A 57671-nucleotide genomic window follows, 5' to 3' on the forward strand; every position below is an offset into this window, starting at 1 on the left:
TAGCAGGTTCCGCCGGTTGCGTACCCGTCACGTCCCATGAACAGGTTGTATTGTTAAAGGTCGCGGTCTCCCAACATTCCGTAGACGGTTCCGCTGGTTGCGTACCCGTCACGTCCCATGAACAGGTCGTGTTGTTAAAGGTCGCGGTCTCCCAACATTCCGTAGACGGTTCCGCTGGTTGCGTACCCGTTACGTCCCATGAACAGGTTGTATTGTTAAAGGTTGCGGTCTCCCAACATTCCGTAGCAGGCTCCGCAGGTTGCGTACCCGTCACGTCCCATGAACAGGTCGTGTTGTTAAAGGTTGCTGTTTCCCAACATTCCGTAGCAGGCTCCGCAGGTTGCGTACCCGTATTTTCCCATTGGCAAGTTGAGTTGTTATAAACATAGTTGTCCCAACAGTTAGTTGGAGTAGGTGAAGCTTGTTGATTTACTGTAACTATTGCTATACAACTATCTGTATTGCTTGAATTACTTGGATCAGTTGCCGTTAATGTAACATTATTTGTTCCAATGTTTGTACAGTCAAAACTTGATATATCAATAGATAAATTTCCAGCACTTCCACCGTTATTAATATCAGAAGCAGTAATACTTACGTTACCGCCAACATCTAAAGTGATTGTGATGTCTTTACAGTCAGCGATAGGAGTAATCGAAGCATCAACTGCTGTTAAGCCAATGTCATCAATTGCCATATCACTTCTATTGCCACTAGCTGTACCAATAAACCGTAATCTTACATAGTTGTTTACATATGATGTCAAATTGATAGTATTTGGGTTCCATCCAGTTCCTTGATTTCCAGAAAGAGTCCATAAATTTGACCAATTTCCACCATCATTTGTAGATATTTGTAACGTTAAAGATCCCATTTGGTTACCATACATACTGTAATCAAAAGAGAAACTAGCACTTGATTTATTGTTAAGGTTAAAGCAAGGACTATTTAAGATGGCAGACTGACCATTCCTACTACTGGATTCAGTATACATATACCAAGTACCTTCAGAAGCTGAAGATGGTCCAGTGCTATTTGTAGGAGTTCCGTTTGAATCTCTCGTCCAATCAAAATTGTCTCCAGTGTCTTGATACCAATCTCCTAAACCACTTTCAAAACCTTCATTGTATGGGAAGGATACTATTAAAGTTCCAGAACAAGGAGGAGGTAAAGTTGTTGTAAATAAAACAGAAGCACTGTAAGAAGATGTGTTGCTATTACAGGTACTTCTCACTTGTACTTCATATTGTGTGTTTTGGGTTAAACCTGACAAGTTAATAGTTGCATTGGAAGTACTAACTGTAGTCCAAGTTGGTGAGCCAACCACTCGATAGCGATAATCATAATCGGCTCCTGTAATAGCATCCCAATTAATATCAGCAGTAGTAGCTGCCACATTACTGGCGGCTAAATTGTTTGGAGCTGATCCAGCCACAGGATTTAAAAGTATATCAGCTAAAGTTTTGGTTTCATAGTTTGCAATGGTTTGACTACTTAGGGTAAATGGTTCGTAGCAATCTGCCTCGAATAAAATATCATAAGTTCCTGCGTAAACAGGTCTATAATAATCACCATGAGGTAATGAACTTACTGTATGGGAATTTACATTATCATGGCCTACAAGAGTAATGGTAGCTTCAATAGGATTACCTGTTACGGCATCCTTAACAATACCATGAAATCCGTAAGTCCCCTGTATTAAATATTCAATTAAGGCTTCTTGATTATAGTTCCAGTGATTTACTAACTGATTAGCTGGAATTAATTTAACATCAGATAATTCTATAGTAGTTTCCTTACACTGATGGTAATAATTCATAAAATCCTGGCGACCTCCATAAACACGGTACCAATCGGCTCCATGAGTAATACCATTATTTAGATAATCCATATAGCCATTAGGGCTATTGGCTTGAGCATTATCGGCATATTCTCTTGAAATGTGAATATACCAATCATCATCTGCATGTCTATCATATGTATTATCCCAAGGATAGTTGACAACTTCAACACCACCATGAAAATTAGCAGAGATAACAAAGTGGTTGTTATCTGCTAGCGTCATGAAATGTTGTGTTTCTAATTCATATGAAGTATGTCCGTTTGCATGAGGACCAGCAACATTGTCTGGATAGTTTCTATTTAAGTCTAAACCATTGGCATTGGCGCGTCTGGCATTTGCTACAGAAGTATTTGATGCATTATTATAATAGGTTCCGTCTGGATTTGCCATTGGGTTAATCCATACTTCTGAATTATCTATAAGATTTTTAATACGTAAGTGGTCAGAATGCCCAGTGTCTTTATAAGCTGTAATAAAATAATTTATCAAATTAAGCATTAGGGGATAACCTGTAATTTCATCACCATGAATTGATGAAGTATACATTAGCTTTGGTTCTGCTTCATCTGTTGAAATATTATCTGACAACTTAATAAATAAAAGTCGTTTGTCTCCACCTCCAACGCCTTCAGTTGTTCCGCCTATATCAACAAGCTCACAAATATCCGGGTGATTAATGGCAAACTCCTGCATTTGTAATTCATAATCGGCATAAGTAGGGTATGCTGATAATGGGAAGGTCAATGGATAAGGACCTCTTCTGTTTGATGCTGGAAGTTGGTTTGACATAACTATGCCGTCTGCAATATTATCTGAAGCATTAACAGTTATGTTATATCCTCTTTGTTGAAATTGTCTAAATTGATTGCTATTTGCCCAAGCATAAACAGTTTGATTATTTGGGTTGTAATTAAGAATAGAAATTTCATTAGAGAATTGTTCTAACTGTCTTGCATTATCAATTTGAAAACTAAAGGTTACTTCTCCTTTACTTCTTAAATACTCTTCAGCTCTTTGTAAGTCTCTATTTTGAGAGAAAGTATTTGAGAAAGAAAAAATGATAATAATAAAAAGTAAAAATATTTTACTTTGAGGGTAATTTAATTTCATCAGATTTGGGGTTTAATGAATTATATGCGGCTAATATAAATGTTTTTTTAATAAAACATCTATGAAATGCAAAAAAAATCGATGAAATGCATTTTTTGATTTAAAATGATTACAATAGAAATTAAAGATGAAACGCTGTATTTCTAGATTTAATAGTAGGTTAACCTAGAAGCGACGTTTAATTACTGTAGAATAATTTTTTTGGTAACAATGCCAGTTGTGGTGTAAATTCTAACTAAACCATAAGGGGAATTCGTATTGTTTAGTTTTACTCTAACCGCTTTTGAGTTAATGTTTAGTTTTGAAAGAATTTTTTTACCCAATAAGTTATAAACTTCTATTTTGGTTATTAAGTTATTAGCTGAAACATTTAGCTCATTATTATTTCTATAATACTTTATTTGAGCTATTGGGTCTATTTGGTCGTCTATAGAGAGTACAGACTCACTTTCGTCACTATCGTTAGTTTCATTTTGATTGGTAAAAGTGATAAAAAAACGATCTAGATAGTCACCACTAAGAAAATCGCCAGAAAACGAATTATCATTAATTAAGGTATAGGTGTTTAATATGGAATCATATACAAACACATTAATAGAGTTGTCAAAATTTTCCAAAGCAGTTAAGGATATCTCAATCGTACCATCATTAGTTAAAAACATACCCAAAGGATATTGGTTGGTTTCATGAAACTCTCCAACGCCTTGTATTACAAAACGTTCTCCATCAATTATCCAGTTTAAATCGTCAGGAAAACTATCATAGGTTTGTGTGTCATATCCATAATCAACACCTTCTGTTGCTGCATTATCTGGAGTAAAGCCTAATAATAAATGCCTTACGTAACCATTAGGCATAGTAAAATCAAGGCGAACGCGTTGCATTTGACTATTGTATTCAGCAATACTTAAATTATCTGCTTTAATAGGTGAAATTTCAATAAATAAGAAACATAACACCAAAATGGATAAGTAGGTAGTTTTATTCATTTTATTTGGTTTTAAATGAATGATTTTTCGATTTGGGATAGCAATATATGAATTATATCAAAAAACATCCGTGAAATACATAAATATTCGATGAAATACATATTATATTATTCTTACCGTTGTTCAACTTTCTAATTAAAATTTTTGATGATACTTTGTTTTGGTGACACGTTGTGTCATAAAAAACACATAATATCCTGTCTACTTTTGCACCTTGTTACAAGATATTAGCCCAGTTAAACAGTTTTTTTTCATATTAATTTGGTTAATTTTATTGATGATTGTTTAATAATTTAATAGCTAATATTTTTAGAAGAGCCTTACTGTACAGTGAGGCTCTTTGCTTTTGTATATTAACTGAAAGGCATTAAAAAAAGCGACCAATTGGTCGCTTTTTGTTAAGTGATTTTGTTTTTTATTGCTTTACAATAATTTTCTTATTTATTGTTTGATTATTGTCTGTGACCACTTTTATAATATAGGTTCCATCTGTAATTCCTTTAACAGGAATTCTAATTTCAGGCATGGATAGATAAATACTTGCATTAGTAATTTCCCACGAGTTAACAGTTTGTCCAAGTATTTGAATTAAGAATACTTGTTTAACCCTAACACCATTAGATACATTAATATAAATCTCTCTAGAGCTATTTAAGTAGTTAACTAATAATGATTGCGATATTTCATTTTCTTCTATAGATAAAAAGCTATCATCTTTAAATGTAATAAAGAATCGGTTATTATATTCACCAGCATCCATTTCTAGTCTAAAATTACTATCGTTGATTCTGGTGTAAGTGCCAAGTAAAGAATCATAAACATAAACATCTATTTCAGTTTCAAAATTCTCTAAATCTGTTAATTTAATTTCAACAGTGCCATTATCAGTTAAGAACATATTTAACGGGTACTCCTTATTTATGTCAAAGTTACCTACGCCTTGGATAACATAGTTTTCATTTTCAATAGACCACGATAAATCACTATTGCTAGACTCGTCTAAATTCTTGGCATCATAAGCCCAATCTACACCATCAGAGGCATAATCACTATTGGTAAATCCTAATAGTAAAGGACGTTTTCCGCCATCTGGAGCTTTAAATTCCAATCTTACTCTTTTAATAATGTCTTCAGTTCTGTCTTGGTTATTGTTTGAATTTCTAATATAAACTGAACCTTCATAACTGTCTGCTGTATAGGCTTCGGTTGAATAAATACGTTGACTGTTTTTGAAAATAATATCTCTTGATGTATCTGTAAAAGTTTCAGCTTCTACAAAAAAGCCTTGCCCAACAGGAACATACCTTTCAGGTATCTTAGTGCCATTATTGCTTATTATTAAATCTGGATGCTGTACTGCACCAACTCCACCAGTAAAGTTTAGAGCTGCATAACCACCTTCATATAACTCTGTGATATGTGTAGCGTTTGATGTATAATGTTCCCAGAAGTATAATGTACCTTTAATACTGTTAGTACCACCTGGACCATTGTCTAAAATAAATTCTCTTGAATCTATTGCTGATGGATATGGATTCCCTACTAACGATTGTTGCGTAGAACCTATAGGTGTTGTAATAGATCCATTATTGGGCTTACCAACAAAAACATAATTTTGATCTGCAGTTGCATTGCCACTGCCTTTCATGGTATATCCTAATCCAATAGGAATTTGTCCAGAAGAGTTAATATACTCCCATGAATAGTAATCTTCAGCAGGATTATTGATATATGCATATAACCATCTGGTACTTACTTGAGCAGGGTTGCTAGCCGCAGCAGTATAACTACCTGTCCAATTAACAGGTCGCCCCATTGGATTATTAACTGTAGTCGTTCCATCGCGTAATACACTTCCTATTGAGTAACTATTGCTATTATCGCTAGCAGCGTTATTAGGTGCAACAGGAGAACTCCAATAATTATAATTAAATGGGTTAGCAGTACCTTGTTGGTCACGTTCAATATAGCCTAAACTAGTATTGTCAAAAGTACTTTCAATTATTTGTGTGGCATCATATTTCTTCTGAATTAATTGCGATTCACCTACTAAATCTATTTTACCATCTAAGTCTAAATAATGAGTAACCCAAAGCATTTGACCTGTATTGTCCTGATCTTGGGAACTACCAGGGTTTGAAATGGTTAATTCTTTATTGGTTGTATCAGAAATTAAACCAAGCACAGTAATATCCTTATTCCCCGAATCTATATCATGAGATATTTGCACGATATTCCAATCAATTGGAGTGGTATTGTCTATACCAACACTATTTGGCGCATCCCAAACTTGGAAATGTGTCCAAGTATCATCAGTTCCCCATTCTTGCCCATCTATACGTGATGTGTATGGTATTGGTGCATTTTCAGTTTGCTGCGAATTAATATTATGCAATTTACCAGAAATAGATCCAGCATATGGTGTTAGCTTACCACAATTATCATCCATTCTATAATAGCCTAAAAGATTGTTCCAAGATAATCCAGGAATATCAAGAGGAATAACTTCACCGGCTACTGCGCCTCCATTATCTCTAATTTCCTGATTCATGGTTTCCCTTAATTGATTAACGTTTAGTGCAATATTCCACAATCGTATTTCATCTATCCAGCCATTGAAAAACCGCTCTTTACCTGCGGGGCGTTCAACAGCACCAACAATACAATCACTAGTGTTAGCAGTTGGAGCACTTCCATTTGCTGAATGGATTTCAATACCATCTATATATAGATAATATATGTTGCCTTTATGAATTACGGCAACATGGTACCATCTATCATCATCCAAATAAATTGAGCTAGTATTTAAACTACTTCCGTTATAGCTAAAGACCAATCTTCCTAAATTATTTAGTTTAAGGTCATATCCCGTATTAACATTGTTAGGGTCTCTTTTTGAAATTATAGTTTGTTGGCCACCAATATTTTCTGGCTTAATCCAAGCAGAAATACTAAAATCACCAGATAAATCATAGTTGTCATCGAAAGTAATATGGTCATCACTGCCATCAAAATCGACATCATTACAATTAGCTATTTTTACATTAATAGTGCTACTACATGTTACAGCATCATTAGCACCAGGAGACGATTCAGATTCAACCACAACAGTCCATGTTAAGGTGTATTCACCAGGTTCACCAATAAATCTTGAGTTTGGACTATTGGCATTGGTAAACGAGTAGGTTGGGTTACAACCACCTAAATCATCGATTACAGTTGCTGTCCAAAATCCATTTTTGCCTGTTCCAACAGGGTGGTTCGGAGCTATAATATCTGGAGTTCCAGCATTATTATCATGGTCATAAGACTGACCGGGATAAATATAGGCTCCAGGCTCCCAAACACCATTATTATAATTATCTAATGCCGAAATGGTATTATCGTATGCAGCCAATTGAATATCAGCTTCGCCACATTCTTGTCCAGTAGTTAAGTCAACATCCAATCCAGCATAAGCTAAACTAGCGCTAACGTCAATAAATTCGGTTCCTTCATCACCTTCTGAACGACAACCATTAATTAATGATGTTACACCATATACTTGAACACCTGGTGTAATAGGTGTAATTGTAGTGGTGGCACCAGTAGTTACAACAACACCATTTTGATCTGTCCATTCAATGACCTCATCTATAGGTGCTTGAGGAATATTTATATTTTCAAGGGCCCAAGCACTATTTGCTGTGCCATAATAGGTGAATTTTATTCTTAAACCAGTCATACCAATATAATCCTGTAAATCAAGTGACATATGGTTATCTACATAAGTTGCTTCAATGGAGTTGTTACATTGGCCGCCTCCTATAGTATCATCAAAAACAGTTGTTGCAGGACCGTTTATTTGATCTAATAAAGTAATAGGATATGTTGCACCTGAATCTACAGATAGTTCAACTTTTATCCAAGCACCAGCTTCTAAATAGTAGGCTTGGTCAAATTCTAGAGTAGCAGAAGTTAGACCTAATGTATTAAAGATTGAAGTCTCTAACGTTGATAATGGAGTGATAGTATGATTGTTGTTTGGCTGGTTTACATAAGGTGGTATTCCGCTTACAATGGCAAATTTAGTGCCATCAAGTGAGGCATAACATCTTCCGTTAAATTTTTTAGGACTAGTTGTTTCTTTCCAGTAGGTATTATTGGTGTTACTTCCACCAGCAGACATTTCTGCGTCACCATCAACAGACCATCCTAGGTTGTTTAGATTGGCTTCATTAAACAAACCACCATCATTTAGATCTGGGTTTATACCAAATGCACTTTCTGCGGTTACAGTAATGACATCTCCAATACAGTTATCGAATGAACTTGGTCCTACAATTGTTGGTGGTACATCAGGAGGAACAACGGCTACATAAACTAAATTAGAATAAGCTTGACAAGAACCAATTTGAACAACGGCTCTAATTAAAGTGGTCTGTAAAATATCATTAAAGTTATAGGTATTTGTAGTGTTGGCAACAGAATTCCAATTTAACCCACCATTAATAGAATATTCCCATCTTACAATACTCCCTGTATAGCCACTTAATGTTAAAATTGCGTTTTGAGGTTCGTCCGGACAGGCTGTAACCTCAATAATAGTGTCTGCATCAGCTGCAGTTTGAGTATTGGTCAAATAGCCAACTGCATTTCCGCCATTTATATTAGGGCTTGTAATAGTTACTGTTGATATGCAAGTGTCAGTATTTCCACCAGCATCTGTAACTGTAAGCGTTACTATGTTAGGGCCAATATCCGTACAGTCAAAGTTTGATTGAGATAGTGTATATGTTAAATTACCAGTCCCGCAATTATCTGTCGACCCATTATCTAGTTGTCCAGCTGTAATTGTTGCTGTTCCTGTAGTGTCATCTAAAGCTACTGTTAAATCCTGGCAATTAGCAACTGGGTCTACAGTATCATTAATCACAACATTTTGGTCAACGTCTATACTATTGCCATTTCCGTCATCAAAAGTCCATGTAATAACATAAGCACCTTGAGTGCTATATGAAGTGGGATCACTGGTAGTTCCCGAAATGGTTCCACTACAACCATCAGTTGTTGTAGGTGTAGGAACTGTTGTGGAACATTGAGCAGTAATTACCGGTAGTGTTGGAATTGTAGGGTTATTATTATCAATAACGGTAACAATGGCAACACAGGCGTTACTATTTCCACTAGTATCAGTTGCTGTAAGGGTAATAGTATTGCTACCAACATCAGAACAATCAAATGTTGATTGAGAAAGGCTTAATGTAATTGTTCCACAGTTGTCAGATGAAGAATTATGTATATCGTTTGCTGAAATAGTAGCATTTCCAGAAGCATCAAGATAAATGGTGATATTTTGGCAAGTCACATTAGGCGCTGTAGAATCGATAACGGTAATGGTCTGTGTATCTGTAGTTGTATTGCCACCATCGTCAGTCACACTCCATTCACGAACAATGGTACCGACACCGTCAGCAACGGTATTGGATGTTTCGGTATAGTTTACCGACAGGGTGGTATCGCAGTTATCTGTAGCGGTAACCGTAGCAGGGGCCGGAATGGCATCACACTGTACGGTGGTATTAGCAGGTACGCCAACCAGAGCAGGCGCTGTAGAATCGATAACGGTAATGGTCTGTGTATCTGTAGTTGTATTGCCACCATCGTCAGTCACACTCCATTCACGAACAATGGTACCGACACCGTCAGCAACGGTATTGGATGTTTCGGTATAGTTTACCGACAGGGTGGTATCGCAGTTATCTGTAGCGGTAACCGTAGCAGGGGCCGGAATGGCATCACACTGTACGGTGGTATTAGCAGGTACGCCAACCAGAGCAGGCGCTGTAGAATCATTTATTGTAATTATTTGGGTAACAGTTGATGTTGCGCTATCACATATACTCGTATAAGTCCAAGTTCTTGTTATTGAACCTCCACAAGCAGTGCCATTAAGTGCACTATCTGTTCCGGTCACAGTACCAGAAGTTGAGTTGCAGTCATCATTCCAGGTTAAGTCAACCATTGCCGGAATGTCACCAATGCATTCAACTGTCACATCACTAGGGACGCTCGAAAAGTTAATATTGCGAAAGTTCGAATAGTTATTTTGAACGGATTCATAATTAAAAGACACGTAATTTTCTATCGATAAATTTGAATCTAAAGTAGGTAGACTCTCATCATATCTATGACTTTTCGATAGAATTCTTGAATAACCAAACACATTGATTACCAAAAAGGTTCCAAGAAGTAAATACAATGTAATTTTTTTCATACTCAAATAGTTAAAAGTTAGGGGCTTAAACCTTGTAACATAGCTAAACATTATTAAAATAAATGGATTAAAAAAGGTATAACAATGCTTAATCTGTTATTCGGTTTGCTATTAACCGTTCAAGAGGGATATAACAAATGTATTAGTAAAGTTGTAGGCTAAATAAAATATTCGATTAAATACACCAATACTCTATATACTGCTCTAAAATATAAATAAATACCTAAAAAACAAGAGTTTATACTTTTTTTGTATTTCTATAGAGAGTAGGTTATTATTGATTTCAAAAACAAAAAAACCAGAACATTTTGTTCTGGTTTCTAGCGGAGAAAGAGGGATTCGAACCCCCGGAGGTGTGACCCTCAACAGTTTTCAAGACTGCCGCATTCGACCACTCTGCCATTTCTCCTTGAGTGCCTCATTAGGTATTCCCTAAATGCGGATGCAAATATAGAACCCTTTTTCGTTTCTTTCAAATAAAAACTAAAATTTTTAACCAAAGTTTTTCAGGAGCCTACAATTAATAGAAAATCTATTGGTTGATGCCAAACAGGATTAGTACTTTTGTATACAAATTATAAGATATGGGTGTTATAAATAAGCTGCAATGGCGATACGCTACAAAATCCTTTAATCCAGCAGTGGAAGTAAGTGATGAAAAGCTTCAAATAATTAAGGAATCTTTTAATTTAACTGCTACATCCTATGGCTTGCAACCCATCAAATTAGTAGTTTTTGGAGATAAGGATTTACAAACCAAACTGATCCCTGCTACTATGAACCAGAAGCAAATAGCTGAAGCATCGCATGTGCTGGTATTTTGCATTGAAACTGTGATTGATGAAGAATTTGTTTTGGAGTATTTTAACCGTGTTCATGCTATTCGCAACACACCAAAAAGTATATTGAAACCTTTTCAGGATTTTTTAATTTCAGATTTTGAAAAGAAACCTCAAGAGTTAATTGAAGAATGGGCTACTAATCAGGCTTATCTAGCAATGGGCAATATTTTAACTGTTTGCGCTTTAGAAGGCATTGATTCCTGCCCTATGGAAGGCTTTGACAGTGAAAAATATGATGACATTTTAGGGTTGAAAAAACTCGGATTAAAATCTGTACTTTTATTACCAATTGGTTATCGTGCCGAAGATGACATGTTTGCCGATTTTAAGAAAGTAAGGCGGCAACTTAAAGATTCTGTAATTACCCTTTAAAAAATTAAATTATGCCAGGATTTGAATTGTTTGGAGATAAGGAACGTAAAGAATTAAGTGATGTACTAGGCAATGGCGTCTTGATGCGTTATGGTTTTGACGGAATGCGAAATGGTCATTGGAAAGCCAAGGAGTTGGAACAAGCTCTTGAAGAAAAATTACAGGTTAATCATGCGCAATTGGTTTCTAGTGGTACTGCAGCTGTTTCTGTAGCTTTAGCATCTGCTGGAATTGGAGCAGGAGATGAGGTGATTATGCCTACATTTACTTTTGTAGCGAGTTTTGAGGCCATCATGATGCTAGGAGCTATCCCAATTTTGGTAGATATTGATGATAGTTTAACACTTGATCCAAAAGCTGTAGAAGAAGCTATTACTGATAAAACAAAAGCCATTATGCCAGTTCACATGTGTGGTAGCATGGCCAATTTAGATGCATTGCAAGCCATTTGCAAAAGGCATGATTTATTACTAATTGAAGATTCTTCTCAAGCCACTGGAGCCACTTACAAAGGGAAGCCGTTGGGTAGTATCGGTGATTTGGGTTGTTTGTCGCTAGATTTTGTAAAAATAATCACTGCAGGTGAAGGCGGAGCTGTTTTAACCAATAACGAAAAGTTTTATAGACATGCTGATCACTATTCCGATCATGGACATGATCATATAGGTAATGATCGCGGCGCGGAAACCCATCCGTTTTTGGGCTATAATTTCAGGATTTCTGAATTGCATGCTGCTGTTGGATTGGCACAATTACGTCGTTTGGATGAGTTTGTGGCTATTCAAAAAAAGAATTACACTATTATACGTGAGGCACTTTCTACTATTCCAGAGGTAACTTTTAGAGCAGTTCCAGAAGGTGGTGAAGAAAGTTATTCCTTTTTGAATTTCTTTTTACCCGATTTGGAAATATCAAGACAGGTTATTCAGGCTTTTAAGGAAAATGGCATTGATGCTTGCTGGAATTATTATGATAATAGTTGGCACTACATCAGAAAATGGGAACACCTTAAAGAACTTAAAACACTTTATCCGTTATCAGCAGAAGTAAAAGCTGAATTGAAATATCTGGAATCCAAAACCTTTGAACAGTCTGACCATTATATTGGAAGAAACATTTCTTGCTTAATTAAACTGTCTTGGACAGAAGAGGAGGTTCTTGAACGTGCAAATAAGATGGCAAAAGCAATTACATCTGTTTTGTAATTAGGTTTTAAAATCTTTTTTTATACTTTTAAGTAACCAACTAACAATGAATGGGCTACTTAAGATTATTTTTTATTTGCTTACTTCCTGTATTGGGTTTTTCCCAACAGAATAAATTTCTTAACAACACATTTATTGCAGATTCCCTTGATAAAGTAGGAGAGTATGAACAATCTTTGAAGTATAGAAATTTAGCTTTAGAGGAGCCCGGTCATACTTCTCACTATATTAATTATTTAAATGCCAAATGGCATTATACCAACTCTTGTATTTTAGAGACAAAAGGTGGTAGAAAAAACATATTGGAAGGACTTGAACATTCTAAAAAAGCTTACCAATTAGTAGGGGATATGACTTCAAAAAATGATAATAAGCTTTTCTTTAAGCATGAAATACTGAATAGAATTTATCATCAATATGGATATACTGGACAGTGGCAAGAGACGTTAATACATGCTAAAAAAGACTATAGTGTTCTTCGAGATACCTTTCCTGAACATAGAATTGAGATATTATATATTTTAGATGATTTAGGTTTTATCTATAGTAAATTAGAAAACCCTGAAAAATCCAATGAGTACTATTTACGCTCATTTGAGCTTTATAAAGAATATCATCCTGAAAATTTAAAGGACGTTTATCTCAATAATAATAGAATCATAAACAATTACAGGAAGTTAGGTTTAAAAAATGAGGAATTTAAATTGTTGGCAGAATCGGAAAACTATTGGGATAATACCTATAAAGAAGACGATGCTTTCTTTCAGCGATTTAACTTTTATGACAAGCTCGCAGATTGGCACATTAATTATGGTAATAAGGAATTAGCAGAAAGCTATTTGTTTAAAAAAGAAGAACTTTTTGATTCTGTTGCTGACTCTCGAAAAAAAACGGAAAAAATCACCCTGGTTAGAAGAGAACGAGTCAACCTTAACGAGAATTACATTAAGTTATATTTAAAGCATAAAGATTATGATAAAGCAAAACGCTATATAAAAGAAACAAATGAACTTTTAAAGGATTCAACCGATAAATATAGATGGGACGTTATAAGTAAAGCCAACTTGTTTTTAAATGAATCTAAAATGCCAGATGTTGACTTTAATACAGGCGAAGATTTTCTTAAAAGTGCATTAAACTTAATCACAAAAAACACTGAAGAATATAACATAAACCCAATTCAATATCAAATTGAGTTGTTTGACTTCTATGTGAAGCATGCAAAGAAAGAACAAGCTCTAAAGTTATTAGAAGTGATTTTGCAAAATGAAGAGCTCACAAATCATGACAAGCTCCAATTGCTATTTAAAAAAGCTTTTCTATTACAAAATTCTTTACCTTTTGACGAGGTTGAAACTCATATTAAAATTGCCTTTTCAGTACTTTTGAATTCACCGAATTCGTCGTTTGATTTGAAAACACTCGATATTGAAGAATTTAATGAGTTTTATACGTTTGATATCCTAAATAATATCTTGGAAGTCGCCAATCTTTATCTTCAAGAATTTAATGCTACAAATGATACAGAGTATTTAGACACGGCTCAAAATCTTTTTGCACTTTCGTCACGCTTTTTTGAAAGAATATACAAAGGAGATGCTTTCAATGAGAACTTATATAATAGTTACAAGAGTATAGAAGAAGGCTTGCTCAATTGTGTATTGTCAAAGCCGTCAATAGAATTGTTTGATGAAACCTTGGAAGCTCTCGAAAATAATAGCTCTAGATTAACGTGGTCAAAATTTATCTATGGCAAAAATGGGAAGATGAATGTTCCTGATAGTTTGTTGCTTAAAGAAGAAAATTTAAAAGCGCTCGTAAACTATTATCAAGAGCGTATTTATGAAGAAAAACAATTACAAACAGCTAGTTTAGACACCTTAAAACTTCGTTTGACCGATTTGACTACCCAGTTGAAAAAACATCAAGACTATATAAGTAAAAAGTACATTCAGTACAACAATTCATTTACTATTCAAGACTTTAAAAACCATCTTAAAGCTGATGAGGTTGCCATAAAATATATTGTTTCTGAAAACGACATTTACGTTTTTACAATAACATCTAATAGTACTGATTTAAAGAAAATCACCAACGATGATGATATTACACTGTCAATTAATGATTTTGCAAAACAACTATCAACATTTAACTCCAATGTTGTGGTTCCAGATATACTGAAAAAGTTAGTGGAGCCAATAGCAGAAATGGATAAACAAAACATTGTTATTGTGCATTCAGGATTACTGAATATTTTGCCTTTTGAAGTGTTGTTGGCAGACTATTTTGATTCAAGTAAAGTTTTGCATTACACAAGTAGTCTTAAATTGTATGTTGAAGAAATAAACGCAAAACCTATCAACTCACAACTTAATGTAGGCATTTTTAAAGCTCAAAATGGTGGTTTGTTGAATCAAAATGGTTTTTTGCCAGAATTGGATAGAGAAATTGAAAGCATAAAAGACGTTGCTATTGCCACAGATTATTACATTAAAAATCGAGAAGACTTTTTTAAGAATGTAAAATCTCATAATGTGTTGCATTTTGGGATTCATACGACTATAGATGAAAACATGCCAGAATTGTCAGCATTAAACTTTGCTGAAAGTGAAGTCTTAATTGGGTCGCTTTATAGTGCTTCATTACAAGCCGATTTGGCTGTCTTGAGCGCTTGTGATACTGGAAATGGCGTTTTACAGAATGGCGAAGGAATTCAAAGCATTTCCAAAGCGTTTACTTATACTGGTGTACCAAGTACCGTTATGAGTTTGTGGAAAGTTGACGATAAAGCTACGGCAACAATCATGGGTAATTTTTATAAACACCTAGCTGAAGGAAAACCTAAAGATTTAGCTTTAAAACTGGCAAAGAAGGACTATCTTGATTCAGATATTGATGTAGAACTGAAACATCCGTACTACTGGTCTGGCTTTGTCATTTCAGGAAATATGCAACCGTTTAAGCCGCAAAATAAATTTAACTATTGGTGGTTGGCGTTATTAGTTTTACCAGCTATAGTTTTATATTATAAAAAATCAAAACTTGGAAAGTAAGTCTTTCGCTTTTATGTAGTTGTAGTTAGAAGGGGATTTGGTGATTTTTTCCAAAAGGTTTTTTGCCTTAACGGGTTCTTCATTTTTCAAATACGCCAATGCCAAGTACCATTTGCTTTTTTCTTGTAACCTATCATTCAGACTTTGGTGTTTTAAAAACGTTTCAATGGCTTTTGTAGTGTTTTCTATTTCCAAATAGCAAATAGCTTCATAAAACAATAATTCTGAATTATTTGAATTTTTATAGGCTTCATCAAAAAGTATTTGGGCTTGCTCATAAGCTTCACTTTCATAAGCTATAAAAGCAGATGTTTGATCATCTGAAATTGTATTACTCCTTACTATTGGATGAGAGGTGTTGCTGGCAACGGTGTAATAAGAATCAAAAAGCTTGTCAGGAGAACTTGAATTAAGATTCCATAGAAAACCTATGGAAATGAGTATCACAACTGAAGCTGCAACTAAATACCATTTAGTATTTGAGCTTTTATGCGAAATTTCATTTTCAACATCTACTAAAAATTGTTTGTTTTTTTGGTGTTCTTGTTTAAAAATCGCTTTTTTTACTTGAGTTTCAAACTCAAACTGTTCTTTAAAATCGTGATCTGAATCGAGTAATTTTTCAAACTCAATTATTTCGGATTTTGATAATTCATTCCGAAGGTATTTTGCTATTAATTCTTCCTTATCCATTATTTAATTGCTCATTAATCAATTCTTTTAAATTCTTTAGACAACGCGATTTTTGACTTTTCACAGTATTGTAATTACTATAGTTTAAATGCTCCTGTATTTCTTCCAAAGTCAAACCATTGTAATAGAAAAGCTTAAGTACTTTTTGACATTGTTCACCAAGTTTATCTAAACAAGATTCAATCAGCTTTTTATTATCATTAGTTGTTTCACTATATGTGCTGTCAATTGAGTTGACATAAAAATTCAATCTGTTTTCATCTAAATCTAAAGTTTCTAATTTACTGTCCTTTTTTAAGTTTTTAAAAATCAGATACTTTCCTATAGAAAATAAATAGGTCTTTACTGAGCTGTTTAATGCTAAAACTTTTCCATTAATAATATTTTCAGTAAAAGCGATAATGGCATCTTGATAAATATCCAATATTGTTTCCTTGTCCAAGTTGTATTTTAATCCAAAGTTTAAGAAAGCTTTGCGGTTTTCCTTATAGATAGCTTCAAGCACTTTTATGTCACCTTGCCTAATCAGTAAAAAAAGCTTTTCGGTTTGCTCTTTGCTCATTTAGTTAAATAAAAAGTAAAAGGTTAACCACATAATTGGAAAAAGATATCTAAAAGTAAGAAAACTATTAAAAAATTTTGGAAAAAGATGTTAACCTTTTCTTTAAGTAAACACAAAACTATACAAAGTATAAAGTAATTAATTGACTTTTGATGAAGCTAAACGTTTTATGAATAATTTAAAGACACAGATTCTTTTTTTTATATGGCCTATTGCTATGTTTTCGCAATATGTCAATAAGCAAATAACGTTTAGTGAGCTTACAGTAGAACATGGGCTTTCTCAAAATAGTGTTATAAGTATAGCTCAAGACCAAACGGGATTCATGTGGTTTGCAACACAAGATGGATTAAACAAATACGATGGTAAACAATTCATTCAATATCCCTATCAGTTTGAAGATGTAACGCGAAATACTTACAGTAAGTTAGGAAAAGTTTATATTGATAATTTTGACCAGGTATGGATAGTAACCAATTCTGGAATGCTTCACAAACATGAGCAAGCTTCGGGAAATTTCAATTTGGTTGACAAAATAGGTAATGTTAGTACACTTTTACAGTCTACAAACAACGATTATTTTATTGGTACTTATGGCTCTGGGTTGTATCATGTTTCAGAAAAAACAAAAGACACCATACAAATACTAAAACCAGAGGATAAACATTTAGTGGCTTATGATATGTATCAATTTGATGAAAGTATTTTGGTCGCCACTTCAAATGGCATTCTTGATATTAAAAGTGATGGAAAATATCAATTTATAGAAGTTGAAGACGGTACTAACTTTAGTTCGTTTTCAAGATTACCACAAAGCAAAAGGCTGTTTCTTGGAAGTTTTGGAAAAGGGTTGTTTATAGCTCATGAAGATGAAAAAAAGTTTGAACAGTTTACGGGTTTTAGTAACGATAAGCTTCCAGGAGATTTAATTATTCAAGATCTTTTGGTAGATAGTAGCGGAAAGCTATGGATAGCTACTTACGGAGATGGTGTGTTTTTGATTGATTTTTCTATAGAGACCATTCAACATTTTATAGCCAATAAAACCAATCCATTTGCTTTACATTACAATGATGTATTGTCTCTTTACGAGGATTTTACGGGTATTGTTTGGTTAGGAACAGATGGTTCAGGCTTGAGCTATTATGATAAAGATTTGGTGAAATTTAATGTCCTTACAAATAAACAAGCACCAGATAACGTGAACATAGATTTTGTAAGAGCCATTGCAGAAAGAAATGGAGATGTGTGGTTGGGCACTTCTAACAAAGGATTAACAACCATAAATTTTGAAACGGATGTTTATACGATGTACACTACAAAAAATTCATCGTTAGCAAGTGATAGAGTGATGAGTTTGCACAATAACGCAGAAGGGTTATGGATTGGACATCAAAACAGTGGTCTGCAAAAATTAGAGCACAACAAAAAGTTTAAAACTTTTGAGTCTACAAAAGGAATGTCTATTTGGAAAATTTATCAAGCCGAAGGCCAAAGGCTATGGTTATGCACTTTAAATGGTCTGATTCTTTTTGATGAACAGCAAGGCATTATTAAAAAATACCATTCAGAAAATTCTCTATTGCCATCAAACGCTATTAGAACTGTTGAAGCAGGTAGCAAAAATCAACTTTGGATAGGTACAGAAACTATTGGGTTATATCTTTTGGATACAGAAACCGATGCAATTACTGAAATCAAAGGGATTAAAGACAGAATAAAAACACTTTATTTTAATAAAGGAATTTTATGGATAGGCACCAATGGTAATGGTCTAAAATCATACAATACAAAAGATAAAACCATAAGACATTTTACAACTGAACAAGGCCTATCCAATAATGTTATTTATGGTATTCTATCAGCTTCTGATAACAATCTATGGTTGAGTTCGAACAAAGGGCTGATGGGAATTGCGATAGATGAAGATGAAATTATAGAGATTGAAAATTTTAATAATTATGATGGTTTACAGACTAATGAATTTAATACAGGTGCTTATTATAAAGATAATAAAGGCACCCTATATTTTGGAGGGTTAGAGGGTTTAAACTGGTTTGATCCCCAACAGCTATCTTATAACACTAGTAAACCCAAAACTGTAATTACAGGTTTTGAGATATTTGCAAAATCACATGCAATTTCGGAAAATCAAGTGTTTTCTGCGAAACAAAATACCATGACATTTACCTTTTCGGGATTGCATTATTCACAGCCCAATAGAAATCAGTATAAATATCAATTGGTAGATCATGATCCAGATTGGATTCTAGCTGGGAACAATAACAGAGCCCACTATACAAACCTACCGCCTGACGATTACACATTTAAGGTTATTTCAAGTAATTATGATGGCGTGTGGAATAAAGAGCCTGCTATATATAATTTTACTATTGAAAAACCTTGGTATTTAAGTTATCTAGCATTGATAAGTTATGGTTTTCTAGCCATCTTTATAAGTGTTTGGTTTTACAGATATTTGAAATGGCGTTGGCACGTAAAAATGCAATTAGAGCTTGAACATCAAGAAACCGAACGCTTAAAGAAGCTTGATGAATTTAAAACCAAGTTGTATACTAACATCTCACATGAGTTTAGAACACCGTTAACGCTCATTTCTGGCCCTATTGATAATCAATTGGCTAAACCTAATATTATTCCGAGTGATAGAAAAGAACTCTCATTGGTAAAGCAAAATGCAGATAGGTTACTTGACTTGGTCAATCAAATGCTTGATCTTTCAATGATAGATTCAGGACAGATTAAACTCAAGGTGTCAAACGGTAACTTAACGGTATTATTAAAACAGATTATCAGTGCGTTTCAGTATACCGCCAATAAAAAAGACATTGAAATTAAAAGCCACATTGAAAACCTTGATAATGTTTGGTTCGATAAAGATATTATTGAAAAGGTAATATCAAACCTATTGTCCAATGCTATAAAGTATACACCAAAAAACACCATCATAGTATTTGAAGCAACCAGGCAAGAGGATATCTTGGTTTTATCGGTGATAAATAAAAGCCAACAAGTAGGTAAAAAAGATTTGACTAAATTATTTCAGCGTTTTTATCAAGACAATGAGCTTTCCGATGGAGTAGGTGTTGGTTTAGCTCTGGTTCGTGATTTGGTAGACTTATCAAAAGGAACAATCATTGCCAATAATATCGATACTGACAAAATTCAATTTACAGTATCACTGCCCATAACAAAATCAGCTTTTAATGACAATGAAGTAATTATCCCTCAAAAGGATTTTAATATCCAGAAAAAATTAAATGGTTCTGTTCATTTAGATAAACATAAACCCATTTTGTTGATTGTTGAAGATGAACCAGATATTAGAACTTTTATAGTATTGTCTTTCAATGAAGATTACCAAATTATTGAAGCCGATAATGGAAAGTCTGGTATTGAAAAAGCACAAAAGCATCTCCCAGATTTGATTATTAGTGATGTGATGATGCCTGTTCAAGATGGTATTGAATTATGTGATAATATAAAAAATAATGAACTCACAAGTCATATTCCAGTTATATTGTTAACGGCAAAAGTTGGTGAACAAAACGAAATCACAGGAATAAGAACAGGTGCAGATGCTTATATAACAAAGCCTTTCAACAGTGAAAAGCTTAAAGTAGTGGTTAAAAATCTTATTGAGAGTAGACAATTACTGCAAAAACATTTCAGTAAAACACTAAATATCAATCCTGAATTAGCAATAACATCTACTGAAGAAGAATTTCTAAAAAGACTTCAAAATGTTGTAGAAACTCACATTACCGATTCTGAATTTACCAGTGACCGGTTTGGAAAGCTCATGCAAATGAGCAGAACGCAATTACATAGAAAGCTTAAAGCAATTTCTAATATGTCTACTAGTGAATTTATTCGTTCCCATCGATTAAACCTTGCTACAAACTTACTTGAAAAGTCAGATGCTACTGTTTCTGAAGTAGCTTATCAAGTAGGGTTCAATACGCCTTCATATTTTATTAAGTGTTTTAAAGATTCTTATGGGTTTACACCTAATGAATATCTCTCAAAATGCCTATAACTGTTACTGTTTCCAGTCAATGTAACATATCTTTTATCTTTTGGAACATATCTGTTATCCATTAGATAAGCTTCCACATAATTTTATCCTATTCTAAATATAAAATGTAATGGAAAGTGATATAACAAGCGCAGCCAAAAAAGAAAAAATATACTTAAGTATTGATCATCTTAAAAAGGGACAGTACGAGCTTGAAATATTGCTTAATAATAAAATAATAAAGACAATTAAAATCTCAAAACCATGAAAACAAAAATCAACTTTATTCTTTCCGTATTCATTTTAATTATCGGTTGCACATCGGATGACAATGACAACAATGATACTAATAACATAAATACTAATGATTTGTCTTCCATTCAAGGTGATTGGTATCGGGTAGGCGGTAATAACCCCAATAACAATGGTATGAAAGTGAATGTGGATAATGATCAAGGAATTATTGAAGTGCCCGCTTTGTCAAATTTTCAAGTTGATGATGTGAAATGGGCAGATATTTTACAATCTGATAATGATGATAATCTATTTACATATCAAGAATTGGGAAGTAATTATAATTATTTCGATGCTACCATGGAATTAGGAGTTGATGATACATTGAGAATCAATATTGCAAGTTCAGGGGTTGGTAATATTCAAAAATGGGTAAGAACTTATATTGAACCAAACGAACCAGAACAACATGACTGCGCTCAATATGGAGGAGATGGCTTTTCGGATGGACGAACTGAAAATTGGGACGAATTCAATGAATTTGATTTATACCCGGCTTTACTGGCAACACCAAGCGAACCAGGTGGTGGCTATTTCACATTTGAAATTGGTACACAATTGGTTCCAGGAGTATCCATATATTCTCCTTTAGGAACATCAGGTACAATTTTTACAGGCTCTTCTGCAGGTACTTCAGACCCTAATACTAATCGCATGGCATTTTTGGCACATCCTGAAATAGTCTATGATGTTCGAGTCAATCCAGCTCATGGTAGCGCCGCATTTCCCCTAGAATATACCATGTCTTGGTCCTATACACCAACTGAAGATTGTTATGAGCCAAACAATACGTTTCAACAGGCCAAGTTTATACCAAAGGATGAGACTCTTGAAGCTTATGGAATATCTGGATACGTGACTAATTATGTGTCTTCAGGAGATGAGAACACTTATGATTGGTATAAATTTACAACTACTACAGAAAGTAGATTACGTTTTACATTAGAAAGCTGCCCTTCAGATTTAACGGTTTGGTGTAATTTACTAAATAGTGACGGAAATTTTGTTAATAGTCCCCCAACAACTATATCTGGCAATACATTTTATGTTGAATCCAATGGTTATGTGCCATCAGGAACATATTACGTCCAATTAGAATTGACGGGTGACGTTGCAGTAGATTTAAACACGCGAAGTATTCCTGAATTCTGGACTACGCCATACGAATTCAGAGTTGAGGCTATTGAGTAAAGAGAAATATAAAATGCTATTAATCAAAAATATTATGAAACTGTTTTTTAACTTAAAAACCCCAATCCTCTTTTGTTTAATACTGTGCTTACCAGTTACATTGTTTGCGCAAGCCCCAACTGAGCCCTCAACAGCATTTGTTGTTGAAAGTACAACTTCATCAACAATTACAATAAGTTTTACTCCAGGTATTGGAAGTAGTAGGCTTATTGTTGCAAATGAGGGTACACATACCGGACCTGTGAGTGACTTCTCTACTTTTCAATTTCCAGGAGTCAAATCTTATGGATCAACACCATTTTCTCAAGGCTCTGGTTATATTGTTTATGTTGGTCCAGAAGCATCCAATATTACACTTACTGGATTTTCTGAAGGTACAACATATTATTTTACAGTATATGAAGGTAGTAGCTCTAGTTCTTTTTTTGGTAGTCCTGTATTACTTGGTGAAGCAACAATAGCTGCGCCTACAGTTCCAACTTTGCAAGCTAGTTTCACTTCTTTTGTTGCCAATGCTACCAGCATGACCCTCAATTTTGATAGTGGTGATGGTTCTAATCGCATTGTACTTGCTAGAGAAGGTGGTGCAGTAAATGCTGAACCTATAGATGGAATCACTTATTCGGCAAATACATCATTTCCTTTTGGGAGCCAAATAGGTTCAGGAAATTATGTGGTTTATAACGGTTCAGGAAATACAGTTCAAGTAAATAATCTTCAGTTTGGTAGTACTTACCATTTTGCTATTTTTGAGTATAATGGTTCTTCAGGTAGTGAACTTTATTTAAAACCTGGAGATACAGATTCAGAGAGTACTTATGTAGCTCCAGCTAGTCCAGCAACTTCTTTGGTGTTTTCGGGTATAGATACTGATGAGTTTGATTATGATTTTACTAAAGGTTCAGGACAAAGACGTATCACGATTGCTAGACAAGGTAGTCCTGTTAACGTAACGCCTCAAAATGGTATAGATTATTCTCATGATGTAGATTTTGGAGAAGGTGACAATCTTGGCGATGGCGGTGATGGTTCAGGGAATAGTAATTTTGTTGTTGGAGATACTAACTTTGAAAATGGATTTATAAGAAGTCTTAACCATAGCACAACCTATCATATTAAGATTTTTGAATATAATGGTAGTGGAACCCAAACATTATACAATACAACACCTTTATCAGGTAGTACAACCACTTTATCTAGACCATCTTCTCATGGTAGCTTTCAAACCACTACAAACATTGATGGGGACAGAGTAACTTTAAACATAACTGCTGGAGATGGACAAGGTAGAATTATTATAGCCAGAAAAGATGCTCCTGTTAATGTGGAGCCAGTAGACTTTTCTAGCTATTCCACTAATTTTACATTTGGAAATGGTGCTAATTTAGGTGATGGTGGAGATGGTACTAGTAATAATAATTTTGTTGTTTCCTACACCGGAAATTTGTCTCCAAAAACCATTACTAATTTAGATGCCAATAGCACCTATTATTTCAAAATGTTTGAATACAATGGAAATTCATTTGATAATAAACTGTTTTTAACCTCTCAACCCTCACAAGGAAGTGTATCAGGTGTAGAAACATCAGCAACAACGCTTGGTTATCCAGATCAGGCATCTACTGGGTTTACATACACAGCTTATGCCAGCAGAATATTTTATAACTTTTCGTCTCAAGGTAATGGCTCTAAACGTTTAGTAATAGCAAGGAAAGATACACCAATTGATGATGCTATTGTACCAACGTTACATAGTTCGAATTATATAGCAGATGAAAATTTTGGTGCAGGCACAGATCTTGGCAATGGACATTATGTAATATATAACGATAACTTCAATAGTGGCAATTTAAGAAATGTAGAGCCTGGTGCGACCTATTATTTTAGGATTTTCGATTTTAACGAAAATGCCACCGAAAGTTTTTATTTTACTTCAGCCGATGATAGCTCTAAAGGCACAGCTGTAGCTATGGACTATCCGTCAAGTCAACCAACCGATGTAAGCTTTAATAATGTATTGGGTAATGAAATGCGGATTAACTGGACTGGTGGCGACGGAACAGGAACTTTTATAGTAGCCAGTACCGTTGACCCAATTACATGGGAGCCACAAGATTTAGAGTATTATTATGCTAATAGTAGATATGCATTAAGTTCAACTTATAGAGTAGCTCCTAATACTTATGGTGTTTATCAAGGAACAGGTTCAACGGCGTTGATACGTAATTTGACACCAGGAACTACCTATTATTTTGCCCTCTTTGAATATAATGGAAATACGTCTTCATTTGATAAAATATATTTGCGTCCTGCAGCCTTTGCAAGCCAAACGACTTTTGGGCCTCCAACAGATAATGCCACAAACTTAACAACAAATACTATTGATGGCGATAGATTTAATGTAAGTTTTACCAAAGGAAATGGTAGTCGTAGAATAGTTGTAGCGACTATTGATGGTGCAACACCAATTATACCAACAGATGGACAGGACTATGAAGCATGGTATAAGTTTGGAGAAGTTGGTCCTATTCCTAATAACGATAATAATAAACTGGATGATTTTAATTATGTAGTATATAAAAATGAAGCATCATCACCATCAACAGCAGGATTTTCTTTACAAGGCTTACAACCAAACACAACCTATCATTTAAATGTTTATGAGTATAATGGTACAGTAGTAAACACATCTTATCTCACAGTAAACGATAACGATGGAGATCCCGTGGCAAGTATAAGTGAGACAACTTTAGGAACACCTACTGTACAAGCTCATACCATATCATTTTCAGAATTAACTGGAAATAGTGTGAAAGTAAATTGGGTAAATGGTGATGGCGATGGTCGTATTTTGATTGTTAAAGAAGGAAGTCCTGTAGATTTAGCAGCAGGATTCCCTGAAGACCTTGATGATTATAATGCATCATCTAGTTTTATTACAGCAGAAGATTTGGGTGGTGGTAATTTTGTGGTTTACGATGGTGCAGGTAGTAGTACACAAAATAATATTACAAACCTTAATCCTGGCACCACCTATTATTTTCAACTTTTTGAGTTTAATGGTATTAATGGTAAGGTCTATCTTCGTCCAGGTAGTGCTATAGAAAGTGTGACTACTTTAGGTTTAGAGCCCCCAACAATACCTTCTAGTAATATGAATTTCACTGATATAAGTACTACTAGATATAGAGTTAATTTTACACCAGGTGATGGGCAAAGACATATGGTCATAGCAAGAAAGGGAAGTCCGGTTGATGTTTCAACAATTCCTATAGATGGTATTCAATACAATGCAGGAGTTACCGGTGTTTTTGCAGATGGAGATGTAGTAGGTTCAGACCAATATGTAGTATATGATGGTACTTCTAGTACATTTACTTTAAGTGATCTAGACCATTCATCTACTTATTATTTTAAAGTGTTTGAATACAATGGGACTGGGACAAGTACCTTATATTTAACGGATAGTTTTTTAACTGGTAACCAAGCTACATTAACATATCCAACCATACAAGCTAGTAACTATTTTATCAATACAAGAACGCCTTACTCTATAGATGCTAGCTGGACTAATGGTAACGGACAAGGAAGATTGGTGGTAGTAAGAGCTAATGAGGAAGTGAATGTTGATCCTGTAGATTTAATTGAATATTCTGCAAACTCTAATATTACTTTAGGAGATGATTTAGGTGGGGGCAACATAGTGGTTCAACAAGGTCTAAATGATTTTATTTCAGTAACTAACTTACAACCACATACAATTTACCATTTCGCTGTCTATGAATACAATGGTACATTTAACAGCAAGTTATATTTAAAACCAGCATATACCTTTAGTACAGAAACCTATAGTGAAACACCTCCAACGGTTCAAGTGTCAAATGTTGGGTTTTCAAATATAGGTGGAACATCATTTGATATAGCCTTTACTAAAGGAGATAGACTGCACAGAATGGTGGTGGCAAGAGAAAGTGGTACAGCTAGTGTTGAGCCTCAAGATTTAACTAATTACGTGCCTAATAACACATTTGGATTAGGTTCAGAAATAGGCACTGGTAATTTTGTGGTTTATGATGGTTATGGAGAAAATGTACACGTACAAGGGCTTGATGTGGGCACCAATTACACTTTCGATTTTTATGAATATGCAATCACTGCTGATGGTAAATATTATTTAAGACCTGCCTTAACCGCATCACAAGCAACAGCTTCTCCTCCAAATCAAGCTACAAACTATAACAATGCGGATCCTTGTAATGCAAGTTCAAATATTAGTTGGAGTAACGGAGATGGAATAGGTAGAATAGTAGTAGTGAGTGAGGTACCCTTGAATGCATTACCTGTGCAAGGTGTAGAATACACCGCTCAACTTAATTATACTAGTGGAGATGCTATTGGCAATGGTTTTGTTGTCTATAAAGGTAATTCCGAAAGCATAAACATAGTAAACCTAACACCTTTCACTAATTATTATGTGAATATTTTTGAATACAATGGCTTACAAAATGATCCGGCTTATAACCTGACCGCGCTTTCAGGTGTTATAGGCGATACAGTAAACCCTGTAGCTTCCTGTGGCAATATAACAGTTGCTTTAGATGAATTTGGAGAAGCCACAATTACTGTGATTGATGTTGATAATGGTTCTTCTGATAACTGTGAAATAGATACTAGAACTATTGATATCTCCAGTTTTACTTGTGAGGATGTTGGAGAGAATACGGTTACATTAACGGTAACTGATTTATTTGGAAATACTGCTAGCTGTAATGCAACAGTTACAATTGTTGATGCAATCTCTCCAACCTTAACTCCAGTAGATGATGGAGTTGAAAGTTTGGATGCTAACTGTGAGTTTACAGTTCCAGATTATACAGGATTAACCACCGCTACAGACAATTGCGGAACAGCTACGGTAACCCAATTCCCAGTAGCAGGTACAGTATTAACAGGACATGACACAACACAAGAAGTCATCCTCACAGCCAATGATGGCAATGGAAATACAGCAGAGACAAGCTTTACCATTACCTTACAAGATGCTATTGCACCAGTACTAACAGCGGTAGCAAATAGAAATGAAAACCTAGATGCTAATTGTGAGTTTACAGTTCCAGATTATACAGGATTAACCACCGCAACAGATAATTGCGGAACAGCTACGGTAACCCAATTTCCAGTAGCTGGCACAGTGTTAACAGGACATGACACAACACAGGAAGTCATCCTCACAGCCAATGATGGCAATGGAAATACAGCAGAGACAAGCTTTACCATTACCTTACAAGATGCTATTGCACCAGTACTAACAGCGGTAGCAAATAGAAATGAAAACCTAGATGCTAACTGTGAGTTTACAGTTCCAGATTATACAGGACTAACCACGGCTACAGACAATTGCGGAACAGCTACGGTAACCCAATTCCCAGTAGCAGGTACAGTATTGACAGGACATGACACAACACAGGAAGTCATTCTTACCGCCAATGATGGCAATGGAAATACAGCAGAGACAAGCTTTACCATTACCTTACAAGATGCTATTGTACCAGTACTAACAGCGGTAGCAAATAGAAATGAAAACCTAGATGCTAATTGTGAGTTTACAGTTCCAGATTACACAGGATTAACCACCGCTACAGACAATTGCGGAACAGCTACGGTAACCCAATTTCCAGTAGCAGGAACGGTATTGACAGGACATGACACAACACAGGAAGTCATCCTTACCGCCAATGATGGCAATGGAAATACAGCAGAGACAAGCTTTACCATTACCTTACAAGATGCTATTGTACCAGTACTAACAGCGGTAGCAAATAGAAATGAAAACCTAGATGCTAATTGTGAGTTTACAGTTCCAGATTACACAGGATTAACCACCGCTACAGACAATTGCGGAACAGCTACGGTAACCCAATTTCCAGTAGCAGGAACGGTATTGACAGGACATGACACAACACAAGAAGTTATTCTCACGGCCAATGATGGCAATGGAAATACAGCAGAGACAAGCTTTACCATTACCTTACAAGATGCTATTGTACCAGCACTAACAGCGGTAACAAATAGAAATGAAAACCTAGATGTTAACTGTGAGTTTACAGTTCCAGATTATACAGGACTAACCACGGCTACAGACAATTGCGGAACAGCTACGGTAACCCAATTCCCAGTTGCAGGAACGGTATTGACAGGACATGACACAACACAAGAAGTTATTCTCACAGCCAATGATGGCAATGGAAATACAGCAGAGACAAGCTTTACCATTACCTTACAGGATGCTATTTTACCAGCACTAACAGCGGTAACAAATAGAAATGAAAACCTAGATGCTAACTGTGAGTTTACAGTACCAGATTATACAGGACTAACCACGGCTACAGACAATTGCGGAACAGCTACGGTAACCCAATTTCCAGTAGCTGGCACAGTGTTGACAGGACATGACACAACACAGGAAGTCATCCTTACCGCCAATGATGGCAATGGAAATACAGCAGAGACAAGCTTTACCATTACTGTTAAGGGGACAAATATATTTTACGCTGATACTGATAATGATGGTTATGGAGATGCTAATTTTTCAGTATTAGATTGTTTAGCTCCATCAGGATATGTTTCTGACAATACTGATTGTAATGACAATGATATAAATATTAATCCTGGGCAAATAGAGATACTTGATAATGGTAAGGACGACGATTGCAACCCCTCGACTTTAGATTCATCAGCAAATGTAGACAACGATGGAGACGGTCAAACGGAGAACGAAGGTGATTGCGATGATACGAATCCAGCAATCTATGCAGGTAACACCGAAGTGCCATACAATGGCATTGATGATGACTGTAATGCAGCTACGCCAGACGACGATTTGGATGGCGATGGGTATTTACAATCGGAAGATTGTGATGACAACAATTTCAATGTCAATCCAGGTGCAACAGAAATCCCAGACAATGGCATTGATGATGACTGTAACCCAGGCACGCCAGATAGTTCCTTGGATGTTGACAACGACGGAGACGGTCAAACAGAGAACGAAGGTGATTGTGATGATACCAATCCAGCCATTTTCGCAGGTAACACCGAAACACCTTATAACGGCATAGATGATGACTGTAACCCAGCCACTTTGGACGATGATCTAGATGGCGATGGTTACCCGTTAGCAGAAGACTGTGACGACAACAATGCGTTGGTGAACCCAGGAGCAGAAGAGATACTGGACAACGGTATTGATGACGACTGTAATCCAGCGACCCCAGACAGTGCGTTGGATGTTGACAACGATGGCGATGGTCAAACAGAGAACGAAGGCGATTGTGATGATACCAATCCAGCAATCTATGCAGGTAACACTGAAATACCATACAATGGATTGGATGATGACTGTAATGCCGCTACACCAGACGACGATTTGGATGGTGATGGTTACCCGTTAGCAGAAGACTGTGACGACAACAATGCGTTGGTGAACCCAGGAGCAGAAGAGATACTGGACAACGGTATTGATGACGACTGTAATCCAGCGACCCCAGACAGTGCGTTGGATGTTGACAACGATGGCGATGGTCAAACAGAGAACGAAGGCGATTGTGATGATACCAATCCAGCAATCTATGCAGGTAACACTGAAATACCATACAATGGATTGGATGATGACTGTAATGCCGCTACACCAGACGACGATTTGGATGGTGATGGGTATTTACTATCAGAAGACTGTGATGACAACAATTTCAATGTCAATCCAGGTGCAACAGAGATTCCAGACAATGGCATTGATGACGATTGTAATCCAAGCACGCCAGATAGTTCATTGGATATTGACAACGATGGCGATGGTCAAACAGAGAACGAAGGTGATTGCGATGATACCAACCCAGCGATCTATGCAGGCAATGTAGAAATCCCAGACAACGGTATAGACGACGACTGTAATCCAAACACGCCTGATAGTAATGATGGATGTATTGAATACACAGATGATTTTATTGTAAATCCATTAACACATTCTGGAACTGGATTTAATACGGTATCATTTGCATTGCCAAACAATAGTCAAGAGGTGTCTTTTACAATTTTTGAGATAGGACAAAAGTTACGAGGAAATCCTAATAACCAATATATAGAGTTTGTGGATGTGTATTATGTTGATGAATTTGGAGCTTCGATTTTGTATAATACGTATAGTGGTTCTAATACGAGTGAAGCATCAATTTTAATTTCCGATATAGTACAATCTGTTACGGTAATGTTATATGATGGTGAAAACAATAGTTCAGGAAATTCAACTATGAATATAAGTTTTAGTCCTGTAACTTTCTGTGTCAATAACGTGGCATGTGATTCAGATTCTGATGGTGATGGGGTATGTGATGACTTGGATGTTTGTGAAGGATTCGATGATATGGTTGACTCTGATACAGATGGAATACCAGATGGTTGTGATGTCTGTCCAGACTCTGCAACTGATGATAACGACAATGATGGTGTATGTGATGACTTGGATGTTTGTATTGGCTTTGATGACAATATAGATACTGATGGTGATGGCGTACCAGATGGGTGTGACGTTTGTCCAAATGATGCCACAGATTCCTGTAATTCAAATGTATGTGCACCAGATCAAATATTAATTTGCCATATGAAGAATAATGGAACCACAGTAGAAATGTGCGTAAGAGAAAACCAATTACAACGCCATTTAGATCATGGCGATACTTTAGGTAGTTGCAACAATCAACGTGATAGCGTTTTTAATAAAGAAGAGGTTGTATTATATCCTAATCCAGTTAAGCAATCATTAACTTTAGATATTAAGAATATGACCATTACGAATGCTAAGGTTTCTATTTACAATAAATTGGGGCAGTTGGTATATCAAGACTTAAAAGTTGATAAGAATAATATATCCATTGCGATATCTAACTATATCACTGAAGCAGGAGTGTACTTTGTCTTTATTGAACAAGATGGAGTCCGATTACAAGACCGATTTATATTTTCAAATAACTAATATTTATATAGTTGCTGTTAATTAATTTGAGGAGAAGGGGGAATAGGCTACTCATTTAGAGTGCCTTTCCTCTTTTTTAATTATATTTATTAAACATTAACCAAATAACTAAAAACATGAAATCAAAAATTTTATTACCCATTCTAATGCTATTTTTAGTAGTTTCTTGCAAAAATGAAAATAAGAAAACAGAACCTGTAGATGAAGAAATAGTAGAAGTTGCAGAAACCATTCAAGAACCTGAAAATGTCATAGACATAGTAACTCGAAGTATGGAATTCCAAATGACAGATACTATTCCGTCAGGGTGGAATACGTTTAAGTATGACAATAAAGCCAATGAAACCCATTTTTTTAGGTTTATTAAGTTGCCAGAAAATATTTCTATAGAGAATTACAAAGAAGAAGTAGATCCTGTTTTTGAAGAAGGAATGGATTTAATTAATGAAGGGAAACCAGAAGACGGATTTGCCGCTTTTGGAAAGCTACCAGAATGGTTTGGGAAATGTGTGCCATTTGGTGGTTCGGGTTTAATTGCGCCAAAGCATTCAACTGTAACAACTTTATTACTGGATCCTGGGAATTATATCGTTGAGTGTTACGTAAAAATGCCTAATGGGAAGTTTCATTCGACTATGGGTATGATTAAGGATTTTAATGTTTCAGAAGTTAATAGTAATAATGAGCAACCTATGGAAACTGAAACTATTAGCGTAAAAGAAGATGGTTTCTATTTTAATGAAATTATTTCAAAAGGGAAACATATTTTTAAAGTTCAAGTTGAAAGTCAAAAATTACATGAGAATTTCGCATTAACCGATGTTCATCTTGTAGAATTAGCTAACACGGCCAGTTTAGATGCTTTAGAGGCCTGGATGGTTTGGTATGACCCTAAAGGTTTTATTACGCCAGCTCCTGATGGAGTTACTTTTTTAGGTGGTTATAATGATGATACAGAAGGAAGCGTAGGCTATTTTTATGCAGATTTAAAACCCGGAAAGTATGCCTTGATAGCCGAAGTACCTAATGCAAAAGAAAAAGGATTGTTTAAAGTATTTAACGTAACGGATTAGATTAGTAATTCACGTATTCTACAATTTCCAAACCATAACCAATCATACCAACACGTTTGGTCTGTTCGCTATTGGAAATTAAACGCAGTTTATGAATATCTAAATCGTGTAAAATTTGAGCGCCTATACCAAAATCCTTACTATCCATTTCAATACGTGGTGCTTTGGTAATTTGACCAGGTACTTGAGAATTTTTTAGAGTGTTTAAGCGCTTTAAAAGGTTCATAGATTGTGATTGCTGATTGATAAAAATAATGGCACCTTTTTCTGCGTTGTTAATTACGCGAAACATATCATCCAGTTTTTGTTCAGCATTGTTGGTTAAGGTGCCCAATATATCATGGTTAACTAGGGTAGCGTTTACACGTGTTAAAACAGGCTCTTCAGCAGACCAACTACCTTTTGATAGTGCAATATGAACTTGATTGTTTGTAGTTTGCTTATAGGCTCTTAATCGGTATTTGCCAAAACGTGTCTCTAATTCAAAATCTTCAATTTTTTCAATAAGAGAATCGTGCTGCATGCGATAAGCTACTAAATCTTCTATCGACACGATTTTCAAGTCAAATTTTTTAGCGACTTTAATTAGTTGCGGCAAACGTGCCATAGTCCCATCTTCATTCATGATTTCAACAATAACACCGGCTGGTTTTAAACCGGCCAATCGGGCGAAATCTATTGCTGCTTCGGTATGTCCAGTACGTCTTAAAACGCCTCCTTCTCGAGCCACTAATGGAAAAATATGACCAGGGCGAGCAAGATCAAATGATTTGGTTTCTGGGTCAACCAGCGCTTTAACGGTTTTGGCTCGATCACTAGCCGAAATACCTGTTGTGACACCATTTCCACGTAAATCTACAGATATGGTGAAAGCCGTTTCCATTGGATCGGTGTTGTTGTTCACCATCATACCTAATTCTAATGCTTTACAACGTTTTTCTGTCAATGGTGTACAGATTAAACCACGGCCATGCGTTGCCATAAAGTTTATCATTTCAGGTGTAACTTTTTCGGCTGCAGCCAAAAAATCGCCTTCATTTTCACGGTTTTCATCATCTACTACAATAATGACTTTACCTTGACGAATGTCATTAATGGCATCTTCAATTCTATCCAACGTAATAGTTTTATTCGATTCGGTTTTGATCGTAGACATAACAATGTAATTGAGTTGCAAAGATATTGCTTATTTTCAACTTTCAGGTAAGACCGCTTTTAATTTATTTCGTCTGAAATAATAAATAACAGGGTAAAAAATCAAGCTTAAGAGTGTTGGAATAATACCTTGAATAAATAATTTAGTTTGAATGAGGTTCAGTATTTTTGACATTGCCCAACGTTCCTGAAAGAAATAGATCGTGTAAACAATCCAAGAAATGACACTTAATTGAATACTTATTTCTGCAAATTCAGGTAGTTTATTGTTTCTGAAAATAAAAAATAGAATTAAAGATATTAACCCAAAGCCATAGAATACAATAGCAATTCTGCTAATAGATTTATAGTTTTTGTATAGGGGTAAAAATGTTTTTTTAATTTCAGGTTCTAATTTAAGTTCTGATGGTTGTGTTTCAGAATCCCCTTTGTTTTTTACGATTTTTGAGCTTACTAATTTTTTTAATGGCTCTATTATATGGTCGAATTCAAATAGACCTCTGTCTGCAGTAGCTCTTTTTGTCAAGTAAACTCCCAATGGTAACATAATTAACGTGGAGAACCACGAAGCAAATACAGGATTTAAACTACCATCTTTCGCACTGTTCTTTGCGAAAATCCCAATAAAGTGATAGGTAAGGAATAACAAAATAGCAATTACCATTGGTAGACCTATACCACCTTTTCTAATTAAAGCCCCTAGCGGTGCACCAACAAAAAATAAAATGATACAGGCAAATCCTAAAGCTAATTTTTCATGTAAAGCAATAATATGTTTATTTAACCATATGTTTTTGTCTTGAAAGTGTTTGTCTTTAATTTCAACAATTTGCATAGAGCTTTTTGTTGCATTAATAGCCATATCCAGTAATTGCACCTTTTTTCTATTTGAAAATAATGATAGCACATCACCATTAAAAACTGTGTCTTTTTTAGTGTTTACGCCAACATTTAAAACAGGTAGGTTGGAACGGTTATACAAACTTGTTGCAAATTCAGAATATTCATTATTAAGCCCCGTATGTAAGCTGTCAATAGTATAGTTTAAATCTGAAATGTTAAGCATGTTGTATTTGTCAGAAATATTTTTTTCATCCAAATCTTCTTGATTTAATCCCGATAAATCAATATTAATCGTGTACTTTTTAAAGAAACTTTTTGTCATGGGATGACGCAAGCGCTCTTTTGAGTCTTTTGGTGGGGAATCGTCATAAAAATAGCCATCATAAAGAATAAACTTAAGTACGTCTGAATCTTCATTACCAATTAGTTCGCCTGTTTTTGATATTATAGTGGTGTAGTTACCAATACCATTACCAGTTTTTTTATGCATGACAACGCTATCTAAAAATTGCCCTCTGTCACCATGTTTGTTTGCTACTTTTATGTTGTAATCCATAACCTCGTTAAACTGGCCTTCGGCTATAGCCATGGCAGGTTTCAACTTGGCAATATTTTTTCTTAAGTTATAGGAATTAATTTCTGCCCAAGGGATAACATTATTTGAAAAAAAGAACGTTGTAATACCTAATACTACAATAAATATACTTAAACCAGCCATAGAGCGTTGGAGTGAAATTCCAGTCGACTTCATGGCGGCGAACTCATAGTTTTCGGCAAAACTTCCAAAGACCATAATGGATGCCAATAGTATGGTAAGTGGTAATACTAAAGGAATCAGCTTTGGTGTAAAGTAAAATAAAAACTTTGCAACAACAATTATATCTAAATCTTTACCAGCCAACTCTTTTATGTAGAGCCAGATAGTTTGTAAAACAAAAATCAGCATGAGAATTACAAACACGCTGATAAAAGTTTTTAGGTATGTAGATAGTATGTATCGATCTAAAATTTTCAAATGCTACCTAATCTAATTTATTGATATAATAATCTTTGTATTTACTCGCATCAAAAGTAAATAAGGTTTTTGATAACGGTTCGTTTGTTTTAAAAGAATTAACAGTTAAAGTGGTTTTTATGCCATCTTTACCTGTTTGAATTAAGTTATAGATATGATTTGTTTTAGCATCAATACCTAAAAGAATATTTTTTATTTCAGAATTAGAGTCGATAGGCGTCAATTTTACATATTGAATTTTCCTACCTTGAACATTCTGAACAATATCCATATTATAGGTATAGCCATCTTCATAAAACGATAGCATTTTACTTGGCGTAACATTGGAGTCGTCTTCAGTATTTTCACTCGAAATAGTCACCTCTTCATCTTCAGGGCTTATGCTGTATAGTGTTTTACCATCGTACATTCTAGTTATGCCGAGAATGTTTAAAAGATATTTATCGCCTTGTATTATGACATCCCCTCGTGTTTCTTGCCTAACGTTTTCCGCTACATTATTAAGCACATACTTAAAATCGATAGATATGTTATTGTAGCTTTTAACTTTTTCTGAAACTTTGTTTAAAAGCGCAATAGCTTCTTGGTCTTGCGCAAAAGCGAAACTTGAAAACAATATTATACAAGCCGTAACTAACCTTTTCATTATATTCATTTTTATATTATTGACCTTCATTGTCTAATAGTTGATTAAGTGCTGTTAAATCAGGGACTAATACTTGTCGTGCTTTACTACCTTCAAAACCTCCAACAATACCAGCAGCTTCTAGTTGGTCTATTAATCTACCTGCTCTATTGTAACCTAATTTTAATTTTCGTTGCAATAAAGATGCCGAACCTTGTTGCGCTGTTACAATAATTTCAGCAGCATCCCTAAATAGCGCATCTCTATCGTTTATATCAATATCAAGACTTGTGCCACTTTCTTCACCAACATATTCTGGTAACATATAGGCGTCTGGATAAGCTTTTTGTGCCCCAATAAAGTCGGTTATTTTTTCAACTTCTGGTGTATCTACAAAGGCGCATTGTATACGAATCATATCGTTGCCTTGTGTATATAGCATATCGCCACGACCTATAAGTTGATCGGCTCCAGATCCATCTAGAATTGTTCTGGAATCAATTTTTGAGGTTACCCTAAACGCAATACGCGCAGGGAAATTAGCCTTTATAATACCCGTAATAACGTTTACTGATGGTCTTTGGGTGGCTATAATAAGGTGAATCCCGATTGCTCGAGCCAATTGAGCTAAACGTGCAATTGGTGTTTCAACTTCCTTACCAGCTGTCATGATTAAATCGGCAAACTCGTCAACAACCAAAACAATGTAGGGCAAAAATTGATGCCCATCATTCGGATTTAATTTACGGGCTTTAAATTTAGCATTGTATTCAGCGATATTTCTACATAGTGCATTTTTTAGCAACTCATAACGGTTGTCCATTTCAATACACAAGGAGTTAAGTGTATTGATAACTTTAGTATTGTCTGTAATAATAGCATCTTCGCTATCGGGTAATTTAGCTAAATAATGACGTTCAATCTTATTGAAAAGTGTTAATTCTACTTTCTTTGGATCAACAAGAACAAACTTCACTTCGGCAGGATGCTTTTTGTATAATAGAGATGTTAGAACAGCATTTAATCCAACAGATTTACCTTGACCCGTTGCACCAGCCATAAGTAAATGCGGCATTTTGGCTAAATCAACTACAAAAGTTTCATTGCTAATGGTTTTTCCTAAAGCAATAGGCAGTTGCATTTCAGATTTTTGAAATTTTTGTGACGCAATTACCGAACGCATAGAAACTATAGTAGAATTTTTATTTGGTACTTCAATACCTATGGTTCCTTTTCCTGGAATAGGTGCAATAATACGTATCCCTAAAGCTGATAGTGATAAAGCAATATCATCTTCAAGGTTTTTGATTTTAGAAATTCGGACACCGGCTTCAGGAATTATTTCATACAACGTTACTGTTGGACCAATTGTCGCCTTAATATTTGAAATGCCAATTTTATAATTGTTGAGTGTTTCAACAATTCTATTTTTGTTTTCTTCTAACTCTTCTTGATTGATTGTAATACCCTCGGTATCATATTTTTTTAAGAGTTCTAAAGAAGGAAATTGGTAATTGCTTAATTCTAATGTTGGGTCAAACTGCCCAAAATCTTCAACAAGTTTGTTTGCTAAATTATCAGTTTCAGAAATTTCTTCTTCAAACTTTTCTACCTCAATCTCTACTTCCGTTTCTTCTTTTGGCTTTGAAGGTTCTATTGAAATACTCGGTTTAATAGTAGTTTCTTCGTTAGTTGTTGGTTTATCGACTTCTAAATCAAAAGCTGCTTTTATGTCTTCAGCCTCTGCGGTTAAATTATTGTCCAAATTAACCGATGTATTAGATTCAATGCTATCATCAGTATCATCAGACAGCTCTTTGGCTGCAGATTTAAATAGTTTTTTAAAACTTTCTGGAGTCATTTTAAAGCGGATGGCCAAATACACAATAAGCACAAAAGCAAGTAGGAAAATAGTGCCTATTTTCCCAAGATAAGTTTGAATAAAGGTGTTGATTTCGTAACCTACCGTTCCACCTAAATCATCGTTAAACTCATTAAAAAATCCAAACAGAACAGAAAACCATATTACAATAATAGTACCCCAAAACCAATGTTTGCGAAGCTTTACCTTATTAGCATTTGTTAGGGTAAAAACACCTGATAGAAAAATTAAGCCAGAAAAAATAAAAGCAGAAATGCCAAATCCACGATGTATGAAAAAGTCGCTTAACCAAGCTCCTGTTTTGTTAAGCCAATTTTGGGATTCCACTTGTCTTGAACTAAACTCATCAAGTGTGCTTTGGTCTATTTTGCCAGTAAAAAAGTAAGAAACAAATGATATAAATAGGAGTAGCCCTAAAATAATTAACAAGCTACCAAGAATAAGTCTTTGCTGGCTAGATAATTTAAAGCTTGGTGCTTTAAATTTCGATTTGGTTTCTTTTTTACTTTTAGTTTTTTTCTTGGCCATTCAAGCATTGTTAGTTTAGCAAAAATACAAATTACTAACGTTTATCCTAAAGCAAATAGTATTTAAAAAGCTTTTGGAAAATATATGATTATCCCTACAATTATTGCTGTTATAGCCATAATAAAAACCGCACCTGCAGAAATATCTTTTATCAATCCAATTTTGGGATGTTTTTCTGGATGAATAAAGTCAGATATTTTTTCAATAGCAGTATTAATGCTTTCTACGGCAATAATTAAACCTATAGTTAAGCATTGAATTACCCACTCCATTTTGGTCAGTCCGAAATAAAATCCTGCAATGGTCAAAAGAACACCAATAGATACTTGGATTTTGATGCTAGCTTCTGTCGTGATTAAAAACCAAGCACCTTTAAAAGCATATTTGATACTTTTTAATCGATTGACTAAAAATGTTTCTTTTTTTACCATGTAAGCAATTAACTATTTAAGAGCTTTTAGTGCGGCTTCATAATCAGGTTCTTGGCCAATTTCAGGAACTTGTTCAGTATATATTACAGTTCCTTCTTCGTTTAATACAATTACACAGCGGGATAGTAGTGCATCAAAAATACCATTTGTCATCAATAAGCCATAATCTTTTCCAAATTCCCCTGTTTTAAAATCTGAAAGCATAATAACATTTTCCAAGCCTTCAGCTGCACAAAATTGATCTTGAGCAAATGGTAAATCTCTAGATATACAAAGAACTTTTGTGTTTTCTAAACTACTAGCTTGTTGATTAAAGTGTCTTACAGAAGCTGAACAAACGCCAGTATTAACACTCGGGAAAATGTTTAGTATTAATTGGGTACCTAAAAAATCCGATAGGGTTTTGGTGGATAGATCTATTGCCACGAGTTTAAAGTCTTTAGCTTTTGTTCCTACTTGTGGAAGTTCTCCAGATGTTGTAACAGCGTTTCCGCCCAATGTTATATTTGCCATAATTTGCTTTTAAATTTGAATTATAAAAGTAACAATAAAAAAGTTGATTAGCTAAATGAATTTTAGGGACACCTCTCTAATAAATTTTATCAATTCTGATATAACATTTCAAAATAGGCAACAAATTTTTTTTTGAAAGGTATTTGCTAACTTTATGGAATTAGAATGCGATTAATCATTAATTAAACAATTAAATAGTATGGATAATTCAACCAAGGGCAAATGCCCTTTTATGCATGGTGCAAATACATCAACTGAAAAAACGGTTACAGATTGGTGGCCCAATACGCTAAACCTCGATATATTACACCAACACGACAATAAAACTAATCCACTTGGAGAGAATTTTAACTATCAAGAAGAGTTAAAAAAATTAGATGTTGATGCACTTAAGAAAGATTTAACTGATTTAATGACCGATAGTCAAGAGTGGTGGCCTGCAGATTGGGGGCACTATGGCGGTTTAATGATTCGTATGGCATGGCATGCTGCTGGTACTTATAGAGTTTCCGATGGTCGTGGAGGAGGTGGTACAGGTAACCAACGTTTTGCTCCTTTGAATTCTTGGCCAGATAATGTGAGTTTAGATAAAGCTAGGCGTTTGCTTTGGCCAATCAAGAAAAAATATGGCAATAAAGTAAGTTGGGCAGATTTAATTATTCTAGCAGGTAATGTTGCTTATGAGAGTATGGGCTTAAAGACCTATGGATTTGCTTTTGGTCGTGAAGATATTTGGCATCCAGAACAAGATATTTATTGGGGAGCTGAAAAAGAATGGTTGGCACCAAGTGACGAACGTTATGGGAGTGTTGATAATCCAGAAACTATGGAGAATCCTTTAGCAGCTGTGCAAATGGGATTAATTTATGTGAATCCTGAAGGCGTTAATGGAAAACCTGATCCAATTAAAACTGGAGCACAAGTTCGAGAGACCTTTAAGCGTATGGCGATGAATGATGAAGAAACGGTTGCATTAACTGCAGGAGGACATACGGTTGGTAAAATGCACGGAAATGGTGATGCTAGTATTTTAGGTCCAGATCCTGAAGCAGCTGATGTAACAGAACAAGGTTTTGGTTGGTCTAACCCAACTAAAACAGGTGTAGGCCGTGACACCGTGACTAGCGGTATTGAAGGGGCTTGGACATCGCACCCAACTAAATGGGACAATGGTTATTTTGAAATGCTATTTGGTCACGAATGGGAATTAACAAAAAGTCCAGCAGGTGCTTGGCAGTGGGAGCCTGTAAGTATTAAGGAAGAAGATAAGCCGGTTGATGTAGAAGATTTCTCAATTCGTCATAATCCAGCTATGACAGATGCGGATATGGCCATGCGAATGGACCCGGTTTATAGAGATATTTCATTAAGATTTAAAGATGATTTTGAAGGATTTTCGGATGCTTTTGCCCGAGCATGGTTTAAGTTGACGCATCGTGATATGGGACCAAAAGACCGTTGGTTTGGACCAGAAATACCAAGTGAAGATTTAATTTGGCAAGATCCAGTTCCTAAAGGCAAAAAAGATTATGATGTTAACGCTGTAAAAGCAAAAATTGAAGCATCTGGATTATCTATTTCTGAAATGGTATCAACCGCTTGGGATAGTGCTAGAACATTTAGAGGTTCTGATTTTAGAGGTGGTGCCAACGGAGCTCGTATTCGTTTAGTGCCACAAAAAGATTGGGAAGGTAACGAACCAGCTCGTTTATCTAAAGTGATTTCTGTTCTTGAGCCTATTGCTACCGAATTCGGTATTAGTGTCGCTGACGCCATTGTATTAGCTGGTAATGTAGGTGTTGAAAAAGCCATTCAAAACGCTGGGATGAATGTAGATGTTCCTTTTTCTCCAGGCAGAGGTGATGCTACTCAAGATATGACTGATGTTGAGTCGTTTGAACCTTTAGAGCCTTTAGCTGACGGCTTTAGAAATTGGTTAAAAAAAGACTATGTTGTTAGTCCAGAGGAAATGTTGCTTGATCGTGCGCAATTAATGGGATTAACTGCTCCAGAAATGACTGTATTAATTGGTGGTATGCGCGTTATGGGAACTAATCACGGTGGAACCAAACATGGTGTCTTTACCTATAATGAAGGAGCCTTGACCAACGATTTCTTTGTTAACTTAACTGATATGTCTAATAAGTGGAAGGTAATCAATGGTATATTTGAAATATGTGACCGTACATCAGGTGAAAGAAAATGGACGGCAACACGTATTGATCTCGTGTTTGGTTCTAATTCTATTTTAAGATCTTATGCTGAAGTTTACGCGCAAGATGATAACAAACAAAAATTTGTTGAAGATTTTGTAGCCGCTTGGACTAAAGTTATGAACGCTGATCGGTTTGATTTAAAATAATAAATTGTCAGAAAAAAAGCCTGCTCAATTGAGCAGGCTTTTTTTTATTAAGAAAGTTAACAGTGATTAGTTAACATGCTTTTCTAAAAATTCAGCAACACCTTCATGTGTAGCTTGCATACCTGTTTTTCCCTTGTTCCAGTTAGCAGGACAAACCTCTCCATTTTCTTCAACAAATTGTAAGGCATCAACCATACGTAAGGCTTCATCTACATTTCTGCCTAATGGTAAATCGTTTACAATTTGATGACGTACGATACCTTCTTTATCAATTAAGAACAAACCTCTGTACGCTATTAATTCGCCATCAGCTTGTAACATATCATTTTCATCGTAAAAATAGTCACCAGCTAAAACATCGTAGTTTTTAGAAATGGTTTTATTTGTATCGGCAACTAAAGGATATTTAACACCTTTAATACCACCATTATTTTTGTCTAATTGCAACCAACCCCAATGTGATTGTTCAGTATCTGTAGAGACACCTATTACGGCAGTGTTTCTAGCTTCAAATTCAGCTAATTTTTCTTGGAATGCGTGTAATTCCGTTGGACAAACAAATGTAAAATCTTTTGGATAAAAGAATAATACAACGTGTTTTTTACCAATGAATTGCTCCAAAGAAAAATCTGATACAAATTCTCCACCATTTACTACTGCTTGTGCGTTAAATTGAGGCGCTTTTTTTCCTACTAATACAGCCATTTTTAATTTATTTTTTTATGTTAAAAATTAATTTTCGGGTGCAAAGATACATATTACGATTGCCTTGACAATGCATTAGTATTTTAAAAATTTATGTAGCGATAACTTAAGCCAATTTACCTCTTAATTGTTTGATTTTAATATTGAATGCAGCAAAAAGAAGAGTGGTAAAAGGACTCAACCAGTTAAATATGGCAAAGAAAAAATATTGGCTTACATCTACATTTAAAACTTGAGATTGATAAGCTCCACAGGTATTCCAAGGTACTAAAACAGATGTCACAGTCCCTGAATCTTCCAAAGTACGGCTTAAATTTTCTGGAGCCAAGCCTTTATCTTCATAAGCTTTTTTAAACATTTTACCAGGTACAACTATGGCAAGATATTGATCGGATGCTGTAACATTCAGTGCCAAACAACTGGCAACGGTACTCGCAAATAGTCCAAATGTGGAAGAGGCTAAACTTAACAAGGCAGCACTAATTCTAGATAAAGCACCAATAGCATCCATAACACCACCAAAAACCATGGCACATATAATGAGCCATATAGTTCCCAACATGCCAGACATACCACCAGCAGTAAATAAATCATTCAATTCGGCACTGCTTGTTTCAACCGCTGTATCAACTGTCATGGCATCCATAACACCACGATAAGCGGATTGAAAAGTCAATGAATCAGCTCCAGCAATTTTCAAAACGATATCGGGCTGTGCTATAATTGCAGCAACTCCACCAAGAAGCGTACCTATTAATAAAGCAATTAGTGGTGATGTTTTTTTGATTATCATTAATATGACAACTACTGGAACTAAAAACAACCAAGGTGAAATATTGAAGGCAGACTTGATGGCAACCAATTTGTCAGAAATATCAGGAGTTCCTGTGGTGTCAATATTTAAGCCAATTATAACAAATACAATTAGTGTAACTGTTATTGTTGGAATAGTAGTGTAAGCCATATACTTTATGTGGTCAAATAACTCGCCACCAGCCATAGCAGGAGCCAAGTTAGTGGTATCACTTAAAGGGGACATTTTGTCTCCAAAATACGCTCCAGATAATACAGCCCCAGCAGTCATTCCTAAAGAAATTCCTAAAGTTTCACCAATACCTATAAGGGCAATACCAACGGTTGCAGATGTGGTCCAGCTACTTCCCGTAGCAATAGAAATAATGGCACAAATAATAACACATGCTGCTAAAAAAATGGTTGGATTTAAAATTTGTAGACCATAATAAATCATGGTGGGAATAATACCGCTTATTAGCCAAGTTCCTGCTAAAGCTCCAACCATAAGTAATATGAGTAAAGCACCCGTAGTAGATTTTACATTTTCGGCAACTTCATCCAGCATTTGCTTGTAAGATACTTTGTTGAAAAAGCCAACTATTGCCGCAACTGCTGCACCTAATAGTAATATAAACTGATTACTACCGCTTAAGGCATCGTCTCCATAAACAAAAAACACATTATAAAACAACATAGCCACCAAAGCAAACACAGGGATTAATGCTTCCCAAATATTTAATTCTCTATTTTCAACTATATTTTCATCTTGAGGTACTCTTGGTTTTATATCTTGACTTTCCATAAAGGATTATTTGGTTTATTTTTGTGAATTGTAATGTTACGATTTTCATATAAAGTATGCAAATGCGGTTAATTATAGCATTATTAGGATTTTATGGATTCACTTACCCAAATTGTATTAGGTGCTGCATGTGGAGAAGCAGCTTTAGGAAAGAAAATTGGTAACAAAGCATTGTTATTTGGTGCTATTGGTGGCACTATACCTGACTTGGATGTATTTGTTGGTAGTTGGCTTTTTGGAAACGAAATAGACGCCATGCTTTATCATAGAGGATTTATGCATTCTATTTTGTTTTCGGTATTGGGAGCTTTTCTTTTTGGGTGGCTTTTTTACAAGATGTATAATACTGGGAAACGGAAATATACCACGGCTTTAAAAGATTGGATTTGGTTGTTTTTCTTGTCATTATTTACGCATCCCATTTTAGATGCATTTACACCCTATGGAACACAGCTTTTTACGCCTTTTAGCGACCATAGAATAGCGTTCAACAATATTGCTGTGGTTGATCCTATTTATACTATTCCTTTTCTGCTATGTATACTAGTAATGCTATTTTTTAAACGAAACACTAAAGCTAGAACATTATGGTTGAAACTGGGTTTAGGCATTAGCTCGGTTTATATGGTGTTTACGCTACTGAATAAGATTTATATCGATTCAATATTTAGATCGTCATTACAAGAGCATGGGATTACTTATAATAGATATTATACTCAACCCACAATTTTTAATAATGTATTGTGGTATGGTACTGTTGAAAAGGAGGATTACTATTTAGCAGGATATTATTCTTTGCTGGATGAAGGGAATCGCTTTTCAGATTGGGTAAAAATACCAAAGGTAAGAGATTTGACACCTGAAGATTATCAGCGTATTGAAAGGTTAGCTTGGTTTAGTAATGATTATTATAGTATCTATAAAATGGAAGACAACTTGTATAGATATAATGATTTGCGTTATCCATTGGCAGATAAGAACAACCCTAATTCATCTGTATTTAGCTTTCAACTCTATGATAGTGAAGGACAGTTAAGCATGAAACCTTTTGAACGCAGTGAGGAAAAAGTGTCTGAAGCACTTTCTGAACTATGGGAACGCCTTAAGGGTAAAACAAATAACGCTTTAGGTAAGGACTAAAGCGTTATTATAAAATTATGTAAACGTCTGTATTTAAATTAATTCAGCTTGCTTTTTATCATCTAAAATGGATAATTCTACCATACAGGCTTTCATCATTTCAAATGTACGTTCAATATCAGCATCTAAACCAATTGAGAAGCGAATAAGTCCATCACTTAATCCCATTTCAGCTTGTTCGTCTTCTGGAATTTCTGAAGATGTCGAACTTCCAGGTGCGCTAAATAGTGTTTTATAGAACCCAAGACTTACAGCTAAATAACCAAGATTTTTTTCTTGCATAAGTTCCATTAAAGCATTGGCTTTATCCAAAGAGCCAACGTCAATTGTTAACATACCTCCGAATCCGTATTGCGGATTCATCATAGATTTAAACAACTGATGTGAAGGATGCGATTCTAATCCTGGATATACGGTTTTTAAGCCCAAACTTTCAAATTTTTTGGCTAGATACATACCATTTTTACTGTGTTGTTGCATTCGAATATGAAGGGTTCTTAAGTTTTTTAAAACAGAAGCAGCTCTCAAACTATCCATAGTAGAACCTAGTAACATACAGGCACCATCGTTAACATTTCGTAAATCGTTTATAAACTCTTGAGTTCCACAAACAACACCTCCAACAGTATCAGACGATCCATTGATAAATTTCGTTAAACTGTGTATTACTACATCTGCACCTAATTGAACCGGTGAAATTGACAAAGGAGAAAAGGTATTGTCTACAACCAACTTCAGATTGTGTTTTTTAGCTAATTCAGATAAGCCTTTTATGTCAGCAACCTCTAATAATGGATTACTAACCGATTCACAGTATAATACTTTGGTGTTTTTGGTAATGGTAGCTTCAACCACATCTAACTTCGTGATATCCACAAAGCTTGTTTCAATATTAAAACGAGGTGTGAAATTTTTAAGAAACGCATACGTTCCACCATAAATAGTCCTACTGGAAACAATATGGTCACCAGCTCCACAAAGCTGCATTATAACAGGTGTTATGGCTCCCATTCCAGATGCCGTTACGTTAGCGGTTTCGGTACCTTCCATAGCAGCTAAAGCTTCTCCTAAATATAAATTGGAAGGAGAGGAATGACGTGAATACAAATAACAACCATCAGCATTACCTTCAAAAGTATCGAACATGGTTTTGGCCGATAAAAAGGTGTAGGTAGATGAATCGGAAATAGAAGGATTAACACCTCCAAATTCTCCAAAATATTGTAAGTCTTGTATATTGTTTGCGGGTTTAAATGCCATATTTATAGAGTTTTAGTTATAATTGATGTAAAAATCGTTAATTATAGATAATTAATCAATAGTATGTTTAATATTTAGAAAATAAAACTATTATTTATTCTAAATGTAGTTTAAAAGTTATATATTTGAATATAGTCTAGGTTTTTAACGAAAAATTTTCAATTCATGCATTTAGATCATATTGACATTAAGCTATTGGGTTTTCTTCAAGGTGATTCCAAACAAACCAATAAGGAATTGTCAAATAAGTTAAATCTTTCTGTTACAGCGGTTTACGAGCGTATAAAGAAACTAGAACGTGAAGGGGTGATTTCGGGTTATGTGGCTTTAGTTGATAAAGCTGTTGTTAATAAAGACTTTGTTGCTTTTTGCCATATAAAATTGGTTAAGCACTCTCAAGAGTATGTGGTTAAGTTTGAGCAAGAAGTTGCTAACTTAATGGAAGTTGTGGAATGTTATCATATTAGTGGTGACTATGATTACTTATTAAAAGTTATTGTTAGTGATATGGAGGCTTTTAGAGAGTTTATGGTTAATAAACTAACATCTATAAATCATATTGGTAGTACGCACAGTATGTTTGTAATTAATGAAGTCAAACATACTACAGCGATAAATATTTAGATATGAAAAGCTCAAACTACAAGCTTGGTGAATTATTTATTTTGTTTGTCTTGTTTCCCATTAGCTTGGTGTTGGATTACGCAATATGGATAAAGTTTATTTTAGGAATTCTTGGGTTTGTTTATGTTGTATTTATTTTAATTCGGGTAGAGAAGAGTTCCTTAAAAATTAGAAAGGATATTAACTGGAAGTTATTTTGGCAAAGAACTCTAGTTAAGCTCATGCTAATTACAGTATTAACAACTGCTTTTGTTTGGTTTACAGATAAAGAAAACCTGTTTTTAGTAGTAAGGACAAAACCTCTATTTTGGGTATTCATACTTTTTATTTATAGCTTGTTTTCAGTATATCCACAAGAAGTATTGTATCGCACATTTTTCTTTCAACGCTATGAAAGTTTGTTTGCGGATAATAGGTTATTTCTTTTTGTAAATGCCATTGTCTTTTCATTAGGGCATTTATTTTTCAAAAACACCTTGGTTCTTGTAATTACCTTTCTTGGCGGACTACTTTTTGCATTGACATTTAAAAAAACACGTTCCACATTTTTAGTGTCTCTAGAACATGCCATTTATGGTTGTTGGTTGTTTACGGTTGGTATGGGAGAAATGTTAGGATTTCCCTCATAAGTATTCACAAAAAATTCACACAAACTCATTCGTTAATCATAAATCATTATCGTACTTTTGTACTCGTTTTAATAATTTCAGAATAAAAACAATCATATGAATTCTTACGATGTAGCCATTATTGGCTCTGGACCTGGAGGTTATGTAGCAGCTATACGTTGTGCGCAACTAGGCATGAAAACCGCAATAATTGAAAAATATGCAACACTTGGTGGCACCTGCCTGAATGTAGGTTGTATTCCTAGTAAAGCCCTTTTAGATTCGTCGCACCATTACGAAGATGCTGTAAAGCATTTTGAAGAGCATGGTATTGAAGTTCCAGGCGATATTAAGGTGAATTTAGAAAAAATGATTGCAAGAAAACAAGCTGTTGTTGATCAAACTACAGGAGGTATTGATTTCTTGATGAAAAAGAATAACATTGATGTTTATCAAGGTTTAGGTAGTTTTAAAGATGCTACGCATATTACAATTTCTGGTGATGAAGCTACTGAAATTGAAGCCAAAAACACCATTATAGCAACAGGTTCAAAACCATCGAATTTACCGTTTATTAATATCGATAAAGAGTGTATAATCACATCAACCGAAGCGTTGAAACTAAAAGAAATTCCAAAACATTTAATTGTTATTGGAGGTGGTGTTATTGGTTTAGAGTTAGGTCAGGTTTACAGACGATTAGGTGCTGAAGTTACAGTTGTAGAATATATGGATCGTATTATTCCAACTATGGATTCAGGATTGTCTAAAGAGCTTAACAAAGTCTTTAAGAAAGCAAAATTTACCATGAACGTATCTCACAAAGTGAAGTCGGTTGAGCGTGTAGGAGATGAAGTAGTTGTTAAAGCCGATAACAAAAAAGGAGAAGAAGTTGAAATAAAAGGTGATTACTGTTTAGTGTCTGTTGGTCGTCGTCCATATACAGATGGTTTAAATGCGGAAGCAGCAGGCGTGAAACTAAACGATAGAGGTCAAGTTGAAGTTAATGAGCATTTACAAACATCTGCCAGTAATATCTACGCTATTGGTGATGTAGTTAAAGGCGCTATGTTGGCTCATAAAGCCGAAGAAGAAGGTGTTTTTGTAGCTGAAACTATTGCAGGGCAAAAGCCACATATCGATTATAACTTAATTCCAGGTGTGGTTTACACATGGCCAGAAGTGGCGGCTGTTGGTAAAACAGAAGAAGAATTAAAAGAAGCTGGTGTGGATTATAAAGTGGGACAATTCCCGATGCGTGCGTTGGGAAGAAGTCGTGCGAGTATGGACTTGGATGGTTTTGTGAAGATATTGGCAGATAAAGCTACCGATGAAATATTAGGTGTACACATGATTGGTGCACGTGCAGCCGATATGATTGCCGAAGCTGTTGTAGCTATGGAATACAGAGCCTCTGCTGAAGATGTTTCCAGAATGTCACATGCACATCCAACATTTACGGAAGCTATTAAGGAAGCGGCTCTAGCTGCTACCGATGATAGAGCCTTGCATATTTAACAAAAATATTGTCATTCCGCACTCGATGCGGAATCTAGAAAAGCGAACCATTTGGTTCGCTTTTTTTGTTTACAACTGTTTTTCAATATTAAAAATAGTTTATTGACTTTATAATTTGAAAAAACTAACTTCGCTTATCATAAGATATAAAACATTAAAACGATTTCATATCAAGTCGATAAACGAAACTCGGTTTTTCTAATTAATACTGCTCCAAAATCTTTAAAACGTCTTTTTTATAACTTCTACTAATGGTTAGGGCTTGGTTGCCAACTACAACATGCTCGTTGGTAAACGATGCAATATGGGCAATAGAAACAATAAATGAGCGGTGAATACGTAAAAAATCGGTTGTGGGCAATTTGGCTTCAATGGCTGTTATGGTTTCTCGAGTTACTATGGTTTCCTTTGGTAAGTGTATTTTAATATAATCGCTGTAGCTTTCAATGTAGATAATGGCATTAAAGTCAATTTTAATCATACGCCTATCAGACCGTACAAACATAAACTCATTTGTTTCTTGTGGCTTTAAGCTTTCTTGAGGCGTGTTTTTATACACTTCAAAATAGGTATTTACAGCTTTTAGCAACCGTTCAAACGAAATGGGTTTCAATAAATAATCAACTGCTTGTAGCTCAAAACCTTCCACAGCATAATCGCGATAGGCTGTGGTGAAAATAATCTTGATATTGCTGTTTATGGATTTAGCAAAGGAGATTCCGCTAATATCAGGCATATTAATATCTAAAAACACCAAGTCAATGTCGTGGCTGCGAATAATATTAAAAGCTTCCATAGCATGACTGCAACTGGCAACAATTTTAATGTTATCAATTTTTGATACATGCGAGCTAATAACTTCGCGTGCTATAGCCTCGTCATCTACAATTAAACAGTTTATATTCTTATGGGTTGACACTTATTTGGTTTTTAAATGTAGTTCTACTTTAAACGATTTGTCGTTATTAATAATATTTAAATCGTACTTATTTCTGTAAAGCAATTCCAATCGCTTTTCAATGTTTTTTAGTCCAATGCCATGTAATGGTGTATCATCAGTCTTAAAACTAGTGTTTTCAATTAAAAATGAAATCGTATCAGCATGGGAAGTCAGCTTAATTTTTATGGTTAATACACCTTCCATTAAACTACCGTGTTTAAAACTGTTTTCAACAAAGGGTAACAACAACATAGGCGCAATTGTGGTGGTGTCGTTAACGTTTTCATAATCAAAGATAACATTTAAGGTGTTGTTGAAACGCATTTTTTCAAGCTCGATATAATCTTCAATATGTTGAATTTCATCTGTTAATAATACAAATGGTTTATTGGCCTGATAGAGTAGGTAATCGAGCAGATTTGATAGCTTTAAAATCATTTCTGGAGTTTCATCGGCTTTTTTAAGGGCGAAGCCATACATGGTATTGAGTGTATTGAACAGAAAATGCGGATGTATTTGCATTTTTAAATAGTTCAGTTCCTGTTCTTTAAGCTTTAGCTGGGTTTCCAGAATTTTAGTTTCAAGAGCCTTGGTTTTTTTGGCATGACTTAAATTTATTCGCATTAGTTTAAAGGCACTTACTATTACCACAATTAAATAAACAACAGATGCTACTATAATGATATTTTGAGTAAGCGGATTCATATTGGAGTATTCAAAACCAGCTAGGTAAATCAGACTAAAAAAAACGGAAACCACTATTAAATAAGTAGATACTATTAATGTGTAAACACTATAAATTACAAAAAGCCAATAGCGTTTTTTAACTAAATAATCAGGTATGAGTTTATAGATGGAAACGTAAGTGGTTGCCATTGTAATGGGCATTAAAAACAATGAAAACAGTAAAGTATCTTGATAATTTGACGTATTTGAATCGAAGAAATACGTAAAAAACAGCAACACACAACACCAAAACAGCGTGTGCAATATTCCTTTAAAAACTAATTTCTTGATTAATTGTTTTAACATCATGATAGACTGTTTACAAGTATACAACGAATTTTCGCTAGAATGTTAATTTTGTAGACAGATAACAAGATTAGGTCTGGTTTCTGCATTTTTGTTTTCTACAGTGCTAAATAGGTTAACTATCGCAAAACCATAATTTTATTTTAAAAAACGTCATAAGTTTGATGGCGTAACAAAAAAACAAAAATTATGACTTTTCTATTTCCGTTTTTATTTAGTCCATTTACAGATGGAGGCCCTTTAATGATGTCTCTAATTACAATATGTTTAATCTTGTCTGTAGTCTTTTTAATAAAAGGTTTTACAAGTTTAAAATCAAATGCTGGACAATCTAAAAAAATGCTCCGTCTAGCTATAGACAGCAGTTTGTTAGGTCTAGTAATTGGTTTTTTTGCATCTATTTTAGGGCTAATTACGGCTTTCGATACAGTAGAAGCCATGGGTAATCCAGACCCATCAATATTTGCAGCTGGACTCAAGGTTTCTTTAATTACGGCTACCTACGGCTTACTAACTTTTATTATTGCTCGAGTGGGCATTCTAATCTTAAAAGGCTTACAAAAAGACTAATCAACAAAATCAAATAAATCAAAATGCGAACAGTTTTATATTTAATTATTGCCCTTGTTTTACAACAAACTATCAGAGCCCAATCTGACTATTTATATCAAATAGGAAAAAAAGACAGCGTCTATTCTAATATCCTTAATGAATCTAGAGATATATATGTTCAATTGCCATATAGTTATAATGCAAATTCAAATAAAAAGTACCCTGTTATTTATATTTTAGATGGTGATGTACTATTGCCAACTGTTGTTAATGTTCACGATTTTTATAGTGGCGGTTTTATGCCAGAAATGATTATCGTGGGTATTTCTAATGCCGAAAACAGAACTAGAGATTTAACGACTTCAAAAATCACATCAAGACGCGGAATGCCTTATAATGAAGAACATGGTGAGGCAAAACATTTCTTGCCTTTTATAAAAACAGAGCTCATTCCGTACATAGAAAGCAAATACCCAGTAACCAATTACAGAACATTAATTGGGCACTCTTATGCTGGATTATTTGCTATATATACCATGTTAAATGAGCCAGATTTGTTTGCAAATTATATAAGTATCGATCCTAGTTTAGATTGGGATGATCAAAAGATTATGAAGCAAGCTAAATCAGATTTTCTGAATAAGAATTTTAATGGAAAAGGCTTATTTATGTCTTTAGGTGGACAATTGCACATGCAAGATTCTAGTATAACAATAGATAACGTTATGCAAGATACTTCGGATTATACGTTGTTTGCACGTTCTAATATTGAATTAGCTCAATTTGTTGATAAAAATGAATCAATCGGACTTAATTATGAATGGCAATTTTATCCTAATGATTTACACGGTACTATCCCACAACCGTCTATTAAAGATGGTTTAATAGCACTGTTCAAGTGGTTTCAAATGGAAAACACCTATGCCATAAATAACCCTGAAACAACTGTTAAGGAATTGCAAGGCATAATAGAGCACCGGGCAGAAAAATTAAAAAAACACTTTGGTTATGTTGTGCCACCTTATCCAGAAGAACTTTTAAATATGTCTGGATATATGAATATGGATATGGGACAACCCGATAAGTCTAAACTATATTTTGAAAAGGCTATTGAATATTATCCTAATAGTGCTAATGCTTACGATTCTATATCTGATTATTACGAGTCACAAGAAGATTTCGCGAATGCCTTAAAGTATGCCAAAAAGGCTTATGCAATTAGTGGAGACGACTATCATAAATCAAAAATTGAAAAGTATAAGAACATGTAGTTAGCAGTTTTTATATATAAATTTAAAGCGGTCTTATGGATCGCTTTTTTTGTATAATGAACTGAAAATGATGTTAATGGAATTGTTTAAATCTTTTCTAAAAACGTTAAATGTAAAGTTGTGTAATACATAAAATTTAAAGATATTACACCTGATTAATAGTGTAATGCAGATAATCAATTTGACTTTCAGAGCGAACTTATGTATGGTAATAAGTTATTGTTAGGAAGGTTTTGAAGACTAATGCGATTATTTGCGGGTCCCTTGCCAGCGGGCAAGGGATTTTTTTGATTAGTACTTTTTATAATTGAATTTGTTTGGGCTTGGATATTAAATTAAAAAAACTGAAATTCCCTGCATTTAGCAGATGTAAATTATTTAAACAATATTATATTAAGGCGTTGTAAATATTAAAGTATGATAACATCAAAACGACATCCTTTTAAATTTTATTTTCCATTATTATTCGGCTCATTTTTTTTTCTTGCTCTAGGAGTTGTCATGCTACATCTTTTTTTTGACCAAAGAGATGAAGGTAACACAGGTCTAAAAACATTGCTAATGCCTTTATTTTGTGTTATATTATTCTTCTTATGTTTCTATACATTACGTCAATATTTTAAAAACACGCCCAAGATTAGAGTTGATAGAAAACAAATTTTTTTTGGAACTGATATGTATCAATTATCAGACATATCAAAGATAAAGTTTAATGGGAAGTTTCCATTTAAATATTTAATTAGCTTTCCGATGGAAGGAGCGTCAATAAAGTTCAAAAATGGAAATGAAAAATTAATTTTCAATGATATGTACTCAAACACTTGGGAGATTAAACTTTTTCTTGATTCAGTAATTAGCAACAAACAATTTCAAAACAAGCTAGATGATAAGATTTCATCTGAAATCATTCGATTTGAAAGTTTCGAATTCTTTAAAGGCTTGCAGATTACAAGTTTCAGAGGAATAATGCTTTGGGGTTTTATTGGCGCAATTTTAATTCCATTTTTTATAAACTCAAAAACACCACCGATAGGATTTTTTATTTTCACAGTAACTTTTGGTGCATTTTGGATTGCACTAAACTCTTGGCTTATGCATTTCTTTGGCGTGTCAGATAAATATCTAATAGTCAAAAACCATAATTTCTTTTGGAGGCTTAAAATTTACCGGCTTTCAAATATTAAGGAAGTTGTATACGAATCCCAAGGTAAGCAACCAAATTGCTTAAGAATAATAACAAATAACTATCGAAATAAACTCTATCCTGCCTGTACACTCAGGGATAAAACTTGGCTTGAATTAAAAAAAATACTTGAGAAGAAGGGTGTAAAAGTTAGGAACGAATGCATTTTTTAAAATAATTACAGTTATAACAATGATTATAAATAACTGTTTTTCAAAAAAAAACAACCTAAATTTACTGACTGCTTTTCCCTTTTTTGAATTTTGTAACCCCTTCATGTGCAGGAATAACAAAGTCCAGTTCTATTGCCTATGCAGGAATGGCAAGTTACTTCCGTTTCTTCCGTTTATTATAATTTTTATCACCTCTGGTTTTAGGCTTTTTATACTTTTTGGCAATTTCCCGTTTGTATGAACCACCTAGGTTTACCTTTTTATTTTTGTCCTTCTTTTCATGAAAAGCAGGGCCAACTCCATCATCATCTTTACGTTTTAACGGATTGTTGCGTTCCTTTATTTGTGGACGTTCTTCTTCAATAAGTTCAGTTGAAATGGTAACGTCCTCGGGAAAAGAAACTTCAGGAATTACCATGTTCATTAACGACTCAATACGTTCTACAGCTTCAGTTTCTTTTTCGGTATGGAATAGCAGAGCGTTACCTTTTCTTTCGGCACGACCCGTTCTACCAATACGATGCATATAGTTTTCAGGGAAGTTTGGCGTATCAAAATTAATGACATGCGAAATGTTGTCAATATCCAAACCACGCGCCATAACGTCGGTTGCTACCAAAATACGATGCTCACCTTCCTGAAATTGCTCTATACTACGCAGACGATAGTTTTGCGTTTTGTTGGAGTGTATTACACAGGTTTCGTTATGAAACTGCTCCTCAAGGGCATCAAATAAACGGTCAGCCATTTTTTTATAGGCTACAAACACCAAAACTTTATTATAAGTCTCGTTATCCGTCAATAAATGAATCAATAAATTGAGCTTGGTGTAAAAATTTGGAACAGCATATTTTGCTTGCAAAATGTTTTCCAAGGGTGTTCCCGAAACGGCAATGGAAACCCGTTGTGGGGCGATAAAAAAATCAGTGATTAAGTTATCTACATCTTCGGTCATAGTGGCCGAAAACATGATGTTCTGTCTACGCTCTGGTAAAATGTCAAAAATATTGATAAGCTGATGCCTAAATCCTAAATCCAACATCACATCTACTTCATCAATCACCAGTTTTTGAATGGATTTTAATTGTAGTACCCTGCTAACAGCCAAATCGTACAAGCGTCCAGGTGTGGCCACAATAATATCTAAACCTTGGGCAACTGCTTGCTTTTGGGTGTTGATGTTGACACCTCCATAAACACCCAAAACACGAACATTAATGTATTTAGCCAATTTTTCAATTTCTTCAACAACTTGAACAACCAACTCTCGAGTCGGGACCAATACCAATACACGTGGATTATCTTGCTTCGAAAATTTTAAATTTCGAAGTATAGGCAACATATAAGCAAAAGTTTTACCCGTTCCAGTTTGGGCAATTCCCACAACATCTTTACCCGAAGCAACCACATTAAATGCTTGCTCTTGAATGGGTGTTGGCGTTGTAAAACCCAAATCGTCCAACGCATTGTACAATGGTGTGTTTAGGTTTAAATCTCTGAAAGTTGTTGTTTGCTCCATAATGCAAAGGTAATTTTTTATAATAGAGTTTTATGCTTGTTAATGCATACAATTATTCAGTAATTTGTGATTAACAATAATTAGTGAGAAAAAGTCAAACATATCAAGTTGAAAATCTTGAAGCATTCAAGATTCAAGTATTGCAATGGAGTCAACAATTTCGGGAGGTTGTCTGGATGGACTCTAATCATTACGAGCAAAAATATTCTAGTTTTGATGCTATTTTAGCCGTAGATGCCTTTACAAGTATTCAAACTGATTATATGGAGGCTTTTAATAAGTTAAAAGACTATCAAACCACAACGGACGATTGGATTTTTGGTTACCTAACATACGATTTAAAAAACGCTATTGAAAATCTGGAGTCTAATAATTTTGACGGGTTAAAATTCCCAGATTTATTTTTCTTTCAACCTCAAAAACTCTTTTTAATTAAGGACAATACAATCACGTTTTCTTATCTAAATGTTGTTGCAGATGAAATGGAGCTCGATTTTGAAACAATATCGAATATTGAATTAGTAGAACAATCAAAATCAGATAGTGTAAAAATAAAGTTACGTATACATAGAGATGAATATCTAGAGAAGTTAAATGCTATGCTGTCCCATATTCATAGAGGCGATATTTATGAAGCTAATTTTTGTCAGGAATTCTATGCTGGCAATACTGAAATTAATCCTGTAGAAACCTACATGCAACTCAATGCTATTTCAAAACCACCTTTTGCTACCTTTTTAAAACTGGATGATAAATTTGCATTGTCAGCTTCACCAGAACGGTATTTAAAAAAAACAGGAAATAGTATAATATCTCAACCTATAAAAGGCACAGCAAAACGTTCGGATAATTTAGAAGAAGATAATAAGCTTAAAGAATTATTGTTTCAAGATGAAAAAGAGCGTTCAGAAAACATTATGATTGTAGATTTGGTGCGAAACGATTTATCTAGAACAGCTATAAAAGGAAGTGTTCAGGTAAATGAGTTGTGCAAAGTGTACACATTTAAACAAGTCCATCAAATGATTTCTACGATTACTTCTGAAATTAATAAGGACATACATCCTGTTGATGTTTTAAAAACCACGTTTCCTATGGGTAGTATGACAGGTGCGCCCAAAGTGTCTGCCATGAAAATTATTGAAGAGCTTGAAGAAACCAAACGTGGGCTATATTCGGGAGCAGTGGGGTATTTTTCGCCTCAAGGCGATTTTGATTTCAATGTAGTTATAAGAAGTATTTTGTATAATGAAACCAATCAGTATGTCAGTTATTCGGTAGGAGGAGCTATTACGGCTAAAAGTGATCCGCATAAGGAATACGAAGAATGCTTGGTTAAAGCCCGAGCTATGCGTGAGGTTTTAGAGAATTAAGTTTATTTTTGAGCATGTTTAATCGCTTTAATGAACATATTGAAAACAATTTTCCATTTCTAAAAAAAGGCAAACTGCTTATTGCTATTTCTGGCGGATTGGATAGTGTGGTGCTTGCACATTTATGTCATCAATTGAAGTTGAATATCAGTTTGGCCCATTGTAACTTTAACTTGCGAGGAGCTGAAAGTGATACTGATGAGGAATTTGTGTTGAGTTTAGCTGAAGATTTAGATTTAGAAGTTTTTGTTGAAAGTTTTGATACAGAAAGT

General features: G+C 34.7%; 34 protein-coding genes and 1 tRNA gene (1 of these 35 running past the window's edge). 17 read left to right on the forward strand and 18 right to left on the reverse strand.

What is annotated here, in order from left to right; all coding sequences use genetic code 11:
• From K7G76_RS10455 to K7G76_RS10470, 4 genes are all read right to left on the reverse strand, one after another.
• A partial coding sequence (locus K7G76_RS10455; RefSeq protein WP_223034167.1) for a M14 family zinc carboxypeptidase occupies window positions 1-2953 on the reverse strand: 2953 nt, incomplete at its 3' end.
• A gap of 182 nt (window positions 2954-3135) precedes the next feature.
• On the reverse strand, window positions 3136-3942 hold the full coding sequence (locus K7G76_RS10460; RefSeq protein ID WP_223034168.1) for a T9SS type A sorting domain-containing protein: 807 nt from the start codon (window positions 3940-3942) through the stop codon (window positions 3136-3138).
• Between the two features lie 415 nt (window positions 3943-4357).
• A complete protein-coding gene (locus tag K7G76_RS10465) occupies window positions 4358-10198 on the reverse strand; it encodes a LamG-like jellyroll fold domain-containing protein (protein WP_223034169.1) in 5841 nt (1946 codons plus the stop codon).
• Between the two features lie 324 nt (window positions 10199-10522).
• A tRNA-Ser gene (locus K7G76_RS10470) sits at window positions 10523-10607 on the reverse strand.
• Window positions 10608-10782: 175 nt separating this feature from the next.
• Here K7G76_RS10470 and K7G76_RS10475 point away from each other — a divergent pair.
• The 3 genes from K7G76_RS10475 to K7G76_RS10485 are packed head-to-tail and all read left to right on the forward strand — an operon-like array spanning window position 10783 to window position 15670.
• On the forward strand, window positions 10783-11412 hold the full coding sequence (locus tag K7G76_RS10475; RefSeq protein ID WP_223034170.1) for an NAD(P)H-dependent oxidoreductase: 630 nt from the start codon (window positions 10783-10785) through the stop codon (window positions 11410-11412).
• Window positions 11413-11423: 11 nt separating this feature from the next.
• Window positions 11424-12617, forward strand: a complete 1194-nt coding sequence (locus K7G76_RS10480; RefSeq protein WP_223034171.1) for a DegT/DnrJ/EryC1/StrS family aminotransferase — start codon at window positions 11424-11426, stop codon at window positions 12615-12617.
• 50 nt (window positions 12618-12667) lie between these two features.
• A complete protein-coding gene (locus tag K7G76_RS10485) occupies window positions 12668-15670 on the forward strand; it encodes a CHAT domain-containing protein (protein WP_223034172.1) in 3003 nt (1000 codons plus the stop codon).
• Here the strand turns inward: K7G76_RS10485 and K7G76_RS10490 are convergent.
• Window positions 15653-16363, reverse strand: a complete 711-nt coding sequence (locus tag K7G76_RS10490) for a tetratricopeptide repeat protein (protein ID WP_223034173.1) — start codon at window positions 16361-16363, stop codon at window positions 15653-15655. The two genes, K7G76_RS10485 and K7G76_RS10490, sit on opposite strands and share 18 nt — an antisense overlap.
• Entirely contained in the window at window positions 16356-16925 is a 570-nt protein-coding gene (locus K7G76_RS10495) for an RNA polymerase sigma factor (RefSeq protein ID WP_223034174.1), read from the reverse strand. Before K7G76_RS10495 ends, K7G76_RS10490 begins: the two co-directional genes overlap by 8 nt.
• Window positions 16926-17094: 169 nt before the next feature.
• Here K7G76_RS10495 and K7G76_RS10500 point away from each other — a divergent pair, with 169 nt between their 5' ends.
• The 4 genes from K7G76_RS10500 (at window position 17095) to K7G76_RS10515 (ending at window position 32550) form a co-directional block, all read left to right on the forward strand.
• On the forward strand, window positions 17095-20985 hold the full coding sequence (locus tag K7G76_RS10500) for a hybrid sensor histidine kinase/response regulator transcription factor (RefSeq protein ID WP_223034175.1): 3891 nt from the start codon (window positions 17095-17097) through the stop codon (window positions 20983-20985).
• 243 nt (window positions 20986-21228) lie between these two features.
• The gene (locus tag K7G76_RS10505; protein ID WP_223034176.1) at window positions 21229-22449 is read left to right on the forward strand and encodes a hypothetical protein; all 1221 of its coding nucleotides are present in this window, start codon (window positions 21229-21231) and stop codon (window positions 22447-22449) included.
• Between the two features lie 34 nt (window positions 22450-22483).
• On the forward strand, window positions 22484-31477 hold the full coding sequence (locus tag K7G76_RS10510) for a MopE-related protein (RefSeq protein ID WP_223034177.1): 8994 nt from the start codon (window positions 22484-22486) through the stop codon (window positions 31475-31477).
• Window positions 31478-31593: 116 nt separating this feature from the next.
• A complete protein-coding gene (locus tag K7G76_RS10515; RefSeq protein ID WP_255572996.1) occupies window positions 31594-32550 on the forward strand; it encodes a hypothetical protein in 957 nt (318 codons plus the stop codon).
• A 1-nt stretch (window position 32551) separates the two neighbouring features.
• Here K7G76_RS10515 and ribB read toward each other — a convergent pair whose 3' ends face one another.
• From ribB to tpx, 6 genes are all read right to left on the reverse strand, one after another.
• Complete coding sequence (gene ribB / locus K7G76_RS10520) at window positions 32552-33706, reverse strand: 3,4-dihydroxy-2-butanone-4-phosphate synthase (RefSeq protein ID WP_223034178.1); 1155 nt, start codon at window positions 33704-33706, stop codon at window positions 32552-32554.
• A 36-nt stretch (window positions 33707-33742) separates the two neighbouring features.
• Complete coding sequence (locus tag K7G76_RS10525; RefSeq protein ID WP_223034179.1) at window positions 33743-35563, reverse strand: LptF/LptG family permease; 1821 nt, start codon at window positions 35561-35563, stop codon at window positions 33743-33745.
• Between the two features lie 7 nt (window positions 35564-35570).
• Complete coding sequence (locus K7G76_RS10530; RefSeq protein WP_223034180.1) at window positions 35571-36209, reverse strand: LolA family protein; 639 nt, start codon at window positions 36207-36209, stop codon at window positions 35571-35573.
• A 16-nt stretch (window positions 36210-36225) separates the two neighbouring features.
• Complete coding sequence (locus K7G76_RS10535) at window positions 36226-38598, reverse strand: FtsK/SpoIIIE family DNA translocase (protein WP_223034181.1); 2373 nt, start codon at window positions 38596-38598, stop codon at window positions 36226-36228.
• A 62-nt stretch (window positions 38599-38660) separates the two neighbouring features.
• Complete coding sequence (locus K7G76_RS10540) at window positions 38661-39029, reverse strand: diacylglycerol kinase family protein (protein ID WP_223034182.1); 369 nt, start codon at window positions 39027-39029, stop codon at window positions 38661-38663.
• Window positions 39030-39041: 12 nt separating this feature from the next.
• On the reverse strand, window positions 39042-39542 hold the full coding sequence (tpx, locus tag K7G76_RS10545; protein ID WP_223034183.1) for a thiol peroxidase: 501 nt from the start codon (window positions 39540-39542) through the stop codon (window positions 39042-39044).
• A 199-nt stretch (window positions 39543-39741) separates the two neighbouring features.
• Between tpx and katG the strand changes: the two genes are divergently transcribed.
• A complete protein-coding gene (katG, locus tag K7G76_RS10550; RefSeq protein ID WP_223034184.1) occupies window positions 39742-41904 on the forward strand; it encodes a catalase/peroxidase HPI in 2163 nt (720 codons plus the stop codon).
• Between the two features lie 66 nt (window positions 41905-41970).
• Here the strand turns inward: katG and K7G76_RS10555 are convergent, their stop codons facing one another.
• Together K7G76_RS10555 and nhaC are read right to left on the reverse strand one after the other, a co-directional pair.
• On the reverse strand, window positions 41971-42609 hold the full coding sequence (locus K7G76_RS10555; protein ID WP_223034185.1) for a peroxiredoxin: 639 nt from the start codon (window positions 42607-42609) through the stop codon (window positions 41971-41973).
• A 106-nt stretch (window positions 42610-42715) separates the two neighbouring features.
• The gene (nhaC, locus tag K7G76_RS10560) at window positions 42716-44206 is read right to left on the reverse strand and encodes a Na+/H+ antiporter NhaC (RefSeq protein WP_223034186.1); all 1491 of its coding nucleotides are present in this window, start codon (window positions 44204-44206) and stop codon (window positions 42716-42718) included.
• A gap of 93 nt (window positions 44207-44299) precedes the next feature.
• Between nhaC and K7G76_RS10565 the strand changes: the two genes are divergently transcribed.
• A complete protein-coding gene (locus tag K7G76_RS10565; protein WP_223034187.1) occupies window positions 44300-45346 on the forward strand; it encodes a metal-dependent hydrolase in 1047 nt (348 codons plus the stop codon).
• A gap of 33 nt (window positions 45347-45379) precedes the next feature.
• Here the strand turns inward: K7G76_RS10565 and K7G76_RS10570 are convergent, their stop codons facing one another.
• Complete coding sequence (locus K7G76_RS10570) at window positions 45380-46606, reverse strand: aminotransferase class I/II-fold pyridoxal phosphate-dependent enzyme (protein WP_223034188.1); 1227 nt, start codon at window positions 46604-46606, stop codon at window positions 45380-45382.
• Window positions 46607-46771: 165 nt separating this feature from the next.
• On the opposite strand from K7G76_RS10570, the gene K7G76_RS10575 reads away from it, so the two are divergent.
• The 3 genes from K7G76_RS10575 (at window position 46772) to lpdA (ending at window position 49356) form a co-directional block, all read left to right on the forward strand.
• On the forward strand, window positions 46772-47230 hold the full coding sequence (locus K7G76_RS10575; RefSeq protein WP_223034189.1) for an Lrp/AsnC family transcriptional regulator: 459 nt from the start codon (window positions 46772-46774) through the stop codon (window positions 47228-47230).
• 2 nt (window positions 47231-47232) lie between these two features.
• Window positions 47233-47859, forward strand: coding sequence for a CPBP family intramembrane glutamic endopeptidase (locus K7G76_RS10580; protein ID WP_223034190.1), 627 nt, complete (start codon window positions 47233-47235; stop codon window positions 47857-47859).
• 96 nt (window positions 47860-47955) lie between these two features.
• The gene (gene lpdA / locus K7G76_RS10585) at window positions 47956-49356 is read left to right on the forward strand and encodes a dihydrolipoyl dehydrogenase (RefSeq protein WP_223034191.1); all 1401 of its coding nucleotides are present in this window, start codon (window positions 47956-47958) and stop codon (window positions 49354-49356) included.
• A 202-nt stretch (window positions 49357-49558) separates the two neighbouring features.
• Here lpdA and K7G76_RS10590 read toward each other — a convergent pair whose 3' ends face one another.
• Both K7G76_RS10590 and K7G76_RS10595 read right to left on the reverse strand, forming a co-directional pair.
• Entirely contained in the window at window positions 49559-50275 is a 717-nt protein-coding gene (locus K7G76_RS10590) for a LytR/AlgR family response regulator transcription factor (protein ID WP_223034192.1), read from the reverse strand.
• On the reverse strand, window positions 50276-51331 hold the full coding sequence (locus K7G76_RS10595) for a sensor histidine kinase (RefSeq protein WP_223034193.1): 1056 nt from the start codon (window positions 51329-51331) through the stop codon (window positions 50276-50278). It abuts the gene before it with no gap.
• 186 nt (window positions 51332-51517) lie between these two features.
• Here K7G76_RS10595 and K7G76_RS10600 point away from each other — a divergent pair, with 186 nt between their 5' ends.
• From K7G76_RS10600 to K7G76_RS10610, 3 genes are all read left to right on the forward strand, one after another.
• Complete coding sequence (locus K7G76_RS10600) at window positions 51518-51898, forward strand: MotA/TolQ/ExbB proton channel family protein (RefSeq protein WP_223034194.1); 381 nt, start codon at window positions 51518-51520, stop codon at window positions 51896-51898.
• A gap of 23 nt (window positions 51899-51921) precedes the next feature.
• Complete coding sequence (locus K7G76_RS10605; RefSeq protein WP_223034195.1) at window positions 51922-53151, forward strand: alpha/beta hydrolase-fold protein; 1230 nt, start codon at window positions 51922-51924, stop codon at window positions 53149-53151.
• Between the two features lie 417 nt (window positions 53152-53568).
• A complete protein-coding gene (locus K7G76_RS10610; protein WP_223034196.1) occupies window positions 53569-54507 on the forward strand; it encodes a hypothetical protein in 939 nt (312 codons plus the stop codon).
• A 154-nt stretch (window positions 54508-54661) separates the two neighbouring features.
• Here the strand turns inward: K7G76_RS10610 and K7G76_RS10615 are convergent, their stop codons facing one another.
• A complete protein-coding gene (locus K7G76_RS10615) occupies window positions 54662-56026 on the reverse strand; it encodes a DEAD/DEAH box helicase (RefSeq protein ID WP_223034197.1) in 1365 nt (454 codons plus the stop codon).
• Window positions 56027-56109: 83 nt separating this feature from the next.
• Here K7G76_RS10615 and pabB point away from each other — a divergent pair, with 83 nt between their 5' ends.
• Window positions 56110-57399 (forward strand): aminodeoxychorismate synthase component I, encoded by a 1290-nt coding sequence (gene pabB / locus K7G76_RS10620; protein ID WP_223034198.1) that lies wholly within the window; start codon window positions 56110-56112, stop codon window positions 57397-57399.
• Between the two features lie 14 nt (window positions 57400-57413).
• A protein-coding gene (tilS, locus tag K7G76_RS10625) for a tRNA lysidine(34) synthetase TilS (protein ID WP_223034199.1) crosses the window boundary here: on the forward strand, window positions 57414-57671 show its start. Its footprint extends 1059 nt past the window's final position; the window shows 258 of its 1317 coding nt (coding positions 1-258); its start codon is at window positions 57414-57416; its stop codon lies beyond the right edge, outside the window.

Source organism: Hanstruepera marina (assembly GCF_019880635.1).
Taxonomy (GTDB): domain Bacteria; phylum Bacteroidota; class Bacteroidia; order Flavobacteriales; family Flavobacteriaceae; genus Hanstruepera; species Hanstruepera marina.

Bases quoted from the DNA above. Each gene is read 5' to 3' on its own strand.
- K7G76_RS10460 (WP_223034168.1), bottom strand. From the start codon at position 3,942: ATGAATAAAACTACCTACTTATCCATTTTGGTGTTATGTTTCTTATTT.
- K7G76_RS10465 (WP_223034169.1), bottom strand. From the start codon at position 10,198: ATGAAAAAAATTACATTGTATTTACTTCTTGGAACCTTTTTGGTAATC.
- K7G76_RS10475 (WP_223034170.1), top strand. From the start codon at position 10,783: ATGGGTGTTATAAATAAGCTGCAATGGCGATACGCTACAAAATCCTTT.
- K7G76_RS10480 (WP_223034171.1), top strand. From the start codon at position 11,424: ATGCCAGGATTTGAATTGTTTGGAGATAAGGAACGTAAAGAATTAAGT.
- K7G76_RS10485 (WP_223034172.1), top strand. From the start codon at position 12,668: ATGGGCTACTTAAGATTATTTTTTATTTGCTTACTTCCTGTATTGGGT.
- K7G76_RS10490 (WP_223034173.1), bottom strand. From the start codon at position 16,363: ATGGATAAGGAAGAATTAATAGCAAAATACCTTCGGAATGAATTATCA.
- K7G76_RS10495 (WP_223034174.1), bottom strand. From the start codon at position 16,925: ATGAGCAAAGAGCAAACCGAAAAGCTTTTTTTACTGATTAGGCAAGGT.
- K7G76_RS10500 (WP_223034175.1), top strand. From the start codon at position 17,095: ATGAATAATTTAAAGACACAGATTCTTTTTTTTATATGGCCTATTGCT.
- K7G76_RS10505 (WP_223034176.1), top strand. From the start codon at position 21,229: ATGAAAACAAAAATCAACTTTATTCTTTCCGTATTCATTTTAATTATC.
- K7G76_RS10510 (WP_223034177.1), top strand. From the start codon at position 22,484: ATGAAACTGTTTTTTAACTTAAAAACCCCAATCCTCTTTTGTTTAATA.
- K7G76_RS10515 (WP_255572996.1), top strand. From the start codon at position 31,594: ATGAAATCAAAAATTTTATTACCCATTCTAATGCTATTTTTAGTAGTT.
- ribB (WP_223034178.1), bottom strand. From the start codon at position 33,706: ATGTCTACGATCAAAACCGAATCGAATAAAACTATTACGTTGGATAGA.
- K7G76_RS10530 (WP_223034180.1), bottom strand. From the start codon at position 36,209: ATGAAAAGGTTAGTTACGGCTTGTATAATATTGTTTTCAAGTTTCGCT.
- K7G76_RS10535 (WP_223034181.1), bottom strand. From the start codon at position 38,598: ATGGCCAAGAAAAAAACTAAAAGTAAAAAAGAAACCAAATCGAAATTT.
- K7G76_RS10540 (WP_223034182.1), bottom strand. From the start codon at position 39,029: ATGGTAAAAAAAGAAACATTTTTAGTCAATCGATTAAAAAGTATCAAA.
- tpx (WP_223034183.1), bottom strand. From the start codon at position 39,542: ATGGCAAATATAACATTGGGCGGAAACGCTGTTACAACATCTGGAGAA.
- katG (WP_223034184.1), top strand. From the start codon at position 39,742: ATGGATAATTCAACCAAGGGCAAATGCCCTTTTATGCATGGTGCAAAT.
- K7G76_RS10555 (WP_223034185.1), bottom strand. From the start codon at position 42,609: ATGGCTGTATTAGTAGGAAAAAAAGCGCCTCAATTTAACGCACAAGCA.
- nhaC (WP_223034186.1), bottom strand. From the start codon at position 44,206: ATGGAAAGTCAAGATATAAAACCAAGAGTACCTCAAGATGAAAATATA.
- K7G76_RS10565 (WP_223034187.1), top strand. From the start codon at position 44,300: ATGGATTCACTTACCCAAATTGTATTAGGTGCTGCATGTGGAGAAGCA.
- K7G76_RS10570 (WP_223034188.1), bottom strand. From the start codon at position 46,606: ATGGCATTTAAACCCGCAAACAATATACAAGACTTACAATATTTTGGA.
- K7G76_RS10575 (WP_223034189.1), top strand. From the start codon at position 46,772: ATGCATTTAGATCATATTGACATTAAGCTATTGGGTTTTCTTCAAGGT.
- K7G76_RS10580 (WP_223034190.1), top strand. From the start codon at position 47,233: ATGAAAAGCTCAAACTACAAGCTTGGTGAATTATTTATTTTGTTTGTC.
- lpdA (WP_223034191.1), top strand. From the start codon at position 47,956: ATGAATTCTTACGATGTAGCCATTATTGGCTCTGGACCTGGAGGTTAT.
- K7G76_RS10595 (WP_223034193.1), bottom strand. From the start codon at position 51,331: ATGATGTTAAAACAATTAATCAAGAAATTAGTTTTTAAAGGAATATTG.
- K7G76_RS10600 (WP_223034194.1), top strand. From the start codon at position 51,518: ATGACTTTTCTATTTCCGTTTTTATTTAGTCCATTTACAGATGGAGGC.
- K7G76_RS10605 (WP_223034195.1), top strand. From the start codon at position 51,922: ATGCGAACAGTTTTATATTTAATTATTGCCCTTGTTTTACAACAAACT.
- K7G76_RS10610 (WP_223034196.1), top strand. From the start codon at position 53,569: ATGATAACATCAAAACGACATCCTTTTAAATTTTATTTTCCATTATTA.
- K7G76_RS10615 (WP_223034197.1), bottom strand. From the start codon at position 56,026: ATGGAGCAAACAACAACTTTCAGAGATTTAAACCTAAACACACCATTG.